General features: G+C 71.3%; 45 protein-coding genes and 3 pseudogenes (1 of these 48 running past the window's edge). 22 read left to right on the forward strand and 26 right to left on the reverse strand.

Annotated features, from left to right (window positions below):
• Window positions 1–1,295, reverse strand: partial view of an ATP-binding protein gene (locus ACIRFH_RS11960; RefSeq protein ID WP_403519416.1) — the 5' portion only. Its footprint begins 1,036 nt before the window's first position; 1,295 of the gene's 2,331 nt are visible here — the first part of the coding sequence; the start codon lies at window positions 1,293–1,295; its stop codon lies off the left edge, out of view.
• A gap of 156 nt (window positions 1,296–1,451) precedes the next feature.
• Window positions 1,452–1,877: an SsgA family sporulation/cell division regulator gene (locus ACIRFH_RS11965; protein WP_403519418.1), complete on the reverse strand. Its 426-nt coding sequence runs from the start codon at window positions 1,875–1,877 to the stop codon at window positions 1,452–1,454.
• Window positions 1,878–2,103: 226 nt separating this feature from the next.
• Here ACIRFH_RS11965 and ACIRFH_RS11970 point away from each other — a divergent pair, with 226 nt between their 5' ends.
• A complete protein-coding gene (locus ACIRFH_RS11970; protein WP_403519420.1) occupies window positions 2,104–3,846 on the forward strand; it encodes a pyruvate dehydrogenase in 1,743 nt (580 codons plus the stop codon).
• A 360-nt stretch (window positions 3,847–4,206) separates the two neighbouring features.
• Entirely contained in the window at window positions 4,207–5,205 is a 999-nt protein-coding gene (locus ACIRFH_RS11975; protein WP_403519422.1) for a helix-turn-helix domain-containing protein, read from the forward strand.
• Between the two features lie 67 nt (window positions 5,206–5,272).
• Here ACIRFH_RS11975 and ACIRFH_RS11980 read toward each other — a convergent pair whose 3' ends face one another.
• Window positions 5,273–5,398, reverse strand: coding sequence for a hypothetical protein (locus ACIRFH_RS11980; protein WP_403519424.1), 126 nt, complete (start codon window positions 5,396–5,398; stop codon window positions 5,273–5,275).
• Window positions 5,399–5,518: 120 nt separating this feature from the next.
• On the opposite strand from ACIRFH_RS11980, the gene ACIRFH_RS11985 reads away from it, so the two are divergent.
• Window positions 5,519–5,752 carry a hypothetical protein gene (locus ACIRFH_RS11985; RefSeq protein WP_403519425.1) on the forward strand — a complete coding sequence of 78 codons (234 nt, stop codon included), beginning with the start codon at window positions 5,519–5,521 and terminating at the stop codon, window positions 5,750–5,752.
• 24 nt (window positions 5,753–5,776) lie between these two features.
• Here ACIRFH_RS11985 and ACIRFH_RS11990 read toward each other — a convergent pair whose 3' ends face one another.
• Window positions 5,777–7,177, reverse strand: a complete 1,401-nt coding sequence (locus tag ACIRFH_RS11990; protein ID WP_403519427.1) for an MFS transporter — start codon at window positions 7,175–7,177, stop codon at window positions 5,777–5,779.
• Window positions 7,178–7,332: 155 nt separating this feature from the next.
• On the opposite strand from ACIRFH_RS11990, the gene ACIRFH_RS11995 reads away from it, so the two are divergent.
• Window positions 7,333–7,866, forward strand: a complete 534-nt coding sequence (locus ACIRFH_RS11995) for a winged helix-turn-helix transcriptional regulator (protein ID WP_403519429.1) — start codon at window positions 7,333–7,335, stop codon at window positions 7,864–7,866.
• Window positions 7,867–7,890: 24 nt separating this feature from the next.
• On the opposite strand, the gene ACIRFH_RS12000 is transcribed toward ACIRFH_RS11995, so the two are convergent.
• Together ACIRFH_RS12000 and ACIRFH_RS12005 are read right to left on the reverse strand one after the other, a co-directional pair.
• Complete coding sequence (locus ACIRFH_RS12000; RefSeq protein ID WP_403519431.1) at window positions 7,891–8,022, reverse strand: hypothetical protein; 132 nt, start codon at window positions 8,020–8,022, stop codon at window positions 7,891–7,893.
• A gap of 122 nt (window positions 8,023–8,144) precedes the next feature.
• On the reverse strand, window positions 8,145–8,495 hold the full coding sequence (locus tag ACIRFH_RS12005) for a UBP-type zinc finger domain-containing protein (RefSeq protein ID WP_403519433.1): 351 nt from the start codon (window positions 8,493–8,495) through the stop codon (window positions 8,145–8,147).
• Window positions 8,496–8,847: 352 nt separating this feature from the next.
• On the opposite strand from ACIRFH_RS12005, the gene ACIRFH_RS12010 reads away from it, so the two are divergent.
• From ACIRFH_RS12010 to ACIRFH_RS12020, 3 genes are all read left to right on the forward strand, one after another.
• Window positions 8,848–10,188 (forward strand): CHASE3 domain-containing protein, encoded by a 1,341-nt coding sequence (locus ACIRFH_RS12010; protein ID WP_403519435.1) that lies wholly within the window; start codon window positions 8,848–8,850, stop codon window positions 10,186–10,188.
• A gap of 892 nt (window positions 10,189–11,080) precedes the next feature.
• Window positions 11,081–13,798 carry a LuxR C-terminal-related transcriptional regulator gene (locus ACIRFH_RS12015; protein ID WP_403519437.1) on the forward strand — a complete coding sequence of 906 codons (2,718 nt, stop codon included), beginning with the start codon at window positions 11,081–11,083 and terminating at the stop codon, window positions 13,796–13,798.
• Between the two features lie 71 nt (window positions 13,799–13,869).
• The gene (locus ACIRFH_RS12020) at window positions 13,870–14,529 is read left to right on the forward strand and encodes a response regulator (RefSeq protein ID WP_403519439.1); all 660 of its coding nucleotides are present in this window, start codon (window positions 13,870–13,872) and stop codon (window positions 14,527–14,529) included.
• 22 nt (window positions 14,530–14,551) lie between these two features.
• On the opposite strand, the gene ACIRFH_RS12025 is transcribed toward ACIRFH_RS12020, so the two are convergent.
• From ACIRFH_RS12025 to ACIRFH_RS12050, 6 genes and pseudogenes are all read right to left on the reverse strand, one after another.
• Window positions 14,552–14,917, reverse strand: a complete 366-nt coding sequence (locus tag ACIRFH_RS12025; protein WP_403519441.1) for a response regulator — start codon at window positions 14,915–14,917, stop codon at window positions 14,552–14,554.
• A 344-nt stretch (window positions 14,918–15,261) separates the two neighbouring features.
• The gene (locus ACIRFH_RS12030; protein WP_403519443.1) at window positions 15,262–16,236 is read right to left on the reverse strand and encodes an alpha/beta hydrolase; all 975 of its coding nucleotides are present in this window, start codon (window positions 16,234–16,236) and stop codon (window positions 15,262–15,264) included.
• A 562-nt stretch (window positions 16,237–16,798) separates the two neighbouring features.
• A pseudogene (locus ACIRFH_RS12035) lies at window positions 16,799–17,184 on the reverse strand (isocitrate/isopropylmalate family dehydrogenase); the annotation flags it as partial.
• 408 nt (window positions 17,185–17,592) lie between these two features.
• Window positions 17,593–18,603 carry a CobW family GTP-binding protein gene (locus ACIRFH_RS12040; protein WP_403519445.1) on the reverse strand — a complete coding sequence of 337 codons (1,011 nt, stop codon included), beginning with the start codon at window positions 18,601–18,603 and terminating at the stop codon, window positions 17,593–17,595.
• Window positions 18,600–19,238 carry a UbiX family flavin prenyltransferase gene (locus tag ACIRFH_RS12045; protein ID WP_403519447.1) on the reverse strand — a complete coding sequence of 213 codons (639 nt, stop codon included), beginning with the start codon at window positions 19,236–19,238 and terminating at the stop codon, window positions 18,600–18,602. The genes ACIRFH_RS12040 and ACIRFH_RS12045 overlap by 4 nt, the downstream gene beginning before the upstream one ends.
• Complete coding sequence (locus ACIRFH_RS12050) at window positions 19,225–20,658, reverse strand: amidohydrolase family protein (protein ID WP_403519449.1); 1,434 nt, start codon at window positions 20,656–20,658, stop codon at window positions 19,225–19,227. Before ACIRFH_RS12050 ends, ACIRFH_RS12045 begins: the two co-directional genes overlap by 14 nt.
• 425 nt (window positions 20,659–21,083) lie before the next feature.
• On the opposite strand from ACIRFH_RS12050, the gene ACIRFH_RS12055 reads away from it, so the two are divergent.
• The 8 genes from ACIRFH_RS12055 to ACIRFH_RS12090 all read left to right on the forward strand — a co-directional run bounded on the left by ACIRFH_RS12055 (window position 21,084) and on the right by ACIRFH_RS12090 (window position 31,521).
• On the forward strand, window positions 21,084–22,526 hold the full coding sequence (locus ACIRFH_RS12055) for a nucleobase:cation symporter-2 family protein (RefSeq protein ID WP_403519450.1): 1,443 nt from the start codon (window positions 21,084–21,086) through the stop codon (window positions 22,524–22,526).
• Window positions 22,527–22,543: 17 nt separating this feature from the next.
• The gene (locus ACIRFH_RS12060) at window positions 22,544–23,263 is read left to right on the forward strand and encodes a GntR family transcriptional regulator (protein WP_403519452.1); all 720 of its coding nucleotides are present in this window, start codon (window positions 22,544–22,546) and stop codon (window positions 23,261–23,263) included.
• A gap of 121 nt (window positions 23,264–23,384) precedes the next feature.
• A complete protein-coding gene (locus ACIRFH_RS12065) occupies window positions 23,385–25,637 on the forward strand; it encodes a molybdopterin cofactor-binding domain-containing protein (protein ID WP_403519453.1) in 2,253 nt (750 codons plus the stop codon).
• Window positions 25,638–25,739: 102 nt separating this feature from the next.
• Window positions 25,740–26,675: an amidohydrolase family protein gene (locus ACIRFH_RS12070; RefSeq protein ID WP_403519455.1), complete on the forward strand. Its 936-nt coding sequence runs from the start codon at window positions 25,740–25,742 to the stop codon at window positions 26,673–26,675.
• A gap of 91 nt (window positions 26,676–26,766) precedes the next feature.
• The gene (locus ACIRFH_RS12075) at window positions 26,767–28,197 is read left to right on the forward strand and encodes a UbiD family decarboxylase (protein WP_403519457.1); all 1,431 of its coding nucleotides are present in this window, start codon (window positions 26,767–26,769) and stop codon (window positions 28,195–28,197) included.
• A gap of 143 nt (window positions 28,198–28,340) precedes the next feature.
• The gene (locus tag ACIRFH_RS12080; RefSeq protein ID WP_403519459.1) at window positions 28,341–29,405 is read left to right on the forward strand and encodes a biotin/lipoate A/B protein ligase family protein; all 1,065 of its coding nucleotides are present in this window, start codon (window positions 28,341–28,343) and stop codon (window positions 29,403–29,405) included.
• Window positions 29,406–29,595: 190 nt separating this feature from the next.
• Window positions 29,596–30,258 (forward strand): hypothetical protein, encoded by a 663-nt coding sequence (locus ACIRFH_RS12085; protein WP_403519460.1) that lies wholly within the window; start codon window positions 29,596–29,598, stop codon window positions 30,256–30,258.
• Window positions 30,259–30,633: 375 nt separating this feature from the next.
• Window positions 30,634–31,521, forward strand: a complete 888-nt coding sequence (locus ACIRFH_RS12090) for a CAP domain-containing protein (protein ID WP_403519462.1) — start codon at window positions 30,634–30,636, stop codon at window positions 31,519–31,521.
• Between the two features lie 22 nt (window positions 31,522–31,543).
• Here the strand turns inward: ACIRFH_RS12090 and ACIRFH_RS12095 are convergent, their stop codons facing one another.
• The 7 genes from ACIRFH_RS12095 to ACIRFH_RS12125 form a co-directional block, all read right to left on the reverse strand.
• A complete protein-coding gene (locus tag ACIRFH_RS12095) occupies window positions 31,544–33,064 on the reverse strand; it encodes an NCS1 family nucleobase:cation symporter-1 (protein WP_403519463.1) in 1,521 nt (506 codons plus the stop codon).
• 29 nt (window positions 33,065–33,093) lie between these two features.
• The gene (locus tag ACIRFH_RS12100; RefSeq protein WP_403519465.1) at window positions 33,094–34,116 is read right to left on the reverse strand and encodes a TIGR03842 family LLM class F420-dependent oxidoreductase; all 1,023 of its coding nucleotides are present in this window, start codon (window positions 34,114–34,116) and stop codon (window positions 33,094–33,096) included.
• An 11-nt stretch (window positions 34,117–34,127) separates the two neighbouring features.
• Complete coding sequence (hydA, locus tag ACIRFH_RS12105) at window positions 34,128–35,531, reverse strand: dihydropyrimidinase (RefSeq protein WP_403519467.1); 1,404 nt, start codon at window positions 35,529–35,531, stop codon at window positions 34,128–34,130.
• A gap of 45 nt (window positions 35,532–35,576) precedes the next feature.
• Window positions 35,577–35,843, reverse strand: a complete 267-nt coding sequence (locus tag ACIRFH_RS12110; RefSeq protein WP_403519469.1) for a hypothetical protein — start codon at window positions 35,841–35,843, stop codon at window positions 35,577–35,579.
• A gap of 44 nt (window positions 35,844–35,887) precedes the next feature.
• Window positions 35,888–37,171, reverse strand: coding sequence for an aspartate aminotransferase family protein (locus tag ACIRFH_RS12115; protein WP_403519471.1), 1,284 nt, complete (start codon window positions 37,169–37,171; stop codon window positions 35,888–35,890).
• Window positions 37,168–38,010, reverse strand: coding sequence for a nitrilase-related carbon-nitrogen hydrolase (locus tag ACIRFH_RS12120; RefSeq protein WP_403519473.1), 843 nt, complete (start codon window positions 38,008–38,010; stop codon window positions 37,168–37,170). Before ACIRFH_RS12120 ends, ACIRFH_RS12115 begins: the two co-directional genes overlap by 4 nt.
• A 190-nt stretch (window positions 38,011–38,200) precedes the next feature.
• Complete coding sequence (locus tag ACIRFH_RS12125) at window positions 38,201–38,452, reverse strand: helix-turn-helix domain-containing protein (protein ID WP_403519475.1); 252 nt, start codon at window positions 38,450–38,452, stop codon at window positions 38,201–38,203.
• A 63-nt stretch (window positions 38,453–38,515) separates the two neighbouring features.
• Here ACIRFH_RS12125 and map point away from each other — a divergent pair, with 63 nt between their 5' ends.
• Window positions 38,516–39,292: a type I methionyl aminopeptidase gene (gene map, locus ACIRFH_RS12130; protein WP_403519477.1), complete on the forward strand. Its 777-nt coding sequence runs from the start codon at window positions 38,516–38,518 to the stop codon at window positions 39,290–39,292.
• 213 nt (window positions 39,293–39,505) lie between these two features.
• Window positions 39,506–42,040: an ATP-dependent Clp protease ATP-binding subunit gene (locus tag ACIRFH_RS12135; protein ID WP_403519479.1), complete on the forward strand. Its 2,535-nt coding sequence runs from the start codon at window positions 39,506–39,508 to the stop codon at window positions 42,038–42,040.
• 6 nt (window positions 42,041–42,046) lie between these two features.
• On the opposite strand, the gene ggt is transcribed toward ACIRFH_RS12135, so the two are convergent.
• Window positions 42,047–43,849, reverse strand: a complete 1,803-nt coding sequence (gene ggt, locus ACIRFH_RS12140; protein ID WP_403519481.1) for a gamma-glutamyltransferase — start codon at window positions 43,847–43,849, stop codon at window positions 42,047–42,049.
• A 106-nt stretch (window positions 43,850–43,955) separates the two neighbouring features.
• Here ggt and ACIRFH_RS12145 point away from each other — a divergent pair.
• Window positions 43,956–44,299 (forward strand): annotated as a pseudogene (locus ACIRFH_RS12145) (hypothetical protein); the annotation flags it as partial.
• Between the two features lie 314 nt (window positions 44,300–44,613).
• Here ACIRFH_RS12145 and ACIRFH_RS12150 read toward each other — a convergent pair.
• A complete protein-coding gene (locus ACIRFH_RS12150) occupies window positions 44,614–45,039 on the reverse strand; it encodes a VOC family protein (RefSeq protein WP_403519483.1) in 426 nt (141 codons plus the stop codon).
• A gap of 62 nt (window positions 45,040–45,101) precedes the next feature.
• Between ACIRFH_RS12150 and ACIRFH_RS12155 the strand changes: the two genes are divergently transcribed.
• Complete coding sequence (locus tag ACIRFH_RS12155; RefSeq protein WP_403519485.1) at window positions 45,102–45,704, forward strand: TetR/AcrR family transcriptional regulator; 603 nt, start codon at window positions 45,102–45,104, stop codon at window positions 45,702–45,704.
• Window positions 45,705–46,379: 675 nt separating this feature from the next.
• Window positions 46,380–46,768, forward strand: a pseudogene (locus ACIRFH_RS12160) (hypothetical protein); the annotation flags it as partial.
• A 47-nt stretch (window positions 46,769–46,815) separates the two neighbouring features.
• On the opposite strand, the gene ACIRFH_RS12165 reads toward ACIRFH_RS12160, so the two are convergent.
• The 3 genes from ACIRFH_RS12165 to ACIRFH_RS12175 form a co-directional block, all read right to left on the reverse strand.
• Window positions 46,816–47,304: a hemerythrin domain-containing protein gene (locus ACIRFH_RS12165; RefSeq protein WP_403519487.1), complete on the reverse strand. Its 489-nt coding sequence runs from the start codon at window positions 47,302–47,304 to the stop codon at window positions 46,816–46,818.
• 106 nt (window positions 47,305–47,410) lie between these two features.
• On the reverse strand, window positions 47,411–47,707 hold the full coding sequence (locus ACIRFH_RS12170; RefSeq protein WP_403519489.1) for an STAS domain-containing protein: 297 nt from the start codon (window positions 47,705–47,707) through the stop codon (window positions 47,411–47,413).
• Entirely contained in the window at window positions 47,707–51,876 is a 4,170-nt protein-coding gene (locus ACIRFH_RS12175) for a SpoIIE family protein phosphatase (protein WP_403519490.1), read from the reverse strand. The genes ACIRFH_RS12170 and ACIRFH_RS12175 overlap by 1 nt, the downstream gene beginning before the upstream one ends.
• Window positions 51,877–52,110: 234 nt before the next feature.
• Between ACIRFH_RS12175 and ACIRFH_RS12180 the strand changes: the two genes are divergently transcribed.
• Entirely contained in the window at window positions 52,111–53,439 is a 1,329-nt protein-coding gene (locus tag ACIRFH_RS12180; RefSeq protein WP_403519492.1) for a PP2C family protein-serine/threonine phosphatase, read from the forward strand.
• Window positions 53,436–53,795 carry an STAS domain-containing protein gene (locus tag ACIRFH_RS12185; protein ID WP_403519494.1) on the forward strand — a complete coding sequence of 120 codons (360 nt, stop codon included), beginning with the start codon at window positions 53,436–53,438 and terminating at the stop codon, window positions 53,793–53,795. Before ACIRFH_RS12180 ends, ACIRFH_RS12185 begins: the two co-directional genes overlap by 4 nt.
• Window positions 53,796–54,381: 586 nt before the next feature.
• Here ACIRFH_RS12185 and ACIRFH_RS12190 read toward each other — a convergent pair.
• On the reverse strand, window positions 54,382–54,816 hold the full coding sequence (locus ACIRFH_RS12190) for an ATP-binding protein (RefSeq protein ID WP_403519496.1): 435 nt from the start codon (window positions 54,814–54,816) through the stop codon (window positions 54,382–54,384).
• Between the two features lie 230 nt (window positions 54,817–55,046).
• Window positions 55,047–55,232, reverse strand: a 186-nt coding sequence (locus ACIRFH_RS12195) for a sigma-70 family RNA polymerase sigma factor (protein WP_403519498.1), incomplete at its 5' end; no start/stop codon positions are given.

Consider the following 55,232-nt stretch of genomic DNA (forward strand, 5'->3'; position numbering starts at 1 on the left):
GCCTTGTCCTGCGCGTCCTCCTCGGCGTCCAGTCTGGCCTGCGCGTACAGCCTCAGCAGGTCATGCATCCGGTAGCGATCGCGTTCGACACCCAGCAGACCCGCCTCCACCAGCTCCTCCAGGGTGTCCTCGGCGTCGAAGAAGGTGTGGCCGCACAGCTGGGCCGCTCCGGCGGCGGAGACGTCGGTGCCGGGGACGAGGGCGAGTCGGCGGAACATGCGGGCGGCCGGTGCGCTGAGCTGGCGGTAGGACAGGTCGAAGGCCGCGGAGACCTCCAGGCCCCCGGCCGTCAGCGTCCTCAGGCGCTCCTCGTCGGGCGCCAGCCGCTCCTCGAGCCGTGCCACCGGCGCGGTCCTGTTCACAGCGAGCCAACTGCCGGCCAGGCGCAGGGCGAGTGGAAGGTGGCCGCAGTACTGGGCGATCTTGTCGAAAGCGGCGTTGTCGTCGGCCCGCTCGTCGCCCACCAGCGTCGACAGCAGCGCCGTGGCCTCGTGCCTGTCGAGTCCGTCCAGGCCGAGATGGTGCACGCCTTCCAGGCCGGTCAGCATGCGCCGGCTGGTCACCACCACGATCCCCGTACCGGAACCGGGCAGCAGGGGGCGCACCTGCGCCTCGTCCCGGGCATTGTCGAGGACGAGCACGAACCGTCGTTGTGCGAGCGTCTGCCGGTACAGGTGGACATGCCCCTCCGGGCCCGCGTTCGCCACTTTCCGGTCGGCCACCCGCAGTGCGCGCAGTACCCCCAGCATCAACGCCGCGGGCGTCGGCGGCTCGGCATCGAGCCCCCGCATGTCCACCACTACCTGGGCGTCAGGGAAGTGTTCGGTGAGCCGACGGGCCGCTTGGAGCGCCAGCGTCGTCTTGCCCATCCCCGGCGGCCCGGACACCACAACCGTCGGCGGTCCATTGGGGTCCGTCCTCCCTTCCCTGCCTCGGGCCGCCCGCCTGTCCGCGACCCGCCTCGCGATCCCGGTCAGGTAGGCGAGTTCCCGTTCCCGTCCGACGAAGTCGGTAACACCTCGGGGCACGACCTGCACACCGACCGGGGTGTACCCGTCGCTGCGCCCGGCTCGGGCCGCGCTCAACAGGCGCTGCCGCTGCGGGCCGGTCAGCCGCAGACCCTCGGCGAGCGCGTTCACCGTGCGCCGCTGCGGTGCCGCGCGCCTTCCGCGTTCGAGTTCCCCGATACCGCGCACACTGACGCCGGATGCCTCTGAAAGCCCCTCAATGGTCATCGATGCCGTCCGACGCAGCTCCCGGAGAAGTGCGCCGAAACTCGGCTCGTCCTGTGTCATCGCCTCTGAGCCCACAGCCGCCACAATTGGAGTAGGTCCCGCACCGACAGGCGGTCAGCCTACTGTCGTCGGCACGGACACCTGGGTGCAGGGTGGAGCGACATGCTATGCGGCACCTGTGCCGGAACGCCACGGCGGTGGTCCTGCCGGAAGGGATCAGTCGCTGCGACCCGTGAGCTGGGCCAGTCCACTGTCGACATCGACATACGCGCTTTCCGTGCCAGATGGCACCAGTACATCGGTGTCCGCCAGGAAGCACGAGACCTTCGACGCCGGAAGTTCTATCAGGGCGGCACCGGCGCGGGAGCGCAGGACGACACGCATGATGTCCGGCAGGCAGCGGTGCCGGGGAAAGACCAGGACGTCCCCGATTCCCGCCGGCCGGCGCAGTCCTTCGGCAAGCAGCTCACGCGCGAAAACCCAGACGACCGGCCTCGCATCCGGCGCCCCCAGAAGAAGCCGAACCGCATACGGGTCTTCTCGGCCGTAATGGAGTCGCGCGGGCAAGGGAACCCGTCGGTCTTCCGAAACACTGACGAGCGCCGGAACGTCACACACGATGGGAACAGAGGGTTGACTCATCGGTTCTCCTCGAGAAACTGCAGAGTGTCATTCGGACGCGACAGCTTAAAAAGCCGTACGTGCAATGCCTTGCCACTGAGCGCATGCGTCGTTGCCGTTCGAAGAACGAATACCGGACACAATTCCGCCGCAGTGCGCTATCGGTGTCCACGCCGTGCGCTGAAGAGCAACACGGCGGAGCGCCCCCCGCCTAACGTGGCCGCGCCCGAACAACCCGAGGAGTCCCGTGGCCAAGCAGAGCATTGCCGAGCAGTACGTCGATCTACTGGCCCGCGCGGGCGTACAGCGTGTGTACGGCGTGGTGGGCGACAGTCTGAATCCCGTGGTCGACGCCATTCGGCGGCACGACGCCCTGGACTGGATCCAGGTCCGGCACGAGGAGGTGGCCGCTTTCGCCGCCGGCGCCGAAGCACAGCTCACCGGCCGGCTGGCCGCCTGCGCGGGCTCCTGCGGTCCGGGCAACCTGCACCTCATCAACGGCCTGTTCGACGCGCACCGGTCGATGGCCCCCGTCCTCGCACTGGCCGCGCAGATACCGAGTGGTGAGATCGGCACCGGTTACTTCCAGGAGACCCACCCCGACCGTTTGTTCGAGGAGTGCAGTCACTACTCCGAACTGATCTCCTCGCCCCGTCAGATGCCCCGGGTGGTGCAGACGGCGATCCAGCACGCGGTGGGGCGGCGGGGAGTGTCGGTGGTGGCGCTCTCCGGGGACGTGGCGGACGAGGAGGCTCCGAACGAGGGGACCGAGCCGGCGATTCCGCTGGACCTGCCCGCTGTCCGCCCGGCCGATCACGAGGTGTCCCGGCTGCGGGAGATGGTGGACGCCGCCGAGAGGGTGACCCTGTTCTGCGGACGCGGGGTGGCTGGCGCCCACGCCGAGGTGATGGCCTTCGCCGAGAAGATCAAGGCTCCGGTAGGCCACGCGCTGCGCGGCAAGGAGCACATCCAGTACGACAATCCCTACGACGTCGGCATGTCCGGTCTGCTGGGCTACGGTGCCGCTTACGAGGCGATGCACGAGGCCGACCTTCTGATCCTGCTGGGTACGGACTTTCCGTACTCGAACTTCCTGCCGCGGCATGTGAAGACCGTGCAGGTCGACCTGCAGCCCGAGCGGCTGGGCCGGCGCACCTCGCTGGACCTCGCGGTGTGGGGTGATGTCCGCGAGACACTGAGGTGCTTGACTCCCGCGGTACGTGAGAAGCAGTCCCGGCGGTTTCTCGACCGCATGCTGCACCGGCACGTCCACGCGCTGGAGAAGGCGGTCGGGGCCTACACCCACAACGTCGAGAGGCTCTCCCCCATCCACCCGGAATACGTGGCTTCGGTGCTGGACGAGGAGGCGGCGGACGACGCGGTGTTCACCGTGGACACCGGGATGTGCTGTGTCTGGGCAGCCCGTTACCTCACTCCGAACGGGCGTCGCCGCATTCTCGGCTCCTTCGTGCACGGCTCCATGGCCAACGCCCTGCCGCAGGCGATCGGTGCCCAGTTCCTCGACCGCCGGCGGCAGGTGGTGTCCCTCTCCGGCGACGGCGGATTCTCCATGCTGATGGGGGACTTCCTGACCGCGGTGCAGTACGGCCTGCCGGTGAAGGTGGTCGTCTTCAACAACTCGTCCCTGGGCATGGTCGACCTGGAGATGATGGTCGACGGTCTGCCGCCGCACGGCACCGGGTACCCGCACACCGACTATGCGGCGATCGCCACCGCCACGGGCGCGCGCGGCATCCGTGTGGAGGCCGCGGCCGACGTGCGCGGCGCACTGCGTGAGGCGTTCGCACACGACGGGCCGGTGCTGGTCGACGTGGTCACCGATCCCGACGCGCTCGCCGTTCCCCCGAAGACGTCCGTCGAGCAGGTCAGTGGCTTCGCCCTGTCCGCGAGCCGCACCATCCTTGCCGGCGGTGTGGGCCGCATGATGCACCTGGCGCGCACCAACCTGCGCAACATCCCGCGGCCCTAGACGCCGACGGCCGACTCCGTCGCAAGCAGTCCCCCCTCCCCCGCTTCTCCGCCCGGACGCGGTGTCCGCCCCGCCGGTGGACGCCGCGCCGGCATCCGCGACGCCGCCTGCTCACCGTCGCTTTCTGCCTGCGATGTGCCTGGAGCCGACATCGGTGCACTGATTGGCTGGTCAGGGCGGGGAACCGGGCCGCAGAGCCGCTGTCCGGCTCCCGTCGTGACGCGTCGCGCGCGACGGGACTTCCGCACTTGCCCTGGGTGATGACCGTCGCCTCCACGAGGAGGCGGGCGTCCGCCCGGTCTGTGCGCGCTGCGACTCCAGAGTCTCCGCCCGTGGCAATGGGTTGGAGAGGAGTGCCGGATGAGTCCGGTGTTGATGACCTCGTCGGTACCCGACGAGAAAAGACTCGCTTACTGGCGCGACGCGGTGAACCGGGCGCTGGTCCCCGTGACCGTCGTGCCGCGTGACGAGAGAACCTTCACGGGGAGGATCACCACGGAGCACGTGGGGGCCCTGCGGGTCTCCGTCCTCGAAGCCGACGCGCACCGTGCCAAACGGACGCAGGCACACATCGCGCGGACGCCGGAACCGCTTGTGGTGGTCGGTGTCCAGATGACGGGCCGGACGGTACTCGTCCAGGAAGGCCGCCAGGCCACGGCGGCCCGGAACGACCTCTTCGTCTACGACACCTCCCGCCCGTACTTCCTCGACCACCCGGAGCGCTTCTCCACACGCGTGGTGCTCATCCCGCGCCGCTTGCTGGATCTGCCGGACGGGACGCTCAACAGTGTCAGCGGCGCCGTCATCGGCACGGACAGCGGATGCGCCGCGGTACTGAGACCCTTCCTCACCACCGTGACCGCCTCCGCCCACGTCTACTCGCCGTCCGCCACGGGCGGGCTGGCGAACGGGCTCATCGACCTCTTCTCCACTTTGGTGGCGGAGCAGGGCAGGGAGCTGACGACGGGCTCCGAGACCACACGGAAGCATCTCGTGCGACGCGTCCGCGAGTACATCGACCAGAACCTGGGGGATCCCGCCCTGTCACCGGATGCGGTGGCGAAGGCACAGCACATCTCGGTGCGGTATCTCCACCGTCTCTTCGAGGACGAGGGCATCACGGTCGGCCGTCTGATCCAGCGCCGCCGACTTGAGAAGTGCGCGCACGAACTGGCCCGTCACAGCCGCACGTCACCCACTGTGTCAGCCATTGCCCAACGCTGGGGCTTCGTCAATCCGACCCACTTCAGCCGGGTCTTCCGGGACGCCTACGGTCTCTCACCCCGCGCGTGGCGCACCGTGCGACTTCAGGCGCGTGACGATGCCCACCAGCAGGTCGGCGCGCGCTCTCCGTGGTGAGCGACTCCGCTCAGCCTCACCGGTGCGACGTCGAGTCGGCAGTGTCCGGTGCGTGCCCCGGGCCTGGTCACGGCAGCTGGGGAAAGGTGTGCTGCTCGGGGATTCCGTGGGTGGTATCCGCGGTGTGCCGCCCGGCAGCGTCGGTGAGAGCGGCGGGGTAGCCCGCGGAGACGACCACGGCCGGATCGGACACGTCCGCCGTGTGGTGCGGCGGGTGCTCCCGGAGAGCCCACTGCGGGAGGCACCGGTGACACCGAACAGCGGTTGCTCTCATGGGCCGTGACCGGTGCCGGGGACGCCGCGGGTGGGCCGGATGGTCAGCACGGCGGTCGGCGAGGAGTGCGGTGGGGGTGTGTCCGGCGCCCACGACCGGCAGCGCGGGGCGGCCGGCCGGAGCGATGTGGATGCCGCCGGGGTCATCGGCGGCCTCGGCACGGCTGTCGGGCGGCACTTCGGCGACCGGCACCGTGCCGACGGCGAATCGGACGCCCAGGCCGGACCCGCCGAGCGCCGTGGCGGTATGCGCCGGGAGATCGACGCGTCGTAGGGCCGTGTCCCTGGGACGAACTCCTCAACGGTCCGCCGTCACGCCGTCGTTCCGCTCCCGCAGAAGTGCCACACCGCCCGCCGCGGCCAGCGCCACGACCGCCGACACCACCATCGCCGTGTCCGCGCCCCGCGCGGTGCTTCCCGCCGACGCCGTGAGTGCGATCGTCAGAGCCACCCCGGCGCACGAGCCGATGTAACGGAAAGTCTGCTGCGCACCGGAGCCCATCGCGGCGCGGGTCGCCGGTACCGAGTCCACCGCCAGCAGCGGCAACGCGGCGTTGAGAAGACCGCTGCCGACGCCGGCCACGATCAGGCCGGGCAGCAGCCGCGGCCAGGAACCGGCGCCGATGGCACCCAGGAGCGCCAGTGTCCCGCCAGCGTGCAGGACAAAACCGAGAGCCAGTTGGTGGCGGGCCGATATGCGGCTGCCGAGGTGGCGGGCGAACAGGGCCACCAGGAACGAGAGTCCGGACCAGACGAGGAACAGCCATGCCGTACTGATCGGTGACAGCCCCAGCGCCTGTTGCAGCAGCGTCGGAAGGAAGCTGAACAGACCGATCACGGCGAGCCCGGTGAACAGCCCGCCGGCAGACGAGGCGAGGAAGAGCGGGCGCCGCAGCAGGGCCAGATCGATCATTGGAGTTGCGGCCCGTCGTTCCACCAGCACGAACAGCGCTGTGAGCAGCACTGCCACCGCCAGCAGCGCGATCACCGGCGCCCGCAGCCAGCCGTCCCGTCCCAGTGTCAGCGCTGCCACCAGGGCGACCAGGGCCGGTCCGAACGCCGCTGCCCCGGCGAGATCCGGCCGGCCCGCGCGCGAGGAGCGGGACTCCGTGAGGCCGCGGGCGCCGAGCGCGGCCACGACCAGCGCGGCGACGCCCAGCACACCGTACGCCAGGCGCCAGGAAGGCAGCGCGCCGGCGAGCAGTGGGCCCACCGCGATGCCGCCGCTGACGAACGCGCCCCATATGCCGGTCGCGTGCAACCGGCCGCGTGTGGTGGTGAAGGCGTGCACGATCAGCCCCAGGGCGCTCGCCAGAAGCGCCGCGCTCGCCGCGCCCTGGGCGATCCGGGCGAGGGTGAACAGCCAGGTCGACGGTGCGAGCGCGCCCAGGGCGGTTGTCAGCCCGAGGGCGAACGTGCCCCAGACGAAGACCCGGCGGCGGCCGTAGTCGTCGGCGAGGCTCCCCGCGACCAGGAGCAGGGCCGCGAGCCCGAGTGGGGTGCCGTTGAGCAGCCATGCCTGGGCGGACAGCGAAGTGTGCAGGTCTTCGGCGGTCTGGGGGAGCGTCACCATCGGCGCGGTGTACGTCATCAGGGCGAGCGCTGTGCCCGCGCTGGTCAAGGCGAGGGTGAGGCCTGCGCGCAGCGGTTTGGCTCTCGTCCGTGTGGCGACGCCGGGACCGCTCGTGGTGTCATTCACGACGTGTCTGTCCTTCCGGGCTCGCGCATGCACCGGTCGTGGCCGGGGCATGCGCCGGGCAGCAACAGTTCAATGAACGAACCATCAGGTGGGGAGGTTAGCACTGTAGATTCGTTCACTGAACCGATTAGGGGACGGCGATTACAGTGGGAGGCATGGCACTGGGCAAGGACTACACACAGCAGGAGTGCTCGATCGCCCGCGCGTTGGAGGTCGTCGGCGAACGGTGGACGCTGCTGGTGGTGCGTGACGCCCTGTACGGCGTCCGGCGTTACAACGACTTCCTGGTTCACCTCGGCATTCCGCGCGCTGTCCTCGCGAGCCGCCTGCAGACGCTCACCGCCGAGGGTGTCCTCGAAAAACGCCGGTACCAGGAGTCACCACCCCGGGACGAGTACGTCGTCACCGACCGCGGCATCGCCCTGTGGCCGGCCCTGCGCGCCCTGTCCACGTGGGGACGGGACAATTACGACGTCGCTCCACTGCGGATCTTCCGGCACGCCGGCTGCGGCACCGAGCTCGGACAGTACGGTGAGTGCCCCGCCTGCGGGGTTCCCGTTCCGGTGCCGGACGTCGAGATGCTGCCCGGCCCCGGGCTCGCCCCCGACCCGGCCGACCCGGTCAGCCGCGCGCTGCTGCAGCCCAAGCGGCTGCTGCAGCCCGTGGTCACCGAGCCGGCCAAGGACTGATCCGTCCATGGTCGGCCGCCCGGCTCACCGGGGAGCCGCGGTGCGGGCGTGCGCGGCGCGCGAGGAGGCCGGCAGATGGGTGCCGAGTATGACCAAGGAGAGGCCGACCACCCCGAGGACGAGGTAGGCGCTGTCCCCGGCGAAGCTGTCCCGCACGGCCCACCACAGCGCCGCCGTGCGCCGGAGACCGTGCGCCGCGCGCTGCCCTCGACGATCGCGGTCTTGCCCGTGTGAGGACATCGCGGCGGAGCGCACTTCAGCGGGACGTTGCGGAGAGATCAGCCGAGGCGGTCCGCCCAGTCGGTCGGCACCCGTCCCAGGGGGCCGGGAACGGGCTGATCGATCGGGTGGCTGCGGGGCGGGGCCAACAGCGGACCCGACTCGTACAGGGTGGAGGTGTCGTAGTCCCAGAACCAGCCCTCCCCCGGTTCGAAGCTCTGGATGATCGAGTGGCCACTCGTGCGGGCGTGCGCGGTGGCGTGCCGTGAGGGCGAGTCGTCACAGCAGCCGATGTGTCCACAGGTGGCACAGCGCCTCAGGTGGAACCACCACGCACCGGTGGCCTCGCACTCGACGCAGCCGGTGCCGCTGGGCGGAACATCGGGATCGATACCGGTCGGGGTGCTCATCGGGTCTCCCAGTGTCGTGATCGAGGGAAGGGGCCAAGACCGCGGAGCCGATGCCAACGAGGGCTCGTACCGAGAACCGGCCTCTTCCCCCTGAACCTAGATGCGATGCCGCCCCTGCGTTTTCCGGGAGCGCACCGGGCCCTGCCCGCAAGCGCACGTGATCGCAGGCTCATCCCGACAGGTCCACCTCAAAGCTCGACCTGCCCCTCAGAGCACACTTGTCCGATCACTCTTCTGTTCAGTTGTGAGCCCATTGCACACTCTTGTCTCAATCGACTTCACCGGTGGGCGGTCCATGAGAACGGCGCAGGAACACAGAAGCCAGCGATTGGGGCTGACGAGCCTCACGGTCGTGGCGAGCGGTCTGCTCGCCTTGCTGATCGGCGCAGGCTTCGCCGTCCTGCTGTGGGCGATCTCCGACGCCAACAGCTCCATCTCCGCCAGGCGCGCGTCTCGATCCGCTCTCGTCGAAGCCGGCACCATGGAGAAACTCCTCATAGACATGGAGACAGGGCAACGTGGCTACATCATCACCGAGCGTGAGGAGTTCCTCGCCCCGTGGCATGCGGCACGCGAAGCACTGCCCAAGGAGAGACAGCAGTTCACTGAGATGACGACCTCGCGGGACCAGCAGCGTGCCGCCGAGCGCATCGCGCGGGGAGTCGAGTCCTTCCTCTACGACTACTCGGTTCCTCTCGTCGACATGGCCCGTCGGGACGATCCTGCCGCTTCCGACTTCGAGCATGCCGCCAAGGGCAAGGAACTCATGGACGCCCTACGGCTGCAGTTCGACCATTACGTGGCGAACGAGCGTGTCCAACTGGACCAGCGGGAAGACGCCGCGAGAGCCAACAGCCATCAGGCAGTCGTTGCCGCCGCCATCGGGCTTGCGGCGTCGATCGGACTGGTGGCCATTTTCACTGTGCTGCAACACCGCGCCGTGGTGCGGCCTGTGCGCGGGGCAGCGGCGGCCGCGGAGAAACTGGCGGACGGTGACCTGACCGTACGGGTGCCGCCGAGCAGGGTGAAGGAAATCGGAACCTTGGGTACCTCCTTCAACAACATGGCCGCCTCGCTCCAAGGCAGCCGCCGACGCATCATGGAGAGCACCGCAGCCGTCCATCGGCGTACTGCCCGAGACCTGCATGACGGAGCGCAGCAGCGCCTGGTGAGCCTGATGATCGGGCTCCGGCTGGCACGGGAGATGCTTCCCGACACGGAGAAGGCCGTGACCGATCTACTGGACAAGTCGATCGACAACGCTCAGACGGCCGTCAACGAGCTGCGGGATCTGGCCACCGGAATATACCCGCTCGTGCTCACGGTGAAGGGCCTGGTAGCGGCAGTGAACGACCTGGCGCGCCGATGTGCGGTGCCCACGATCGTCGAGAGCAAGGACGAACGCAGGATCTCTCCGACCATCGAGTCGAACGCGTACTTCGTGGTGGCCGAGGCCGTCACCAACGCGGTCAAACACTCCCGGGCATCTCGTATCGACGTCCATGTCGAGTTCAGCGACATGCTGCGGATCAGGGTGGCCGATGACGGAATCGGCGGCGTCGGCAAGGCGACCGCCGGCAGTGGCATGACCGGACTGGCGGACCGAGTGGCGTCCTTCGATGGCGGGTTGGACATCGACTCCCCGCCCGGCGGCGGCACCGTCATCCGGATACAGATTCCGATACTCGACTGATTCCTCGCCCTCGTGAGCAATCGGCGCGAGGGTCACGAAGAGGAGCGCTGCCATCAGCAGACCAGCCGATGCCGTCATCGCGTTCACCATCTGCCGATCCACAGGCCGAACCAGGACACAGTGCTGATTCCGCCGTGCAGCAAGGCCGCACTCTGCAGGAGGGAAGCCAGGCCCCCTGCAGACAGCAGCCGGCACCGTCGTCGGCGCCCCGCACCCGCGTGCTGCGAGCAGTCACACGACTCCTTGAGCGGCCGTAGGCGCTCCAGAGAGTGCTCCGGTGGGCGCCAGGGCCGCATCCGAACGACGATCAACATGCCCCCCTGCAGTCGCGGTGAGTAGTGAGTCGGCCAGCACGGCCGCCCGCGCGAGGGTGCCACCGGGCCCGGCAACCGCCCGTATACCGGAACGCTCTCGGAAGCATCGGCGCTCGGTTTCGGAAGTACCCACCCGTGTCATGTGCGGTTCTTGTACGCGAGCCACACAGGCTCCAGTCTCCGCTCGAGCCGACGTGGGGTCTGTCGTGTCACCCCTCGCGCCACCTCGGGGCTCCCGCAACTTCCGTAGGGTTTACCCCACAGCTGTCATGTGGACTGCCTCCCTGCATCTCGCTGGCCGCCTTTACAGCCGTTGGCCACCGCCGTTACGCATCCTGTGTCTCGGGAGCGCAGGACGTCTCCGAAGGCCACGAGAGAGCCACCGAGACCGATCGCGACCGGGCCTGGCGGTTGTGATACCCGTGGCCCGGCGCGAGAGCCGTCCCTGCCGCACGAACCACGGATCACCAATGGGGGCTGTCTTGTTCCGAGCGACTGGCATACCGACGACAGGCACCGCCGGCCGAGGCTCCGGGACGATCTCGCATCCGCTTGGATCGCCTCCGCGGCAGTTCCTCATGACGGTACTGCGCCTCGTACACCGGCGCGAGGGCGGAGTGCTGTGGCTCGAGGGCGCCGCCGGCTCCGGCAAGTCCCACTTGCTGGCACTGGCTGCCGAGGAAGCGAGTGCGGCCGGGGCACTGATCCTGAACGGGCGGGGCGGTGATGGGCTGTCGCCACTGGCACCGTTGCTGGACGCCCTCTCGCCAGCGTCCGTATCCGGCATCGACGGACCCGGATTCCCACACCGGTCGATACGCTGGATCGAGGACCGGCTGCGGGAATTCGCCCGCAGCCGCCCGCTCCTCGTTGTCCTTGACGATGTACAGCACTGCGACAGTCACACCCTGCTCGCCGTCCGCACACTCACCTCGCGTCTCATCGACCTGCCGGTGTTGTGGCTGCTTGCCGCACGGTCCCATCTGGACGTACCGGCCGTCGTGACGCTGCGACGCGATCTGATCGGGGAGCGGACGGCCCGGCTTGAGCTGGGCCCTTGGGAACCTGCGGACGTACAGCTTCTCGTCCGGAACCTGCTGGGACGACGGGCCGGGGAGGCCGAACCGTATCTGCCGTTTCTCGGCGGTCTGCCCGGCGCCGTCGGGCACCTGTGCTCCCTGCTCGCCCCCGAGGACGGCTTGAGCGGTGGTCCCCGCACCGGACGGGACATGGTGACGGAAGCCGTCGTCAGCCGTCGCCTGGAGCAGTTGACACCGAGCGCGAGGGACCTCGTACTGACGGCATCGGCCTTGAGCGCCGGTGTCGGTGTCAGGCATCTGTGCCGACTCATCGGCCGTGACGAGATCTCACTCATGCGGCCGCTGCGGGAGGTAATGGCTGCTGGACTCATGCGGGCGGGACAGGAGAGCCTCGCCTTCACGCATCCTCGGGTGCGCGAAGCCGTCGCCGCCACACTGCCCTCACCCGTACGGCTGTCCTTGCGTCGCCGCTCGGTCGACCTGCGGCTTTCGGACGGCACCTCCCCGGTGTTCCTGGCGACGGAGATAGCCGAGATCGCCGAGCCCGGTGACGAGCGCGCCCTGGGCGTCCTGGAGGACGCGGCCAGGGAAGTGGCCCCCATGGCGCCGGCCACAGCCGCGTCACACGTGCGTCGCGCGATGGGCCTGAGCCGGACCATGCCGTCCCGGCGGATGCGACTGGCCGCCCGACTGGTGCCGCTGCTGCGGGAGACCGGCGAGATCGACGAGGCGCGCTCCCTTGGCCACGAGGTGCTCCAGGCACCACCGGACGCTGTCACTTACGCTCAGGTGTGCCTGGAACTGGTCCGCACAGACATCATGTTCCCGGCGTCCCGGACAGAAGCCCACCTGCGTCGGGCAATCCATCACGACGACGTGCCGCCGTCGGTGAAGGACCAACTGCTGTCGGCGATCATGTTGCGCCGCCTGCTGGCCGGTGAGGCCGAGGATACGGTTCGGGCGGCGGAAGGGTGTCTGGTACGCGCGCCTGGCACACATCCCCTCGGTGACATGACTCAGCACACCTTGCGGTCGATGCGCGCCGGCCGCCGCCAACGATGGGCGGATGCTCTCGAGTGCATCGAGGCCGTGCCGGTAAAGGCCGCCGAACTGAATCCGGCGGACGGCTCCGCCCTGCCGGAAGCGGTCCTGTCGATGGCCTGGCGTGCCGCGCTGCTGGCCTTGACGGGTGCCGGCCAGGCGGCCGCAGAGCTCGTGGAGAGTGGTTTGGCGGACGCGGAGAGGAGCGGTCGCCTGACTTACCTGCCCCTGTGGCGGACCGCGCGGGCAGGGCTGCTGCTGGACGCGGGCAGGCCGGCCGACGCGGCTCGCGAACTGGCCGCAGTGACGTCCGGTCCGCGGCCATCGGTTGTCTCCGCGGTCCATGAACCCGCCGTGGCGTACATCAGGGCCCGAACCGCCCTCCACACCGGCGACGACGCCGAACTGGAGTCGTGCGCGGCCCTGGCGGAGACCTACCTCGCACAGGACCATCCGCGGCTGCGGGGCGCTGGAGGATGGATCGCCCTGCTGACTGCGCACTGTCGCAACCAGGTGCTGGCACCGGACCGGCTCCGGGCGGCGGCCGCCCATCTGCGCCGCGGATTCCTGTACACCACCTGCTTCGACACCGGGGACGTGATGCTGCTGGTGGCGGCTGCGCTCGCCGCCGGACACCGGGAAGTCGCCGCCGAAGCGGTCGCGTTCGCCGAGGACCGGGCCCAGCGCAACCCCGGCCTGCCGCTCCTCACCGCCGCCGCCCTTCACGCGCGGGGCCTGTTCGCCAACGATCCCGGACTGCTGCTCGATGCGGCGGAACGCCACGGCGACGTCCGTCCTCTGCTACAGGCTCGTGCCCTGGAGCATGCCGGGGACAACACCGCCGCAGTCGGCGGCGCCCTTCCCCACTACGAGAAGGCTCTGTCGTTGTACGACGCCGGCGGCGCCGAGCGTGACAGCCGGCGGGTTCGCAGCAAGCTGCGCGCGCTCGGCGGGCGGGCACTGTCCGTCGCAGGCCCTGTGTGTTCCACCACCGCGGACACGGAGTGGCGCGGATTGACCAGATCGGAGCTGGGCGTCGTGCGGTTGGTCGCACACGGTGCCACCAACCGCGAGGCGGCACAGCGACTGTTCGTCTCCCCGCACACCGTGAACACTCACTTGAGGCATGCCTTCGAGAAGCTGGGCGTGCACTCCCGAGCTCAGTTGGCCCGCCTGTACGCGCGCGAGGTCGACACGGAAGCCGCCACCGCGTGACCCCGGAAGTCTCGCCGCCCGCCAGTACCTCGTCAAACAGGCGTGCGGGAGGTGGAGGCTAGGATGCGGTCATGAGCCAACCACTTCGGGCGGTGCTCGGGGAAGACCAGCCAATCGTGCGCGAGGGTATCGCGGCCATTCTGCGCACTGCGGGAGTGGACGTGGTCGAGGCCGTCGACAACGCGGTGGATCTCGTGCGCGCCGCCGACGAGCACCTGCCCGACGTGGTGATCACCGATATCCGCATGCCACCGGCGCTGGAGGCGGACGGTCTGGAGGCGGTGCGCAAGATCCGTGCCGCGCGGCCGGAGACCGCGGTCATCGTCCTTTCTCAGTTTCTCGACGCGTCCTACGCCCTAGACCTGGTCGGGGACGATCCGAGCGGTGTGGGTTACCTGCTGAAGGAGAAGGTGGCCAGCCCACAGCTTCTCATCGACGCCGTCCAACGGGTCGTGGCGCGGGACTCCGCACTCGACCCGGACGTCATCTCGGCGCTGTTGGGGCGCAAACGTCCCGAGGACCCGCTGGCCGGTCTGACCCCGAAGGAGCGTCAGGTCCTGGCGTTGATGGCCGAGGGCCACTCCAACACGGGCATCTCCGAGCAACTCTTCGTGAGCGTCGCGGCCGTGGAGCGGCACGTCACGGGCATCTTCATGAAACTCGGGCTCAGCCAAGGGGCATCCGGCCGGCACCGGCGGGTGCTGGCGGTGCTGCGCTATCTCGGACAGTAGAGGCGGCCGACGGACGACCCGGTCAGGGCGGGGTCGCGGCGAACAAGGCCCGCAGATCGGCGTCGAACAACTTGTCCTTGACCACGAAACACTCGATGCCCGCGCTCTCCAGCTCCTGCTGCGACCAGAACGACTCATCGGTGGAGGTGAGCACGATCCGTGGTGGGTCGTCCTCCTCGGCTATCTGACGGGCCACTCTCAGACCATCCAGACCGGGCAGGTGCAGGTCGAGCAGCAGCCCGTGGGGGCGGTGCGCCCGCACCGCAGCCAGGGCCTCGGCGCCGTCCCCGGACTCCGCCACCACACGCAGTCCCCGCGCCGTCAGCAACAGTGCGGCTATGCGACGGAACTCGGGGTCGTCGTCCACGACGACGATGTTGATGTACATGCTTCCAGCATGCACACCGGTTCGATGTGCGGACCATAGGGACAACCCTATGGTCCGTATTCCACTCGCCCAGGCTGGTCGTCACGAGAGTAGACGTGTTCGGACGGAACACACGGCGGTCCGGTCGGCGTCGACCGACATGCTTCAGCGACGGGACCGGACCGGGGAGAGGCACGTCGGACGCGAGGGCGCGCAGAGCTGCGGCGCCACCACGGAGATGCCAGAACTGCATCTCCGCAATGGCGCCGCACCGACTACGAGCCTTCACGGGGGAGGTAGGCGAACGGTGCGAACGGAGTGACGACCGTGCCTGTGCCACGTGTAACGAGTGACCGGAGTCGGCGTCAGCCGGTGGCGAGTGCGGTGCGCAGGACGGTGACGGCCTGGGTGATGGCGGCTTCGGCGGCATGGGTCTCACGCAGGGCGTTGAGCATCACGAAGTCGTGGATGACGCCCTGGTAGCGGACGGCGGTGACGGGCACGCCGGCCTCGCGCAGCTTGTTCGCGTAGGCCTCGCCCTCGTCGCGCAGGACGTCGGCCTCGCCGGTGATGACCAGCGCCGGGGGCAGGCCGGTGAGCTGCTCGGTGGTGGCGCGCAGCGGGGAGGCGGTGATCTCGGCGCGCTGGGCGGAGTCGGTCGTGTACTGGTCCCAGAACCACTGCATGCCGTCCCGGCGGAGGAAGTAGCCCTCGGCGAACTGGTGGTAGGACGGCGTGTCGAAGTTCGCGTCGGTCACCGGGTAGAACAGCACCTGCTGGACCAAGGGGACGTCGCCGCGCTCCTTGGCCATCAGGGTCAGGGCGGCGCTCATGTTGCCGCCGACGGAGTCGCCGACGACGGCGAGACGGGTGCCGTCCAGGTTCTTGGCCGCGCCCTCGGTGACGATCCACTGGGCCACCGCGTAGTTCTGCTCGATGGCCACCGGGTAACGGGCCTCGGGAGAGAGGTCGTACTCGGGGAAGACGACGGCCGCGCCGGTGCCGACGGCGAGTTCGCGCACCAGCCGGTCGTGGGTGTGGGCGTTGCCGAAGACCCAGCCGGCGCCGTGGATGTAGAGGATCACCGGCAGGGTGCCCTCGGCGCCGGCGGGCTTGACGATCCGGGCCCGCACGCTGCCCGTCGGGCCGCCGGTGACGGTGATCCACTCCTCGTCGATGGCCGGCTTGGCGATCTCGCCGGACTGCACCTCGTCCACCGTCTTGCGGCCCTCGACGGGGCCGAGATCGAACAGGTAGGGCGGATTGGCGGTGGCCTCGGCGAAGGCGGCCGCAGCCGGCTCCAGGACCGGCTGGACCGGCTCGAACGTGAACGACGACATGGGGACTCCTGAACCTCGTGCTGAGTGTCGTGCTTTCCAACAGGACAGCCCGTCGCGCGGATCCGGGGATTCGCCGGGCCGTCCGCGGCCACAGTAGGGCCGCGAGGACAACAGCCTTTGCGTATCTGCGCACCGACTGCGGTCTCACTGTGCACGGGGACGCGCGGGGTGCTGCCGGGCGGCAGCGCCGTCGAGAGCGGCTGCGGATCAGCCCATGCCGACGGAGAGCACGACCAGCAGCGCAGCCTGCCGGCTCGTCCCTCTCGTGGTTCTCGCCGGGCGTGTCCTCGGCAGCCACGGTGTCCGGCAGGTTCGAGTCGGCCCGAGGTGGATGACGGGCGGGTGTGCGGGCGCTGGACCATACGGACAGTGGTCCCGGCGCGGGGTTGCTCCCGACGCTCGATGCCGTGGAGCAGCCGTGCCACGATGCAGGGCCGTGCTCGGGCCGTGCCTCCGCCTCGGCACCGACACCAGCACCGGCACCGGCACCGGCACCGGCACGTTCGGACACAGCAGCTCGTAGTGCAGGTCGGTGCGGGAGAGGTAGCGGTCGAGGTAGGCAGCCGGCCTCGCTGTACTCGCCCTCGACGTTCTCGCGGACCACGACGAAGCCGACCTCACCCGCTGCCTCGCCGCGCTATCGATGCTCTCGAAGGCTCGGATGTGGCGAAGGTCGACGTACTGGCGGAAGCCGCGGCGGATCGGGATCGGAGTCCCCACCGCGACACGTGACCCGGCACCCGGGGTGTCCCACCGCGCCCAGCAGCATGGCGTCCTTGTCGCGGAGCTGGTAGATGCCGCCCTCGGGCATCATCGCGCCCTCGCACAGGTACCGCTCGCACGACCAGTCGTCGTACGAGGTGCAGCCGCGGGTGAAGTCGTGGCGGCGGTGAGGACGTCAAAAATCTGCTGGGCGGGAGGCAGGACCTCGGCGCCCTTATCGGCGATGGTCGGCCTCCGTGTGGGCCGTGGCCAGGAAGCCGAGGCGGCGGGAGACAGTGGGCCGCGTCGGCTGGCCAGGCCGACGTTCAGGGCGGTGGCGGGATCGATGTCCCAGATCTGCTCAGGTAAGCGGCCTTCCGCTGGCGCTTCCGAGCCGCTCCCCCGGGGAGCCGCTGGGGAGTTTCTCGTCGGCGGGGGAGGCTTTGGGGAGTTCCTGCGGCATAAGCCCGTACCCCGCTGAAAGACGCCGAAAGACGTGTTTCCGCAGGTCATGCACTTAACGGCTGGCAAAAGGCCAGCTCAGCGGCCCGGCCCCGGGACCTCCATGCCGAAGGTGCCCTGGAGGGTCGGTCGCGTGGTGAACTGCATTTTCCCGCCTCGGTGTTCGGGTACGTCGGACGACTCCCACCTGTACTACACATCCGCATCCTGCGGGGTCCGCGCGTCCTGCCGGCAGGCGAGGAGGCCCGCGGTGAGCGCGTCGCGGTCGAGGTCGCGTCCGATGAAGACGACCTTGCCGGTGCGCGGTTCCCTGCCCCACGACGAGGCGGGCCGCAGGTCGAACATCCGGTGCACGCCCTGCAGGACGAAGCGGCGGGGGTGGTCGTCGAGCGCCACGATGCCCTTGAGCCGGTACAGGTCGCCGCCCCGCCGCTCCACCAGTTCCCCCAGCCACTTCTCCAGCGCCGCCCGGTCGAGGGCTCCGTCGAGCTCGACGCTGACCGAGGCGACGCCGGGGTCGTGGTGGTGGTCGCGCTCGTCCAGCCAGCCGGGGTCGACGGCCATCGTGTGGGACAGGTCGAACGCGCCGATCCCGAGGACGGCCGTCAGGTCGACGTCGGCGTGACTGGAGGTGATGATCTCGGCGGTGGCGTTGATGCCCCGCAGCCTGGTCTTCAGGGCGCGGACGTGCTCCTCGTCGACGAGATCGACCTTGTTGAGGACGATCCGGTCGGCGAACGCGATCTGGTCGACGACCTGGTGGCCGACGCCGTCGGCGGTGGCCGCGTCGAGGTGGCCGGTGACGTGCTTGGCGTCGACGAGGGTGACGATGGCGTCGAGCGCGTAGTGCGCGGCGACGTCGTCGTCCACGAAGAACGTCTGGGCGACCGGGTTGGGGTCGGCCATGCCGCTGGTCTCGATGAGGACCCGGTCCACGCGGTCGCGCCTGCGGAGGCTGCCCAGGATGTCGATCAGGTCGGTGCGGGCGGTGCAGCACAGGCAGCAGCCGTTCGACATCTCGAAGATCTCCTCGTCGGAGTTGACGACGAGGTCGTTGTCGATCGGGATGTCGCCGAACTCGTTCTCGACGACCGCGATGCGCTGTCCGTGCTGCGCGGTGAGGATGTGGTTGACGAGGGTGGTCTTCCCGGCTCCGAGGAAACCGGTCAGGACGGTCACCGGGATCTTCTCGCTGTTGTTCATACGTGTCCTCCGGTAGGGGAGTCGGTGGTGTCCCGGGGGCCCTGCCAGCGGGGGAACACCTCGTGCTCGATGCCGAACTGGTCGAGGATCCTCCCGGTCACATGGGCGAGGAGGTCGTCGAGCGAGGCCGGGCGGTGGTAGTAGGCGGGCACGGGCGGCAGGACGACGGCGCCCGCCTCCGTCACCGTGACCATGTTCCGCAGGTGGATCAGGCTGAGCGGGGTCTCACGAGTGGCGAGGACGAGTCTGCGCCGCTCCTTCAGACAGACGTCGGCGGCCCTGGTCAGCAGGTCGTCGCCGTAGCCGTGGGCGACGGCCGCGAGGGTCTTCATCGAGCACGGCACGACGGCCATGCCCATGGTCGGGCAGGAGCCCGAGGCGATGTCCGCGGCGATGTCGCCGCGTGGGTGGGGCACGTCGCTCAGGGCCGCGACGTCGGCCGGGCGCAGGCCGGTCTCCAGCTCGATGGTGCGGTGTGCGGCGCGGGACATCACCAGGTGGGTCTCCACGGTGCCGAGTGCGCGCAGGGTGGTGAGCAGGTGGACGGCGAGATGCGGCGCGCTCGCGCCGGTGACGCCCACGATCAGCCGGGGCCGCCGCGCGGGAGCGGTGGCCGGCACGTCACCCCCGGGCACGGGCCGCCGCCTCGTGGGTGCCGGGACGGTGGAGGCCCGCGCGGGCGACGAGCCGTTCGGCGCGCTGTTGGGCCTCCTCCACGGCCGCCCGCTCGTCGACGCGCAGGCAGCGTCCGTGCTGGTAGACGATCTCCCCGTCGATGATCGTGACGACGACGTCGGATCCCCTGGCGGAGTAGACGAGGGTGCTCTCCAGGTCGTGGAGGGGCCGCAGGTGCGGCCGTTCCAGGTCCACGACGACGAGGTCGGCGAGGCGTCCGGCCTCCAGGACGCCCGCGTCGATCCCGGCGTAGCGGGCGCCGTCGCGGGTCGCCATCTCCAGCGCGTCGCGGGCCCGGGCCGCGGTCGGGTCGAGGGTGCGCAGCCGCTGGGCGAGGACCGCCTGTTTCATGCACTCGAACATGTCCTGCCGGTGCCCGCAGCTCGGTCCGTCGGTGCCCAGCGCCACCGTGGCTCCGCGCTCGCGCAGTTCGCGCAGGCGGAGGGTGCCGGAGGCGAGATAGGCGTTGGACGCCGGGTTGTGCGCGATGCCCGCGCCCGCCGTCGCCACCTGGGTGATCTCCTCGTCGTCGAGCCAGACGGCGTGGGCCAGGGTGGCGCGCTCGTCGAGCAGGCCCTCCGCCGCCAGCCACCGGACCGGCCGGATTCCGTAGGTCTCCAGGTAGCTGCGCGGATCGTCGCCGCCCTCGCAGCAGTGGGTGTGCCAGCGGGTGCCGAGTTCCCCGGCGAGTGCCGCGCTCGCCCTGACGAGGTCCTGGTCGACGTAGGTGAGGTTGAGCGGGGCCGGCCAGATCTCGACCTTGGTTCCCGGCGGGCGGCGCCGTACGGCGTCCCGGGTGATGTCCAGTTCCTCCTTCGCGGAGTACCGGAACAGGGCCTCGGGCTGGCCGCGCCGGGCGGCGAGCGGTGTCCGTTCGCCCACGATGCCGCGGGCCACGGCTCCGCGGAGTCCGGACTGTTCGACGGCCGCGGCGACCGCGAGGACGGTCGCCAGGTCGGTGGGCGCGTAGTGGTTGTCGACGACCGTGGTGATGCCCGCCCTGATCGCCTCCACGGCGGCGAGCCGGGCGCCGGCCACCGCGTCCTCGCCGGTGACGGCGATGGAGCAGGGCCACATGAACTCGCACAGCCACGGCACGATCGACATGCCCTCGCCGAGCCCGCGGACGAGGGCCTGGTAGAGGTGGGTGTGGCCGTCGACGAAGCCGGGCAGGACGGCCCGGCCTCGGCAGTCGAGCACCGTGGGGGCCCGCCAGTCGGCCATGTCCCGCTCGGAGCCCACCGCGACGATCCGGTTGCCGGTGACGGCCACGGTCCCGGTCCGGTGGATCGTGTGGTGTTCGTCGACGGTGACGACCGCTCCGCCGGTGAGCAGCAGGTCGCAGTGCCGGTCGCCGGCGGGGGAAGACGCGGGAGACATGCCGCTCCTTTTCCTGGGCGGCGGGGGCCGCCCCGTGCCGTGGGCGGACGGGGTGTGCTCCGGCTCCGAGGCGGGCTCACGGCCGGAGGCGCCGAACGGTTGCCCTTGACGGGAGGTCACCGGCGGGTGCGGCGGGAGGCATTGGACCACCTGCCTGCCCAAAACATGTAACGCAGCCCGGTTGATCGGTGTCAAGAGTCCCGTCGTCACCCCCGACGCGCACGGACCGTGATTTCCCGGCTTGTTGAACAGCCCGACCTGATGGCCCTGAGCAGGTAGGCAGTGCCGGTCGACCGGTCTCGGCAGCGAGAGGCCGCCGTGCGCGACGTATTGACAGCCCTCGGAGCGAGCCTAGGTTGCATGCAATATTCATCGTGCGGGCGCAGGGATTCCGTCGCGGCTGCGGCGGAGGAAGGAGAACGCACATGTTCCGTTTCCGCCCAGGAGGTCAGGACCGGCCACGGCCGGTGCCGGGAGACCCGCGGGATCCCGTGGACGAGGTGCCGCGCGTGTGGCGGCTGGCCCTCTACGGCTTCCAGCACGTCCTCGCGTTCTACGCCGGAGCCGTGGTCATGCCGCTGCTGGTGGCGGAGGGCATCGGACTGGAGGGGAAGGAGGTCGGCACGCTGATCAACGCCTCGCTGATCGCGTGCGGAATCTCCACGATCATCCAGGCGGTGGGACTGCCGGGCATCGGCATCCGGCTGCCGATCGTGCAGGGATCGTCGACCACCGCGGTGCCCTCGCTCGTGTCGGTGGGACTGGCGGCCGGCGGTGCCCAGGCCGGCCTGCCCACCGTCTTCGGGGCCGTGATCGCGGCGGGGCTCGCGCTGTTCCTGATAGCCCCTCTCTTCAGCAGACTGGTGCGGTTCTTCCCTCCCGTGGTCACCGGCACCATCCTGGCGGTGGTCGGCATCACGCTGCTGGCCGTGGCGGCCCGGCAGGTGGGCGGCGGGGACACGCGGGCCCAGGACTTCGGCAGCCCCGCGCACCTCGGTCTCGCCGCGGTGACGCTGGCCGTCATCGTGCTGCTGTACAAGCTCTCGCGCGGCTTCCTCGCGACGGTCGCGATCCTCGTGGGGCTGGGCGTGGGCACCACGGTCGCGGCCTTCGCCGGCCGGACCGACTTCTCGAAGATCTCGGACGCGGCCTGGGTGGGCATGGCCGCGCCACTGCACTACGGGGCACCCCGCTGGGACACGATGGCGGTGCTGTCCCTCATGCTCGTCATGATCATCATCACGATCGAGAGCATCGGCCAGTTCTTCGCCGTCGGGCGGATCGTCGACCGGAAGGTCGACGGCCAGGACGTCGTCCGGGCCCTGCGCGCGGACGGCCTGGCCACGGCGGTCGCGGGCGTTCTCAACTCCTTCCCCACCACCGTCTATTCGCAGAACATCGGCCTGATCCGGCTCACCCGGGTCAAGAGCCGTTGGGTGGTCGCCGCGTCCGGCGTCATCATGCTGCTCCTCGGGCTGGTGCCGAAGGTCGGGGCGGCGATCGCCGCGATGCCCGCCTCGGTGCTGGGCGGCGCGACGATCGTGCTGTTCAGCACGATCGCGGTGGTGGGCGTGCAGATCCTCCTCCAGGCGGACCTGACCGACCAGCGGAACACGATCCTGGTCGCCGCCAGCGTGGGCATCGGCTTCCTGCCGACCGCGTATCCGCAGTTCGCCGAGCAGATGCCCGGGCGGCAACTGCATGCACTGTTCGAGAGCGGCATCATCCTCGGCACCCTCTCCGCCGTACTCCTCAACCTGTTCTTCCATCATCTGCGGCTGTCCCGACGGAAAGAGAAAGCACCGCAGCCCGTTGACGGTCCCGTGGATTACATGCAACATGAAGGCCGAGTCGCAGAGACACCATGACAAAGGGGATGGCGATCATGCCGACCGAACGGGCCGTCAATCCCGTCGCAGGAGGAAGCCTGCTGGCGGACCAGGCGTACGAGGAGTTGAAGGGCGCCGTGCTGGCGAACCGCCTGCAGCCCGGGGACTCCCTGTCCGTGCCGGCCCTGGCGGCCCAGATGGGCATCAGCCGCAGCCCCGTACGAGAGGCCGTGCAGCGCCTCATCCACGACGGCCTGGCCACCCACGTACCGCACCGCGGTGCCGTGGTCGCCACGGTCGACGTGGAGGACGTCCGCCAGCTCTACGTCGTCCGCGAGGTGATGGAAGGGCTGGCGGCCCGGCTCGCGACCGAGCGGCTCGACGCCACCAAGGTCGCCGAGCTGCGGGAGCTGCTGGAGGACCACGAGCGGGTCGTGGCCTCGGGCGAGAACGAGAAGCTGCACATAGAGATGGACATGGCGTACCACCGCCTGATCCGCGAGGTCGCGGGCAACGCCCATCTCACGGCCGCTCTCGACACCATCCAGGGCAAGGCGCACCTGGCGCTGCACTCCCTGTGGCGCAGCCCGGACGCACCGCGGCTCGCGCTCGAGGAGCACCGCCGGATCTTCGAGGCGATGACCGCGGGCGACACGGACGCGGCCGAGCAGGCGGCACGCGAGCACGTACGCCGCCTGCGGATCCGTCTGTCGCAGGCCATCGCGTCGGGTCCGGAACCCGGCCGGGGCTCCACACCGGTCCGGGCCGTGCCGTAACCCGGACCGCCTCGCCCCGCCGAGGAGTTCCGGTCCCGGCCCTCCAGGGGCCGTGGCCAAAACCCCCGGCTCGCGGCACACCGTCCCGCACCACTGTCCGTGAGAAGGGAAGTGATCGTCCGTGAGCACCGCCACCGGCACCCGGCAGCGGCTCGTCGCCGGCCACGGGGTCGGCGACGACGCCCCCCGCCCGGACGGCGCGCTGAAGGTGCGGGGCGCCTTCGCCTATGCCTCCGACCTGCGTTGGGACGGCATGGTGTGGGGAGCCACGCTGCGCAGTCCCCATCCCTCGGCGCGCATCGTGCGCCTCGACACCGCCCGGGCCCTCGCGCTGCCCGGCGTGGTGGCGGTCCTCACCCACCGGGACGTGCCCGGCAGCCCCCGGTACGGCATGAAGGTCGCCGACCAGCCGGTCCTCGCGGCGGACCGGGTGCGCTACCAGGGCGAGCCGGTGGCGCTGGTGGCCGCCGACCACCCCGAGACGGCGCGCCGGGCCCTGCGCCTCATCGACGTGGAGTACGAGGAGCTGCCCGCCCTCACCGACCCGGAGGACGCCGTCCGGGGGGTGGGCCCGCTGGTCCACGAGGAGCGCGTCGACGGCGGGCGCGGCAATGTCGTACGCCATGTCCGCATCCGTCACGGCGACATGGCAAAGGCGCGGCGGCTCGCCGATGTGGTCACCCGCGGGGTCTACGAGGTCGGCATGCAGGACCAGGCCTTCCTGGGCCCCGAGGCCGGGCTGGCGATCCCCGGGGAGGACGGCGGCGTCGACGTCCTCGTCTCCACGCAGTGGCTGCACGACGACCAGCACCAGATGTGCGCGGCGCTCGGGCTGCCGCCGGAGAAAGTGCGGTTGACGCTCTCGGGCGTCGGCGGCGCGTTCGGCGGCCGGGAGGACGTGTCCGTGCAGATCCACGCGGCGATGCTCGCCCTGCACACCGGCCGGCCCGTGAAGATGAGCTACAACCGCGAGGAGTCCTTCTTCGGCCATGTCCACCGCCACCCGGCGAAGATGTGGTTCGAGCACGGCGCCACCCGTGACGGGAAGATCCTCTACGTCAAGGCGAGGCTGCTGTTCGACGGCGGCGCCTACACGTCCACGTCGCAGGTCGTCATCGCCAACGGCTCCTACTTCGCGGCCGGCGCCTACGAGGTGCCGCACGCGGAGATCGACGGGTTCTCCGTCTTCACCAACAACCCGCCGTGCGGGGCGATGCGGGGCTTCGGTGCCGTGCAGTCCTGCTACGGCGTGGAGTCCAACCTCGACCGGCTCGCCCGCGAGCTCGGCATGGACCCGCTGGAGCTGCGGCTGCGCAACGCCATGACGACGGGCACGGTGCTGCCGACCGGCCAGGTCGTCGAAGGGCCCGCCCCCGCCGCGGAGTTGCTGCGCCGGCTGCGCGACCGCCCGCTGCCGCCCGCCCCCGACCGCGCCACGTCCGCGTTCGCCCTGCCGGGCGGTCTGAACAACACCACGCACGGTGAGTCCGTCCGACGCGGCGTCGGCTACGCGATCGGGGTGAAGGCGATCGGTTTCTCCGGCGGCGTGGACGACCGCTCGGTGGCCCGGGTCCGGCTGTCCCTGGTGGGCGGCGAGCCGGTCGCCGAGATCCACACCGCGGCCGCCGAGTGCGGTCAGGGCATCGTCACCGTGCAGACGCAGATAGCCCGCACCGAACTGGGCGTGGAGCGCGTGGTGGTGCTGCCCGCGGACACCGCGGTCGGGGACGCCGGCTCGTCCTCCGCCTCCCGCATCACGTGGATGAGCGGCGGCGCGGTCCAGGGCGCCTGCAAGGCCCTGCGGGAGCGGCTGGCCGCCCTGGGCGACGGTCCGTTGTCCGAACTCCTCGCCGAACACGGTCCGTTGGAGGTGGAGTACGAGTACGCGCACCGTCGCACGTACCCCATCGACCCCGAACGCGGCCAGGGCGACGCGCACATCGCCTTCGCCTTCGCCGCCCACCGCGCGGTGGTCGAGGTCGACACCGAGCTCGGTCTGGTCAAGGTGGTCGAGCTGGCCACCGCGCAGGACGTCGGCAAGGCGATCAACCCGCTGGCGGTGGAGGGACAGATCGAGGGCGGCAGTGCCCAGGGGCTCGGGCTCGCGGTGATGGAGGAGCTGCATGTCTCCGGGGGCCGGGTGCGCAACCCCTCCTTCACCGACTACCTCATCCCGACCATCGCCGACATGCCGACGGTCCCCATCGACCTCCTCGAACTGCCGCACCCCGATTCGCCGTACGGGCTGAACGGGGTGGGCGAGCCGCCGACCCTGTCCTCCACGCCGGCCATCGCCAACGCCCTGCGCGACGCGACGGGGCTGGAGCTGGCCAGGGTGCCGGTGCGACCCGACGACATCGCCGGAAGGGGGTGAGGCGGGCCCGACGGGTTCCCTCCAGACGGTTCTGCACGGCTCGACACGGCGGGGAGGCGACTTCGCGCCGCAGCGACAGGCCAGACCCAGGAAGGACAGAACGTGATCATCGACACCCACATGCATCCGACGAACATCGTCGACCAGGCGTGGCGGCACGACGGCGAACCGTTCACCGGTGAGCGCATGCTCGAGATGATGGACCGGCCGTACATGATCAACGGCAAGCCGCGTCGCATCGACTACGGCTGCATCATGCCCCCGCCCGGCAACAGCGTCTGGCAGGAGGGGATGCGCACCGGCCGCGAGGGCATCCGCGACTACATGGCGTACATCACCCATCTGGTGACGACGTACCCCGACCGCTTCATCGGGAACTTCATGTACAACCCCCGCTTCGGGCCGGAGAACGGCGCGAAGGAGCTGGAGTTCCACGTCAAGGAGTACGGCTACAAGATGGTCAAGCTCCACGCCAACATGCACGCCTACCGCCCGGACCGGGCGCTGGACTGGCTGCGGCCGGTCCTGCGGGTCTGCGACGAGCTGGGTGTCGTGGTGCTCATCCACACCGGCGACGGCCCGTACTCCATCCCCACGCAGTTCTACCCGATCATCCGGGAGTTCCGGGACGTCAACTTCATCCTGGCGCACTTCGGCGTGCAGACGGGCGGCGTGTACTGCTTCGAGGCCCTGTACATGATCCTCGACAGCCCGAACGTCTACGGCGAGTCGGGGTGGCTGCTGCAGTCCCGCATCGTGGAGTTCGCGCAGCAGATGGAACGGCACCAGATGGTCTTCGGCACCGACTCCCCGCCCAACGAGCCCGGCATGTGGGCCCGTGAGCTGGAGGTGCTCTGCGGCCCGCCGCCCCAGGGCATGAACCTCTCGGAGGAGGACCTGGAGGGCTACCTCGGCAACAACATGGCCAAGCTGCTCGGCCTGAAGCCCACCCCGCCGCCGCGGAACGTGGAAGAGGCGCAGCTGCGGATGAAGGACACGTACGCCTCGCTCGACTCGACGGCCGCCGGCCGCTCCTGACGCGCGGGACGCCGTGTCCGGCCCGGGGCCCGCACCGGGGCCCCGGGCCCCCTTCCCCTCCCGTGGACCCGCAGAGGACTGGAGTGCCGCCATGCAGCCGACCCGCCCCGCGAGCACGCAGGACCTGCGCGTCTTCCTCGCCGACTACACCCGCCGCCACCCGCAGGACGTCCTGACGGTCGACGACAAGATCGCCGGCGAGGACGTGGCGGCGCTGGCCCTGGAGCTGGCGGCGCGCGGGCGCGAGGAGATGCTGCTGTGCCGCACCGTCGAGGGACTCGACGGCACGCCGCTGGTCACCAACGTCTTCGCCTCCCGTCGCCGCGTCGCCCGTCTGCTCGGCACCGACCCGGCCGGGCTGCACCGCGCCTACCAGGCGGCGGCCGCGCGCGCCACCGCACCGCGGGTCGTGCCGGACGGTCCCGTGCTGGAGTGCGTCACCGAGGGCGAGGCGGTGGACCTGCACGCCCTGCCGCTCATCCGGCACTTCGCGTCCGACCGCGCCCCCTACATCACCAGCGGGGTCATCGCCGCCGAGGCGCCGGCCGGCGCCGAGGGGCGGGCGGGCAACCTCAGCTACCACCGGTCCATGGTGCACGGGCGCAACCAGCTGGCGACCAGCCTGCACTCCCGCGGCCACCTGTGGCAGCTGCTGCGGCTCGCCGCCGACCGCGGGGAGAAGCTGCCCGTGGCGATGGTGATCGGCGCGCACCCCCTGTTCATGCTGGCCGCCTCCGCCCGGGTCGGGCCGGGGACCGACGAACGGGACATCGCCGGCGGCCTGCTGGGCGAGCCGCTGGAGGTCGTGCGCACCCCCCGGCACGGCATCCGGGTCCCGGCGAGCGCCGAGATCGTGCTGGAGGGCGTCATCGACCCCGGACTGCGGGCCGACGAGGGGCCGTTCGGCGAGTTCTCCGGCTACTCCTCCGACCGCTCCACCCACAACGTCCTCACCGTCGAGACGGTGCTGCGCCGCCGCGACGCCCTGCTCCTCGACGTCGTCGGCGGGAACACCGCCGAGCACCTCAACCTCGCCCGCATCCCCCGCGAGTCGGAGATGGCGCAGAAGCTGCGGGAGCGCTTCCCCGAGGTGACCGCCCTGCACTATCCCACCTCCGGCACCCACTTCCACGCCTACGTCGCCCTGCGCCCGAGCCGCCCCGGTCAGGCGCGGCAGGTCATGCTGGGCCTGCTGGGCTGGGACCCCTACCTCAAGACCGTCGTGGCCGTCGACGAGGACGTGGACGTCACCCGGGACGAGCAGGTGCTGTGGGCGCTGGCGACCCACCTGCAACCGCACCGCGACGTGTTCGTCGTGGACGGGCTGCCGGGCAGCCCTCTCGACCCGTCCTCGACGGCCGACGGCACCACCTCCCGCATGGCGCTGGACGCCACCCGGGGGCCGGGATTCGACGGCGTCCGGATCACCGTGGCCGAAGACAGCCGCCGGACCGCCCGCCGCCTGCTGGACGGGGAGGGCGGCCTCCGCCCGGGCGTGCCCTGGGACGACCGGACCGGCTGACCGCGCGAGGGCCCGGCCGCCCGCGCAGTGCCGTCCGCGCGGGGCCGTCCGCGCGGGGCCGTCCGCGCGGGGCCGTCCGGGGCCGGGGAACATCACCGGTCCTCCCGTCGTTGCCTCCCGTGTGCGGAAACGGAGGCGGAACGGTGCACGGTGAGTACAAGGTCCCCGGCGGCAAGCTGGTCGTCGTGGACGTGGAGGCCGAGGACGGGGTGCTGCGGCACGTACGCGTGGCGGGCGACTTCTTCCTGGAGCCGGACGAGGCGCTCGACGCCGTGAACCGTGCGCTGGAGGGCGCCCCGGCCGACACCGACGCCGCGGGGCTGGCCGCGCGGATCGACGCGGCGCTGCCCGAGGGCACCGTGATGTACGGGCTGACGTCGGAGGGCGTCGGCATCGCCGTGCGCCGGGCCCTCGCGCACGCCACGGACTGGACGGACTACGACTGGCAGCTGATCCACGAGGCCCCGCAGTCCCCCGCCCTGCACATGGCCCTGGACGAGGTGCTGACCGACGAGGTCGCCGCGGGCCGGCGCCCGCCGACGCTGCGGGTGTGGGAGTGGGGTTCCCCCGCGGTGATCATCGGCAGCTTCCAGTCGCTGCGCAACGAGGTCGACGCCGAGGCCGCCGAGCGCCACGGCGTCGAGGTGGTGCGCCGGATCTCCGGCGGCGGCGCCATGTTCGTGGAGCCCGGCAACACGATCACCTACTCGCTGTCCGTGCCCGGGGCGCTGGTGCAGGGCCTGTCCTTCCAGGACAGTTACGCCTACCTCGACGACTGGGTGCTCGGCGCCCTCGGCGACATGGGCGTCCGCGCCTGGTACCAGCCGCTGAACGACATCGCCACCGACCAGGGCAAGATCGCGGGCGCCGCGCAGAAGCGGATCGTGGGGCACGGCGGCGGTTCCGGCGCGGTGCTGCACCACGTGACGATGTCGTACGACATCGACGCCGGCAAGATGCTCGAGGTGCTGCGGATCGGGCGGGAGAAGCTCAGCGACAAGGGCATCGGGAGCGCCGGGAAGCGGGTGGATCCGCTGCGCCGGCAGACCGGCCTGCCGCGCGAGGCCGTCATCGAGCGGATGATCTCCTCCTTCGGCGCCCGGTACGGGCTGACCCGGGGCAAGGTGACCGACGAGGAGCTGGCGCGGGCGCGGGAGTTGGCGCGCACCAAGTTCTCCTCGCCCGAGTGGACCGCCCGGGTGCCCTGACCGCCCGCGGCGCGGACGGGCGGGCGTGTGGCCGGTGGGTGCCGTACGGCCGTGAGTCGTCGAGTGCGTCTGCGTCACCGGCCGGGCACGCAACGAGTTCGCCCTTCCGCCCCACAGGTACTCGTGTGACACTGGCGTCCCCGTCCGCAGTGCGGGCCCCTTCCGCACCGTCCCCCACGAGAAGTGCGCCGTGCGTTCTCTTCCCCTGCCGCTCGCCCTGACCGCGCGCCTGGCCCCGGTCGCCGTGCTCGCCACGGCGGGCTGGGTGATGTCGTCCGGGCCGGACACGACACGGACCGCCGAGGACAGCACGCCGCCCGACGGAGGGCGTCCGTCCGCCTCGGCCCCGGCGACGCAGGCGGCGACGAAGACGTACGCCGCCGCCCCGGCGCCCTGCGCGAGCCTGGCCGGGAAGACGGTCGCCTCGCTCGTCCCGGGGGCCGAGGCGAAGGGCAAGGAGCTCCCGTCGACGGACGCGAAGGCGCGCCGCACCTGCTCGTGGAACGCGCTCAAGGGGTACGACTACCGCTGGCTGGACGTCTCCTACGAGGTGCTGGCCTCGGACGAGGCCGCGCAGAAGTCGTACCGGGAGCGGGTCGCCGACCGCAGCGGCGGCGGTGACGTCCCGGGGCTCGGCGACACGGCGTACTCGGTCGTCAACCTCACGACCGAGGACAAGCAGCAGACCCGAGAGGGCACCGTGCTGGTCCGCGCGGCCAACGCCCTGGTGACGATCACGTACAACGGCAGTGACTTCGAGACCAGGAAGGCCCCCGGCACGGACGAGATCAACAAGGGTGCCATCAAGGCCGCCAAGGAGGCGGTGGCAGGGCTGGAGGGCGGACGGGGCTGACCCGTGACGCCCATCCGGAACCCATGGTTCCGTGACTTCCCTCACAGCACTTCCCGATCTATGCGGGCCCGTTAGTAGAACACCTCCCGGCGATATATCGGACTTTGTCCGGCTTGCCGTGGTGGGAGGTCGCGTCGGCGGGGGTGGCGGTCCGCTCCGCACCGGGCGGTCGGCGGTTCTTCGCGCACGACGGGACCCTGACGGGGCGACAGGACCGCCGGGCACCCCACCGAGGCCGGACCAGCACGCTCCGCCGTCCGCCGCAAGAGTCCCCCGCTCCTACTAGGAGCGGTAGTACGAAGGCCCTTTGCCCTGCGTGTCGGCCCGTCCCAAGAATGACCAGCCTCAGGATGTCGCAACCGAGTGAGGTCACGCATGGGAAAGCATCGCCACAAGCAGCACTACCGGCGGCCGGTCGTGGTGGCACTGACCGTGGGCGCGATAGGCATCCCCTCCGTCGCCATGGCCTGCGCCGACTGGCCCGGCAGCGAGGGAGGGGAGCACCGGAGCACCGCCACCCGGGCCGCCGCCGAGGACCGGTGGGCCGACGCCGACTGGTACCGCGAGTGGAGCGGCCGGCAGAGCGGTGAGCCCTCGGCGGTACCGTCGCGGACGCCGACCGCCACCGCGAACGCCTCGAAGTCCGGCGCGCCGGAACACCGGGACGGCCGGCCGTGGCACAAGCCGCGCACGACGGCCCCCACGACCGCCCCCGCCAAGCCCACGGCAGGCACCTCGAAGCCCGCCACCGGGTCCGCCGGGGACACGGCCGCCCCCTCCCGCCCCGCGGCGAAGCCCACGGCCGCCCCCTCCCGCCCTGCCGCGAAGCCCACCGCCTCCGCGGCCCCCGTCCCGTCGAGCACCCCGTCGGCCGCCACCACGGCCTCCGGAGACGTCGCCGAGGTCGTGGAACTCGTCAACGCCGAGCGCGGCAAGGCGGGTTGTTCCCCGGTGACGGTGAACGCCGACCTGACCGAGGCCGCCCAGGCCCACAGCGAGGACATGGCGGCCGGCCGCACCATGTCGCACACCGGCTCGGACGGCTCCTCCCCCGCCGACCGCATCACGAGCGCCGGTTACGACTGGCGGAGCTACGGCGAGAACGTCGCCTACGGCTACGAGACCCCCGAGAAGGTGATGGCGGGCTGGATGTCCAGCCCCGGCCACCGGGAGAACATCCTCAACTGCGGGTTCAAGGAGATCGGCGTCGGCCTCGCGCAGCCCGGCTCCTACTGGACCCAGGACTTCGGCACGGCCCGGTAGGCGGGCGGGGCGGCGGGCGCGCTCAGGTGCGCCTGCCGCCCGCCGACGACGCGGCGTACACGACCAGTGAGGCCCCCAGCCCCACGGCCCAGCCGTAGTCGGCGAGGGGCTTGAGGAGGGGGATCAGCCCGTCCTCGGGGAACGGTCCCTTGCCCGGGGCCGAGTGGGAGCCGCCGACCGCGAGCACCCCGCCGGCCACGAAGGCGGCGACGGCGCGCAGGTTCCAGCCGGACGTGTACCAGTAGCGTCCGCCGGGCGTGTACAGGGCGGGCAGGTCCAGGACGGTACGGCGGATCAGCCAGTAGTCGGCGATGAGGATGCCGGCGACGGTGCCGAGCAGTCCGCCGACCAGGCCGAGCCAGGTGAAGATGTACAGCTCGGGTGTCTCGGTGAGCTTCCACGGCATGATCAGCACGCCGACGACGCCCGTGATCAGGGCGCCGGTGCGGAAATCGATGACGCGCGGCGCCAGGTTCGCCAGGTCGTACGCCGGTGAGACGACGTTCGCCGCGATGTTCACCGAGATGGTGGCGACGAGCACCGTCACGAGGGCGAAGAGCAGGCCGAAGACGTTGTCGGTCTTGGCGGCGAGCGCGACCGGGTCCCACACCGCGGCCCCGTACACCGCCTGTGAGCCGGAGGTGACGAACACCGACAGCAGCGCGAACAGCGTCATGGTGGTGGGCAGTCCGAGCGTCTGGCCCCGGACCTGGGCGCGCTGGCCCGCGCCGAAGCGGGTGAAGTCGGGGATGTTCAGGCTCAGGGTCGACCAGAAGGCGATCATCCCCATGAGGGACGGGAAGAACACCGGCCAGAAGTCGGCGCCCCAGCCGAGCCTCGACGGCTGGTCGAGCAGCGGACCGAGACCGCCGGCCTTGTTCGCGATCCACACCAGCAGCACCAGCGCGCCGACGATGACGAACGGCGCGGCCCAGTTCTCGAACCGGCGCAGTGCCTCCATCCCGCGGTGGATGATGGCGAGTTCGAGGGCCCAGAAGAGGACGAAGCACACCCACAGCGTCCAGGGCCGGCCGCCGACCTCCGACGCCTGCGCCCAGCCGCCGAACACCTTGCCGAGCAGCACGAAGACGCCCTGGCCGCCGATCCAGGTCTGGATGCCGAACCAGGCGCACGCCACCCCGGCCCGGATCAGCGCCGGCAGGTTGGCGCCGCGCAGCCCGAACGAGGCGCGGGCCAGCACCGGGAACGGGATGCCGTACTTGGGGCCGGCGTGCCCGGTCAGCAGCATCGGCGCGAGCACGACGACGTTGGCGAGCGCGATGGTGAACACGGCCTGTTTCCAGTCCATGCCGAGCGCGACCAGCCCGGAGGCGAGGAGCCAGGAGGGGATGTTGTGGGCCATCCCCACCCACAGGGCCGCGAAGTTGTACGTCGTCCAGCGGCGCCGGGCCAGCGGCACGGGCAGCAGGTCGTCGTTGACGAAGCGGCTGTCGGTGAGGACGGTGCCGGGCGGGAGCTCGACGCGTCCCGCCGGGTCGGGTATGGGGCCGCGGGACGGCGTGGGCGGGGTGGTCGCGGTCATGGGCGTGACCCTTCGGCAGAGGGTTCCGGTCAGCGGTCGAGTGCCGGGATGATCTCCGCGCCGTACGCGTCGATCGTCGCTTCCTGTGCGTCGTGCATGTCGTACACGGCGAACTGGTCGACTCCCAGCTCGCGCAGCGCCCTCAGCTTCTCGATGTGCGCCTCGGCCGGGCCGAGCAGGCAGAACCGGTCGACGATGTCGTCGGGCACGAACCGGGTGTCCGGGTTGCCGCTGCGCCCGTGGTGGGAGTAGTCGTAGCCCTGTCGGGCCTTGATGTAGTCGGTGAGCTCGTCGGGGACGGCGGCGGAGTGCTCGCCGTACCTGGCGACCAGGTCGGCGACGTGGTTGCCGACCATCCCGCCGAACCAGCGGCACTGCTCGCGGGCGTGGGCGAGTGCCCCGGGCGAGTCGTCGGCGGTGACGTAGGCGGGGGCGGCGACGCAGACCGTCACCTCGGACGGGTCGCGGCCGGCCGCCGCCGCGGCGTCCTTGACGGCCCTGACCATGTACTCGGTGAGGTAGGGGTCGGCGAGCTGGAGGATGAAGCCGTCGGCCTCCTCGCCGGCCGTCTTCAGGGCCTTCGGCCCGTACGCGGCCATCCACACGGGGAGTTCGGCGCCCGGCTTGATCCAGGGGAACCGGACGACGGTCCCGCCGCCGAGATCGGCCTCCTCTCCCCTGCCCAGCGCCCGGATGACCTTCATGGCCTCGCTGATGCGGGCCAGGGTGACGGGCTTGCGGCCGGCGACGCGCATCGCGGAGTCGCCGCGGCCGATGCCGCAGACGGTGCGGTTGCCGTACATGTCGTTGAGGGTGGCGAAGGTGGACGCGGTCACCTCCCAGGTGCGGGTGCCCGGGTTGGTGACCATCGTGCCGACCTTGAGCCTCGTGGTGTGGGCCAGGATCTGGCTGTAGATCACGAAGGGTTCCTGCCACAGCACGGCGGAGTCGAAGGTCCAGCCGTGCGTGAACCCGTTGCGTTCGGCCCGTTGCATCAGGCTGACGACGCGGGAGGCCGGCGGGTCGGTCTGCAGGACGAGTCCGAAGTCCATGGGCACCGCTCCTAGTTCAGGTACTGGCAGGTGGCGCGCGGGGTGTAGACGCCGTGGCCCTTGCGCCCGGTGTACTCCCGCTCGGTGACGACCGCCTCGCCGCGCGAGAGCACGGTCTCGACGCGGCCGGTGACGCGCTTGCCCTCGTACGCCGAGTAGTCGACGTTCATGTGGTGGGTCTCGGCGGAGATGACCTGTTCGGCGTGCGGGTCGTAGACGACGATGTCGGCGTCGGAGCCGGGCGCGATGGTGCCCTTCTTCGGGTACAGGCCGAACATGCGGGCCGGGGTGGCGCAGGCGATCTCGATCCAGCGGCGCCGGCTGATGTGCCCGTCGACGACGGCCTGGTGGAGCAGGTCCATGCGGTTCTCGACGCCCGGCATGCCGTTGGGGATCCTGGAGAAGTCGCCGCGGCCCAGTTCCTTCTGGCCGGTGAAGCAGAAGGGGCAGTGGTCGGTGGAGACCACCTGGAGGTCGTTGGTCCTCAGGCCCCGCCACAGGGCCGCCTGGTGCTCCTTCGGCCGCAGCGGCGTGCTGCACACGTACTTGGCACCCTCGAAATCGGGCTCGGCGAGGTTGTCGGTGGACAGGAACAGGTACTGCGGGCAGGTCTCGCCGAAGACGTTCAGCCCCTCGTCCCGGGCCCGGGTCAGCTCGGCGACCGCCTCCCGCGCCGACACGTGGACGACGTACAGCGGCGCCCCGGCGACCTGGGCGAGCCGGATGGCGCGGTGGGTGGCCTCGGCCTCCAGCAGGGTCTTGCGGACCTCGCCGTGGTAGCGGGGGTCGGTCTCGCCGCGGGCGAGGGCCTGTTCGACCAGGACGTCGATCGCGATGCCGTTCTCGGCGTGCATCATGATCAGTCCGCCGTTGCCGGCGGCGCGCTGCATGGCCCGCAGGATCTGGCCGTCGTCGGAGTAGAAGACGCCGGGGTAGGCCATGAACTGCTTGAAGGAGGTGACGCCCTCCTCGACCAGCAGGTCCATCTCCTTGAGCGTGTTCTCGTTCACGTCGGAGACGATCATGTGGAAGCCGTAGTCGACGGCGCAGTTGCCCTCGGCCTTGGCGTGCCAGGCGTCGAGGCCCTCGCGCAGGGAGTGCCCGGTGCTCTGGATCGCGAAGTCGACGATCGTGGTCGTACCGCCCCAGGCCGCGGCCCGGGTGCCCGTCTCGAAGGTGTCCGCGGCGTAGGTGCCGCCGAAGGGCATCTCCATGTGGGTGTGGCCGTCGACGCCGCCCGGGATCACGTACTTGCCGGTGGCGTCGATCACCTTGTCGGCCGTGAAGGCCTCGGCGGCCGGGGTGCCGGACGCGGCGAGGGCGGCGACGCGTCCGTCCTCGATCAGCACGTCGGCGTGGATCTCGTCGGACGCGGTGACGACGAGGCCACCACGGACGACGGTACGACTGCTCATGCTGCTGTTCCCTCCTGTCAGAGGCCCCGGTGGATCGGGGCGCGGTCAGCGGGGAGTACGCATCCGGCACCCGGTCGCGGCGGGGCGGGTGTCCCCCGGACGGGTGGCGGGCGACGGGCGACGGGCAGCAGACGGCAGGCCGCGCACGGCCGCGGAGCCGGTGCCGGCCTCGGCGACGTGTGCCCGGCGCACCGGCCGGTCCGGCAGGCCGACGCCGGCCACCGCCTCGGGCCGTCCGGCGGAGGACCGCCCCGGGGCGAGGACCTGACGGGCCGGCCGGGCGGGTTCCCGGGACTCCCGGGTGGTGTTCATGGCAGCGGGTTCCTCCGCTCGGCGCACGGTTCAGCGCACCGCCGTCACAGGCTCCGCAGGGCGCGTTCGAGGATCGCGGCGCCCTCCTCGGCCTCCGCGACGGTGAGGGACATCGGCGGGGCGATGCGCAGGGCACTGGTGTCGTGGCCGCCGCCCTTGCCGACGAGCAGCCCGCCGGCGCGGGCCTCCTCCAGCACGGCGGAGACGGCCTGCGGGTCGGCCTCGTCGGTGCCGGGCCGGGTCAGCTCGACGCCGAGCATCAGTCCGCGTCCGCGCACCTCCCGGACGTGCGGCACCTGGGCGGCGACGGCCCGCAGCCGTTCGACGAGCAGTCCGCCGACGCGCCGGGCGTTGCCCTGGAGGTCGTGTTCCAGCAGGTAGGTGAGGTTGGCGAGGCCGGCCGCCATGGTGACCTGGGTGCCGCCGAAGGTGGAGATGCTGTTGGCGTCCAGGCAGTTCATGATCTCGGCGCGGGCGATGACGCCGCCGATCGACATGCCGTTGCCGATGCCCTTGGCGAAGGTCACGATGTCGGGCGGGCCGCTGCGTGCGTGGGCCTGCCAGCCCCAGAAGTGGTCGCCGGTGCGGCCCCAGCCGGTCTGCACCTCGTCGGCGATCCACAGGATGCCGCGTTCGTGCAGCACCTCGCGGAAGGCGGCGTACAGGCCGTCCGGCGGGGAGGTGAAGCCGCCGACGCCCTGGACGGGTTCGGCGATCAGCGCGGCGGGCGGGCGGGTGTGGCCGAGGAGGTCCTTCAGGTCGGCGACGCAGGCGTCGATGAAGCCGCGGTCGTCCAGGTGGGCGTAGGGTCCGCGGGTGCGCACGCCGCCGTGCACGTACAGCGTCTGGAGCGGGGACAGCGAGGTCGGGGACCAGCCGCGGTTGCCGGTGATGCCGACGGCGCCGAAGGAGCGGCCGTGGTAGCTGTTGCGCATCGCCAGGATCGTGTTGCTGCGCCGGTAGGCGGTGGCGAGGAGCAGGGCGGTGTCGTTGGCCTCGGTGCCGGAGGTGGTGAAGAAGACGCGCGCGTCGGGGATGCCGGACAGCTGGGCGACACGCTCGGCGAGTTCGACCATCGGCCGGTTGAGGTAGAGGGTCGAGGAGTGGATGATCCGCCCGGCCTGCTCGCTCACCGCCTTGGTCACCTCGGGCAGGGCGTGCGCGGTCATCGTGGTGAGGATGCCGCCGAAGAAGTCGAGGTACCTGTTGCCGGCCGCGTCCCAGACGTGCCGGCCCTCGCCGTGTGTGATCTCCAGCGGGTCCTCGTAGTAGAGGGCGAGCCAGTCGGGCAGCACGGCGCGGTGCCGGGCGAAGAGGTCCTTGGTCACGGCCGCACCAGCCCTTCGTAGGCGTCGGGGCGGCGGTCGCGGTAGAAGGCCCACTGCTGCCGCACCTGGTCGATGAGGTCGAAGTCCAGGTCGCGGACGACGAGTTCCTCCTTGGTGTCGCTGGCGACGTCGCCGACGAACTGGCCGCGCGGGTCGACGAAGTACGAGGTCCCGTAGAAGTCGTTGTCGCCGTACTCCTCCTGGCCGACCCGGTTGATCGCGGCGACGAAGTACTCGTTGGCGACGGCCGCCGCGGGCTGCTCCAGGCGCCACAGGTGGGCGGAGAGGCCGCGGTGGGTGGCGGAGGGGTTGTAGACGAGCTGGGCGCCGCCGAGGCCGAGCTGCCGCCAGCCCTCCGGGAAGTGCCGGTCGTAGCAGATGTAGACGCCGACCTTGCCGACGGCCGTGTCGAAGACGGGCCAGCCCAGGTTGCCGGGGCGGAAGTAGAACTTCTCCCAGAAGCCCTTGACCTGCGGGATGTGGTGCTTGCGATAGGTGCCGAGGACGGTGCCGTCGGCGTCGATCACGGCGGCGGTGTTGTAGTAGAAGCCGGACTGCTCGACCTCGAAGACGGGGACGACGATCACCATGCCGGTCTCGCGCGCGAGTGCCTGCATGCGGCGGGTGGTCGGTCCGTCGGGCACGGGTTCGGCCCAGCGGTAGTGCTCGGGGTCCTGGACCTGGCAGAAGTAGGGGGCGTTGAAGACTTCCTGGAAGCCGATGACCCGGGCGCCCTGCCGGGCCGCCTCGCGGGCGTGCTCCTCGTGTTTCGCCACCATGGACTCGGTGTCGCCGGTCCAGGTGGCCTGGACCAGAGCGGCACGTACGACGTTGGCCATGAGCTGCTCCTTCGACGCGACGTCAGAGCCTCTACGCCCGTAGAGCAGGCCGTAGAGGGACGAACGTAAGCCTCTCGGGCGAGCTTGCCAAGACCATCGTCGCTCCGGAGCGGTGTCGATCGGTATTCGCACTCCGGTGGGTGAGCGAGGCGGGTGACGGGTGTGACTCGTGGGGCGGCCGGGACGGGTTTCAGACCGGCGTCAGGGCGCACCGCCCCGCCAGCTCGTCCATGGACAGTCCCAGCGCGCCGGCCAGCGCGGCCACGGTGAAGAACGCCGGGGTGGGTGCCCGGCCGGTCTCGATCTTGCGCAGGGTCTCGGCGGAGATGCCGGCTTCGGCGGCGACCTCCGTCATGCTCCGTTCGCCGCGCGCGGCTCGGAGGAAGCGCCCGAGCTGCTCACCGCGCTCGCGCTCTTCGGGGGTCAGTGGGGTGCGCACCATGCCGTCATTCTAATACCGGCCTCCCGCATTGGACCCAATTCAAATACCGGTATAGTAATTGGCATGGTGGAACTGAAGACAGACACATCGATCGACGCCATGCACGCGGCCGGCCAGGTCGTCGCGCGCGCCCTGACCGCCGTGCGACAGGCCGCGGACGTGGGCGTGTCCCTGCTGGAACTGGACGCGGTGGCGCGCGGGGTGCTGCGGGAGGCGGGCGCCGGGTCGCCGTTCCTCGGCTACCGGCCCTCCTTCGCTCCGACCCCCTTCCCGGGCGTCATCTGCGCGTCGGTGAACGACGCGATCGTGCACGGCATCCCCGACGGCTACCGGCTGCGCGACGGCGACCTCGTCTCCATCGACTGCGGGGCGACGCTGGACGGCTGGGCCGGCGACTCGGCCGTCAGCTTCGTGGTCGGCACCCCGCGCGCGGCGGACCTCGCGCTGATCGAGACCGCCGAGCGCGCCCTCTCGGCGGGCATCGGCGCGGCCGTCGTCGGCAACCGCATCGGCGACATCGCGCACGCCATCGGCACGGTCTGCCGGGCCGGCGGCTACGGCATCATGGAGGATTTCGGCGGCCACGGCATCGGCCGGCACATGCACGAGGACCCGGGGGTGCCCAACGAGGGCCGGCCCGGACGCGGGATGCCCCTGCGGCACGGCATGGTCCTCGCCATCGAGCCCATGCTGATCGCCGGCGGCCGGGACGACTACCACCCCGCCCCGGACGGCTGGACCCTGCGCACGAACGACGGCTCGCGGGCGGCCCACGTGGAGCACACGGTGGCGATCACGGACAGCGGTCCGCGCGTCCTGACGTCGAGGGACGGCCTGTGACCCCCGCGCCCTGACTTCGCGCCCGACCTCCACGCCCCGCCCCCGCGCCTCGGCCTTCGCGCCCCGCCCCCTGGCCCGGCGTCCGGGACCCGAGGCCCGGTTCCCGGACGTGCCCGCCGGAACAGAACGTGTCATGTTGGGCATGACCGCGCCCCGGCCGGGTTACCCGGCCCCGGCACGTCGATCAGCGATCCCAGCGGAGGTCCGTACACGATGAGCAGCGGCTTCATGGGCCCGGAGGGCGACCCGTTCGCGGAATTCCTGGCGCGCTTCTTCGGCGGGCCCAGGCCGAGGCAGATCGACATCGGGCGGCTGCTCAGCCAGCCCGCCCGGGAGCTGGTGCGCGGGGCCGCCCAGTACGCCGCCGAGCACGGCAGCCGGGATCTGGACACCGAGCACCTGCTGCGGGCCGCGCTCGCCACCGAGCCGACCCGCGGTCTGCTCAGCCGAGCCGGTGCCGATCCCGACGCGCTGGCGTCGCAGATCGACGAGCGGACCGGCCCGGTGCAGCATCCGCCGGGCGAGGTCCCGCCGCCCACCTCGCTCTCCCTGACCCCGGCCGTCAAGCGCGCCCTGCTGGACGCGCACGAGCTGGCCCGGTCGACCGGCACCGGCTACATCGGCCCCGAGCACGTGCTCAGCGCCCTGGCCGCCAACCCGGACTCGGCCGCCGGGCACATCCTGAACGCGGCCCGGTTCGCCCCCTCGGGCCTGCCGACGGAGACGCCGGACGCCGCCAAGGGCCGCGCGGAGGGCCCCCGGACCACGAACACGCCGACGCTGGACAAGTACGGCCGCGACCTCACCGACCTGGCCGCCCAGGGCCGGATCGACCCGGTGATCGGACGGGACGACGAGATCGAGCAGACCGTCGAGGTGCTCTCCCGCCGCGGCAAGAACAACCCGGTGCTGATCGGTGACGCGGGCGTCGGCAAGACCGCCGTCGTGGAGGGGCTCGCCCAGCGCATCGCCGACGACGACGTGCCCGACGTGCTCACCGGGCGCCGGGTCGTCGCGCTGGACCTGACGGGCGTGGTCGCGGGCACCCGCTACCGGGGCGACTTCGAGGAGCGGATGAACAACATCGTGGGTGAGATCCGCGCCCACTCCGACCAGCTGATCGTCTTCATCGACGAACTGCACACGGTCGTCGGCGCGGGCGGCGGCGGAGACAGCGGCTCGATGGACGCCGGCAACATCCTCAAGCCGGCCCTCGCCCGCGGCGAGCTGCACATCGTCGGCGCCACCACCCTGGAGGAGTACCGCCGGATCGAGAAGGACGCGGCTCTCGCCCGCCGTTTCCAGCCGATCCTCGTGCCCGAGCCCACCACCACGGACGCCATCGAGATCCTGCGCGGCCTGCGCGACCGCTACGAGGCCCACCACCAGGTCCGCTACACCGACGAGGCCCTGGTGGCGGCCGTGGAGATGTCCGACCGCTACCTCACCGACCGGCGGCTGCCGGACAAGGCGATCGACCTGATCGACCAGGCCGGCGCCCGGGTGCGGCTGCGGGCGCGCACCAAGGGCACGGACGTACGGGCCATGGAGCGCGAGGTCGACCAGCTGGTCCGGGACAAGGACCAGGCCGTCGCGGACGAGCAGTACGAGCAGGCCATGCGGCTGCGCGACCGGATCACCGAGCTGAAGCAGCGGATCACCGAGGCGGACGGCGGCGGCGAGGCCGACGAGGGCCTGAACCTGGTGGTCGGCACCGAGTCCGTCGCCGAGGTGGTGTCCCGGCAGACCGGCATCCCGGTCAGCAGCCTCACCCAGGAGGAGAAGGACCGCCTGCTGGGCCTGGAGGCGCACCTGCACGAGCGCGTGGTCGGCCAGGACGAGGCCGTGCGGGTGGTCTCCGACGCCGTGCTGCGCTCCCGCGCCGGGCTCGCCAGCCCCGACCGGCCCATCGGCTCCTTCCTCTTCCTCGGCCCGACCGGCGTCGGCAAGACCGAGCTGGCCCGGGCCCTGGCGGAGGCCCTGTTCGGCAGCGAGGACCGCATGGTGCGCCTCGACATGAGCGAGTACCAGGAACGGCACACCGTCAGCCGCCTGGTCGGCGCCCCGCCCGGCTACGTCGGGCACGAGGAGGCCGGCCAGCTCACCGAGGTGGTGCGCCGGCACCCGTACTCGCTGCTGCTGCTGGACGAGGTGGAGAAGGCGCACCCGGACGTCTTCAACATCCTGCTCCAGGTCCTGGACGACGGCCGGCTGACCGACTCGCAGGGCCGGACCGTGGACTTCACGAACACGGTCGTCGTGATGACCAGCAACCTGGGCTCCGACGTGATCACCCGGCGCGGCGCCACGCTGGGCTTCGGCGCGGGCGGCACGGAGGCGGACGAGGAGGCCCGGCGCGAGCAGGTGCTGCGTCCGCTGCGCGAGCACTTCCGGCCGGAGTTCCTCAACCGCATCGACGAGATCGTCGTCTTCCGCCAGCTCAGCGGCGAGCAGCTGCGGCAGATCACCAGCCTGCTGCTGGACCAGACCCGGCGCATGGTGCGGGCGCAGGACATCACCGTCGACTTCACCGACGCGGCCGTGGACTGGATCGCCGAGCGCGGCTACCAGCCCGAGTACGGCGCCCGGCCGCTGCGCCGCACCATCCAGCGCGAGGTGGACAACCAGCTCTCCCGGCTGCTGCTCGACGGCCGCATCCGGGAGGGCGGCCGGGTCACGGTCGACGTCGAGGACGGGCGGCTGGCGTTCCGTACACCGGAACGGCCCGCGCCCGTCCCCGAACCGTGACGCGCGCTACCGCGCGGGCCTGACCACCATGGCCGAGCCGCCGCCGCGCCGTTCCTTCTCGGCGGCGGCCAGCCACCTGCCGTCCGGCAGCCGCTGCACACCGGTCGCCGCGCCGATCTCCGGGGTGCGCCTGAACGAGTGCCCGAGCGCTTCCAGCTCCGCCCGCAACCCGCTGTCGTACAGGCCGGGTTCGAGTTCGGTCTGCGCGGCGTTGCGCTGGCTGGCGCGCGGTGCGGCGATCGCGTCGACCAGCGGCAGACCGCGGTCGAGGAAGCCGGTCAGGGTCTGGAGCACGGTGGTGATGATGGTCGCGCCACCGGGCGAACCGACCGCCACGACGGGCTTGTGGTGCCGGTCCAGCACGATCGTCGGCGCGATCGACGAGCGCGGCCGCTTGCCGGGACCGGGCAGGTTCGGGTCGTGGACCGCCGGGTTCGCCGGGGCGAAGGAGAAGTCGGTCAGCTCGTTGTTGAGCAGGAAGCCCCGGCCGGGCACGGTGATGCCGCTGCCGCCGGTCTGCTCGATGGTGAGCGTGTAGGCGACGACGTTGCCCCACTTGTCGGCGACCGTGAGGTGGGTGGTGTTCTCGCCCTCGTACGTCGTCGGCGCCGCCGTGCCGCCGCCCGCGCAGGAGGCGGGGTGCCGCGGGTCGCCGGGGGCGAGCGGGCTGGTGAGCACCGCGTCGTCCCTGATCAGGCACTCGCGTGAGTCGGCGTACCGCTGCGACAGCAGCTCCTTCGCGGGTACGTCCTCGAAGGCGGGGTCGCCGACCCAGCGTCCGCGGTCGGCGAAGGCGATACGGCTGGCCTCGATGAAGCGGTGCAGGTAGCGCGCCTTGCCCGCCTTGGACAGGTCGGTGCGCTCCAGGATGTTGAGGGCCTCTCCGACCGTGGTGCCACCGGAGGAGGAGGGGGCGATGGAGTAGACGTCCAGGCCGCGGTACGTGGTCCTGGTGGGGGCCTGGATCTTGGCCCGGTAGGCCGCGAGGTCCTTGACGGACAGGTCGCCGGGGCGGGCGTTCCAGCCGGAGCCCGGGTCGACGGGCGGCTTGTTGACGGTGGCGACGATGTCCCGGCCCAGCTCGCCGTGGTAGATCGCGCCGACGCCCTTGCGGCCCAGCTCCTGGTAGGTGCGGGCCAGGTCGGGGTTCTTGAACGTGGAGCCCACGGCCGGGAGTTCGCCGCCCGGCAGGAACAGCTCGGCCGTGTCCGGGAAGGAGCGGAACCGCTGTTCGTTGGCGGCGGTCTGGGAGCGGAAGGTGTCGTCGACGGTGAAGCCGTCCCGGGCCAGGCGTTCGGCGGGCTTGAGCACGGAGGCGAGCCTGCGGCTGCCCCACGTGTCGAGGGCCGTCTGCCAGGTGGCGGGCGTGCCGGGGGTACCGACGGCGAGGCCGCTGGTGACGGCGTCGGCGAAGGCGAGCGGCTTGCCGTTCTCGGTGAACAGGTTCTCGTCGGCGGTCAGCGGCGCGGTCTCGCGGCCGTCGATGGTGTGCACGGTACGGGACTTGGCGTCGTAGTAGACGAAGTAGCCGCCCCCGCCGACGCCGGCGGAGTAGGGCTCGGTGACGCCGAGCGCGGCGGCGGTGGCGACGGCCGCGTCGACGGCGTTGCCACCGGCCCGCAGGACCTCGATGCCGGCGGCCGAGGCGTCCGCGTCGACGCTGGCGACCGCTCCGCCGTAGCCGACGGCGACCGGGGTCTTCGGGGTGGCGGGTCTGTGCTGCGCGGCGGGTGGCGCTGCCGCCCCCACCGACACCACGGCGGCCGAGACCGCCAGGACCGTCAGATTCCGTGCGACAGGACGACGCATCCGCACCTCCAGTTGAAAGGCCGTTCGGGCAGCTTAAATCATCGCCATGACCGCGTCAGGAACCTGTCGAACACCGGTGCGCCGACGCCCGCCGGCATGCGCGCCCATGAATGACGACGTACGCGACATCATCCTGGGTGTGGTCGCGGCGGGCATCAGCGCCGCGCTGGGCCGGCTCGCCCGTACCCACCCCTGGAAGCGGAGACTCCGCCGCAAGCAGGCGTTCTTCGGGCCGCCGGAGACGCCGAGTCGCCGCTCGTCGTCGACCGGGGCCCCGCCACCGCCGAACCGGCCGGCCACCGCTTCGACGGGTTCGCCCTGCTGGAACCCTCCGCGCTGTTCAAGGACTGCGCGGCGCACGTCCAGGTGGTCACGCAGGACACGGTCCACCAGGGCTTCGGCGGGCGGACGGAGTTCCGCGCGGGCGGCCCCGGGTCGAAGGGCCGCGTTTCTCCGCGACACCCACGTAGGAGGCAGAGCTTGCAGAGCGGCCCGCCCGAGGTGAACAACGGACGGGCCGCTCTGCGCACCGGCGCTTCGGCGACCGACGCGACGACGCCGCGCCGGAGTCGGCGGGGCGTCACCGATGGAGGATCCGCGGAAACGGCCAGGGCCGCTCTCAGCACCCCACTCGGCTGCCGTGGGCGGCCAAGACCGGAAAACAGCCCGCTCGTGGAGTGCGCGGTACGTTCCGAGCGGCCCAAAAGCGCCTTCGGCGGTGCTGTGCTCCGGGCCGCGTCCACCCTGGACGGCTCGGCCCGCCGCTATGGGGCCTGGGCGACGGTGTACTGCTCCGCGAACTCTCCGGTGGGGGGGATGGGGGTGATCACATCGATCAGGACGCCGCTCGGGTCGGCCACAATGAAGTGCCGCTGCCCGAAGTCCTCGCTGCGCAGCCCCAGTTCGGCCCGCAGGCCGCCCCGCACGACCAGCCGGTCCCACTCCGCGTCGACGTCCTCGACCTCGAAGTTGAGCAGTAACCCCCGGGCCGGGGCACGGTACGCCTCGGGCAGGGTGGGGTGAGTGTGGTCCAGCAGGGCAAGCTCGTACGCGGGGGTGCCGAGCCGCCGCAGGCTCACGTACCAGTCGGCCTCGAAGGTCGTCTCGAAGCCGAGGAACTCGGTGTAGAAGTGCATCGACTCCTGGAGCTTCGACGTGCAGATCACCGGATACAGGCTGGTGAGTTTCATGACTGAACCCCTTTTCACATACCATCAGTATGTCAAGTTCAGGCTATTCACATGCCATCGGTATGTCAAAGAAGGGGATACACGTGACCCGGGCCGAGCAGCGCGAACAGACCCGCCGGACACTGCTGCGCGAGAGCAGGCGCCTGTTCGCGACCCAGGGGTACGCCGCCGTCGGCCTCGCCGAGATCGTTCGCGCCGCCGGAGTGACCAAGGGCGCGCTCTACCACCACTTCGACGGCAAGACCGCACTCTTCCGGGCCGTCCTCGAACAGATCCAGCAAGAAGTGGGCCAGGCCGTCGCGGCCGCCGCCGACACCGAGGACGACCCCTGGGACCAGCTCCTCGCCGGCTGCCGCACCTTCCTTGCCGCCGGCGCCGACCCTGACATTCAGCGGATCATGCTCCTTGACGGCCCCGCCGTCCTCGGCTGGAACGAATGGCGGGCCCTCGACGAAGCCGCTTCCGCCCGCCATCTCGCCGACGCCCTCACCGCTCTCATCGACCGCGGCATTTTCGCACCCCAACCCGTCGAGCCCCTTACGAGACTCCTGTCGGGCGCCATGAACGAGGCCGCCCTCTGGCTCGCCTCTTCCACCGACCCAAGCGATCTCACCAACGCTCAGGACGCGTTGACCCGCATACTGGAGGGCCTGCGCACCACCTGACGCCGACTCCTCCGTCGTGAAACCCGACCACAGGCCACCCGCCCATGGGTGGGGGAATCGGGTGAGCAGGCCCGTCCCGTCCCCGGGCACAGGGTGGGGGTATTCAAAGAGCGTCATCATCGCGAGGGCGCGACCCCCGCCTCCACGTAACCCATCTGGCGTGACCCCACCGGACCCGCCCCTGTCCTCACGCGGTGTGATCAACACGCGGGTCACGAACAACGCCTACCGCGCCGCGTTTTACACATCGGCCAACCCCTCGGCCACGCCGACCGCCTCGCTCGCCCCGGACCAGGACAACTCGGCGCGTGTCCGGTACGGCCTGCCGCCCATCCGCATCCGCAAGGGCCAGGCCCGCGTCAACGGATGTGGGCGAAGGGGCCTGTGCAGGGAACCGTACAGACCCTGTCCGTCCTCTGCCGGTGCGTGCCGGCGCTTCACACGCCGCGGTCCGGGCCGTACCAAGGCTCGGGGCGTTCGCCGGCGGACTACAACCCGACGCGGCTACAAAGGTGATGGCCGCCGGAACCCGCCGGTCCCCGTACCTGCGCAGGCCTCCGCCCTGCGGCCGAATCGGAGCGGCCGGCACGGCTGCGGGTGGTTCAGACCAGCGCGACGGCGAAGCTGTTCCCCGGTGGGTACGACGGGACGTGGAACCCCGAGGGCCCGCACCGGCTGCCCGGGGTGCGGATCGGCATGGACCCGGAACCCGGGCCGGGCCGCCTTCCAGATCGGCGGCGAGCGCCACCGCATGGACCCCGGCGTCACCGAGTACGTCCTGCCGGCCCGTCCGACCGCCGGCGACCGGCGCGGCCCGCCCGGTGTTCCTGTTCTGCGGCCGGCGGTCGATCACCGACCGGGCCGCGACGCGCTACCTCGCCCGGCGCCATGAGCGGCCGGCGCGCAGACACGGCGGGGACTCCTTCGTCCTGTTGCCGAAGGCGGTCACCTCCCAGGCGTACGGCCCGGACCTGGTGGAACTCGTCGGGGACGTGACCCGGGCGGCGACGAGTCCGCCGCCGGCCCCGGCACCGGCGGCCTCACGCGACTCGCACCGGGCCTGAGCCCCACTCCCCCGAACGCCCGGAACCTGCACCGGCGGGGGCCGCTGCTAACCCGCCACCAGTCTGCGCACGTTCTCCACGCTGCCGCAGTCGGACTCCAGGTACCTCGCACGGGCTTCGTGGAACGCCTTCCCCAGCTCGGCTCGGCGATCGTCGGTCACGTTCTCGCGGGCGTCGTTGAGCAGGGTCCGCTCTTCCTCGTCGGCGTGGTGATTGACCGCCGTGACCAGCTCCTCGAGTTTGTCCTCCCACTCCTGCGAGGCGGTGTCCTCCACCTCCAGCAGCGCGAGCAGTGCCGCGTTGCCCTCCTCGTGCTCGTGGACGCTGTGGTCGACGTCGTCGCCGTCCACGTTCTTGTAGCGCCGCAGGGCCGTATAGACCTCGTCCTCCTCGGCCGAGGCGTGCGCGACGAGCAGGTTCGCGAATTCCGCGAGAGCGGCGGCACGGTCGGCTTCGACGTTGCGCATGGTGCGGAAGAGGTCTTCCATGCGGCGGTGGTCGCGAAGGACGAGCTCGACGACGTCGTGGGACGGCACAGTGACTCCTCACCTGTGGGCGTGGGCGTTCCGGTCTCGCGATTACCCCCGTTCTCGCAGGTGAGACCTGCCCGTTCCGTCCGCCGCCCGTCGCCGCGCTCGGCTCTCAGGGCGTGTCGAGGCCGTGCACGGTGGTCAGGTCGGCGAGCCCCGAGATGCTCAGGACCGGGGACAGCAGCGGCGTGGCGATGAGTTCGATGCGGTCGGTGTGGGTGAACAGCACGCTCAGACCGGCGCTGTCGAGGTACTCGACGGCCGTGAGGTCGATGACGAGAGGGCCTTCGGTCGTCTCGATGGCCGCGGCCAGGGTGTCGGTGTTGCTCATGTCGATCTCGCCGACGACCGTCAGCAGCGTCGCGCCGTCGGGACGCCGGCTGGGGGTGAGCGTGAGCGGGGTGGTCATCAGGCGATCCTCGTGTGCATGTCGACGGTGGTCCCGGCCGCGCCGGAGGTGATGGTGACTTGTTGCATCAGAGCGCGCATCAGGGCCACGCCTCGCCCACGATGGGTGTTCAGGTCGGGCCGGGGTGTCTTCCACCGGCCGGTGTCGGCGACGGTCAGGCGGAGATCGTCGACGAGGGCTTCGGCCCGTAGCCGGACCGTGTCTCCGGGGGCGTCGCGGTGTCCGTGCTCGATGGCGTTGGCACAGGCTTCTCCCGCGGCCACCAGGACGTTCTGGACGGTATGGGGTGGCAGCTCGCACTGGTCGAGCCAGCTGCGCAGGGCTTTGCGGACCGGTGCGAGCTGGGACGACTCCGCCGGGAAGGCCACGTCCAGCGGTGCCGGGTGCCGGTACAGCAGGAGGGCCACGTCGTCGTCGTAGCCGTTGGTGGGTGCGAGGCGTGTCATGACCTGGGTGGCGAGGTCGTCGACGGTGGCGTCGCGGCCGTCCTGGACGGCCTCGCCGGCCTGGTCGATGCCGACGGTCAGCGGGCGGCGCCGGCGTTCCACGAGGCCGTCGGTGTACAGCAGGAGGGTGGCGCGTGCGGGCACGGTGCAGGAGCCTTCGGGACGGTGCCTGCCGGGGCGCACGGCCAGGGGGACCGAGCGTCCCTCGTCGAGGAGCCGGGTGGTGCCGTCGGGGTGGGTGAGGATGCCGGGCGGGTGTCCGGCGCTGGAGTAGGCGAGGTGGCCGGTGTCGGGGTCGAGGACTGCGCAGAAGACGGTGGTGCACCTCGCGCCGGGGAGGCCGGCGGCGAAGCGGTCGAGAGCCATGAGGGTCCGGGCGGGGCTCGCGTCCTGGAGGAGCAGGGCGCGGCAGGCGCTGCGCAGTTGGCCCATGACGGTGGCGGCTTCGAGACCGCGTCCCACGCAGTCGCCGACGACGATGCCGATGCGTCCGTCCTGGAGCCGGACGGTGTCGTACCAGTCGCCGCCGACCTCCAGGGGCGGGGTGGCGGGCTCGTAGCGGACGGCGAAGCCGTCGGGCAGGTCGGACGGGCCGAGGATGGCGCGTTGCAGGGCGATGGCCGTCTCGCGCTGCTGGTCGATCTGGTGGGCGCGGGCCAGCCCCTGGGCCAGCTGACCGGCCAGCAGGGACAGCAGCAGCTGGTCCTCACCGGTGAAGGGACGATGGCCCCCGAGGTCGATCCACACCACCATCGTCCCCTCGGGGTGATTGACGGTGATGCCCGCGCCCGTGTCGTCGTCGACCGGGGTGAGCAGGGGCTGGTCGAGCCAGGCGGTGAGCTTGTCCCGGCGGTCGGCGGGCAGGTCCTGCCAGCGCAGACCAGGATCGGTCGCGGTCACGGACGGTTCCTGACCGGACGCGGCGACGACCGCCACCACGCACTCGGCCCGCCACAGGTGTTTCAGCTCGTCCAGGACCCCCGCCAGCGCCTCCGGCAGGCTGGTCGCCTGGGTGAGCCGCATGCTCAGGGCGGCCTGGGCGCTCTTGCGCTGGATCGCGTAGTGCTCGGCGGTGACGTCGCGGAAGGTGCCGACGGTGACCTGGCGTCCGGTGTCGGGGTCGTGGGCCTGGTTGAAGGTGGCCGTCACCCACAGCCGGCGCCCGTCGCGATGGCTGACCGGGATGGTGCAGGAGCCCCGGGGACTGCCCAGCAGTTGGGCGAAGGCGTCGTGGACCTGCCGGCGGGCTTCGGGGTCGGTGTCGGCGTCCGGCCACCAGGGGTGCACCGGCAGGTAGGGCAGGCCCTCGGGACCGTAACCGAGGATGTCGGTGAAGGCCGTGTTGATCTCGATGACGGCACCGTCCTCGTCACAGACGAAGAAGGCCTCCTGGAGGGAGTCGATCAGGGCGCTGCGCCAGCGGGCCTGGTGGTTGCGCAGCCGCGCCAGCTCGATGCCGGCCCGCACCCGGGCCAGGAGTTCGGCCGCGGCGAACGGCTTGACGAGATAGTCGTCGGCGCCCGCCCGGAGCCCCTCGATGGACGCTTCCTGCCCTGCCCTGGCGGACAGCAGCAGCACCGGCACGGAGGCGGTCCGCGGATCGGTGCGCAGCGTCGACACCAGGGCGAGGCCGTCGAGGCCGGGCATCATGACGTCGCTGATCACCAGGTCGGGAGCGTCCTCCCGGACGGCCCGCAGGGCCGCCGGTCCGTCGTCGACGGTGTCGACCCGGTACCCGACGCCGTGCAGGAGGCGGGTGAGGTACCCGCGCATGTCGGCGTTGTCGTCGGCGACCAGGATCCGCGCCGGTCCGGCCGGGCCGGCGATGTGCCCGGCCGGACCGGCGCCGGCCACCGCCGCGGCCGCCCGCTCCTCGGCGTCGGCCGCCCCGTCGGGCAGCCAGCGCAGCGCTTCCACGAGATAGGGGTCGGCGGCGGACCCCACCCGGCTGTCGTCGGCCGGCACGAGAGCGGCGGGGGGAAGGTGGGCCGAGCCGAACGGCAGGCGGACGGTGAAGCGGGTGCCCTCGCCCTCGGTGCTGTCGGCGGTGATCGTGCCACCGTGCAGGGCGACCAGTTCCTTGACCAGGGCCAGCCCGATGCCGCTGCCCTCGGTGGAGCGGGAGCGGGTGGTCTCGATCCGGTGGAACCGCTCGAACAGCCGGGGCATCTCCCGCGCGGGTACGCCGATGCCCGTGTCGGCGACCTCCACGACGGCGTGGGTGTCCTCGCCGCGGACCGTGACGCGGATCGAACCGTCGAAGGTGAACTTCAGCGCGTTGCTGAGCAGGTTGAGGATCACCTTCTCCCACATGCCGCGGTCGACGTACACCTCGTCCGTCAGCGGCGGGCACGCGATGTCGAAGTCCAGACCGGCCTTGTCGACGGCGGACCGGAACACGCTGGCCAGCTCGGCCGTGACCGCGGCCAGGTCGACCGGTTCGTAGCGCGCCTGCATCCGGCCGGCCTCGATGCGGGAGAAGTCCAGCAGCGAGTTGACGAGCTTGCCCAGCCGCAGCCCGTTGCGGTGGATCGCGTCCAGCTCCTCCCGCGCCGGCGCCTCGGCGTCCGCCAGGCGTGCGCGCAGCTCCTCCAACGGCCCCATGATCAGGGTGAGCGGGGTGCGGAACTCGTGGCTGATGTTGGAGAAGAAGGTGGTCTTGGCCCGGTCCAGCTCGGCCAGCTCCTCCGCCCGCCGCTGCTGCTCCTGATAGCTGCGGGCACTGGCGATCCCGGACGAGAGGTGGCCCGCGACCAGCTCGACGAAGCCGCGGTAGCCCTCGTCCAGCACGCGGTACCGGTTCAGTCCGGCCACCAGGAATCCGTACGGTGCGTTGCCCGACTGCGGCAACGGCACCGTCAGCGCCTGCACGGGCGGCTCCGACCAGCCCCCGGTCGGCAAGCCGGCGAACGGGGCGTCGTCGAGCGGCACCAGCACGGACTCGCCGCGGGCCGCCTCTTCCAGCGGCCAGACGCCCCCGGGGCCGGGAGCGGGCAGGGTGCCGGGGGCGGCCGGGTGCCCGGCGGGCATCCCGGTCGTGCCCGCGAGCACCGCGGAGCCGTCGGGCTGAAACAGGTACGTCAACGTGAACGGCAGATCGTGCGGGTTGCGGCCCAGTTGCTGACCCGCGAAGGCCAGCATCTCCTGTTCGGTGCGGACCACACTGAGGTCGGACCCCAGGTCGCGCAGGGTCGCCATCCGCCGCTCGCCGAGGACGCGCTCGGTCTCCTCGCTGACCACGCACAGCATGCCGACCACCGCGCCGTCGTCGTCGCGCAGCGGGCTGTACGAGAAGGTGTGGTAGCTCTCCTCCGTGTAGCCGGACCGCTCCAGGAACAGGAGCAGCCCCTGGTCCCAGGTCGCCTGACCCGTGGTCATCACGGTGTCGATCCGGGGGCCGATGTCGTCCCAGATCTCCGCCCACACCTCACTCGCCGGACGGCCCAGCGCCCAGGGGTACTTGCGGCCCAGCGTGTCCCGTCGGTAGGCGGCGTTGCAGAAGAACGTCAGTTCCGGGCCCCATGCCATCCACATGGAGAAGCGTGACGACAGCAGGATGCTGACCGCCGTCCGCAGACTCTGCGGCCACTGTTCCGGGGGGCCCAGCGGGGTCGACGCCCAGTCCACCGCGGCAAGGTCCGGGCCGACCTCCGCCTCGGCGGCGAACACGCCCGAACCGGCCGCCGTCGCCGACCCGTGCTCACCGTCCTGCGCACGCGTCACTGGACGCCTCCCACTCTTCCCCCTGCCCACCGTCTGTCGCGCCGGGTGGCGGACAGCGCTCGCGTCGTCTCGGACGCGGCACGTTCGGACCCGGTCCGACGGCCTCGTTCCACGAGGTCGTCGCGGCTGGACTTGCCCACGGACGCTGACAGCTTCGTAGGATAAGCCAGGCCCGACCGGGTACCTCATCCGCAGACTGCATCACGTACGGACGCACAGCAGGGAGCAGTGAGGATGGCGACGAGTCCGCTGCAGGTCCCCCTGCCACGGGCGTCCGACGAGAGAAAGCGCCTCGACGCGGTCCGGCGCTACCAAATCCTCGACACGCCGCCGGACGGCGCGTTCGACAGGATCGCGGGCCTGGCCGCCCGGATCTTCGACGCGCCCATGGCCACGGTGGCGATCGTGGACACCGACCGGGTGTGGCTCAAGGCCACCCACGGACTGACCGGCGTCACGGAGTTGCGCCGCGACCCCGGGCTCTGCTCCTCCGCCATCCTGCACGGCGAACCCTATGTGGTCACCGACGCCGCGACGGACGCCCGCACGTACGCCAACCCCCTGGTCCAGGGCGGCATCGGCGTCCGCTTCTACGCCGCCGCGCCGATCACCACGGCCGACGGACAGCGTCTGGGCACGGTCGACGTCTTCGACACCCGGCCGCGCACGCCGACCGAAGCCCAGCTCGACGCCCTGCAGGACCTGGCCGCGCTGGTCATGGACGAACTCGAGCTACGCCTCTCGGCCATCCGCACGGTCGCCGCCGAACGCGACCGGCGTACCGAGGCCGAACACCTCGCCCGGACTCTGCAGCGCACCCTGCTGCCCCCGGCCCTGCCGACGGTCCCCGGCCTCCAGGCGGCCGCCGCCTACCACACGGCCTCCCCGCACGAAGTCGGCGGCGACTTCTACGACTTGTTCCCGCTCGACGACGGCCGCTGGGCCTTCTTCCTCGGGGACGTGTGCGGCAAGGGCGCCGAGGCGGCCGCGCTGACCTCGCTGACCCGCTACACCCTGCGCGCCGCCGCCATCTACGACCCCGACCCGTGCGCCGCGCTGTCCAACCTCGACAGTGTCCTCAAGGGCGAGTACCAGGGCAGCGATCCCCGCTACTGCACGGCGGTCTTCGGCGTGCTGCAGCCCCTGGCCGACGGCTCCTTCGGCGTCGCTCTCGCCGGCGGCGGCCATCCCTCGGCCCTCGCGGTGCGCGTCGACGGCAGGGTGGAGCCGATCTCCACCGCCGGCGGCCAGCTCGTGGGCATGCTGCCCGCCCCCCAGTTCGTACAGACCACCACGCGGTTGGCACCGGGCGAGAGCCTCCTGCTCTACACGGACGGTCTGACGGAAGCGCGCACCCCGGACGGCACCATGCTCGACGAGGACGGGCTCACCCGGTACCTGCTCTCCACGTACGCCCACGCCGAGGACCGCTCCGCCGACGGTTTACTGGCGTCCGTCGAAGCACTCCTGCGCCGTCTGGGCGACGGCGTCAGCGACGACACCGCTCTGCTCGCCCTGTCCGTACCCGCACAGCCCGAACCCCCCACTCAGGAGAAACGGTGACCGAGCCCGAACGCCTGCTGACCGTCGTCCCGCGCCCCACCCCCGCCGGTCCCTTCGTCCTGCAGGTGACGGGTGAGCTGGACCACCACAGCTCCCCCATCCTGACGCGGGCCGTCAAGGAGGCCCCCTTCGACAGCGCTGGTGTGATCATCGACCTGTCCGGGCTGACCTACTGCGACTCCACCGGGATCACGGTGCTCATCACCGCCTATCAGCGGTCGCAGGCAGCCGGCTCACCGCTCAGCCTCGTGGGCGTCAAGCCGGATCAGATGCGTGTCTTCCAAGTGGTCGGACTCGACCAGGTCTTCACCTTCCACGCCACCACCGAGGAGGCCGTCTCCGCCCTGCAACGCTGAACCCATGGCGTCGCGTTCCCCGCCCCGGTCGTCACCGACCGGGAGTCCTCACGTGACCGGCGGCCTCACCGCACCGGCCGCGCCGAGACGGCGACCCGACCCGCCGGGGACTCGTCCGCAGCGGCTGCCAGGAGTCCTGGCCACCACGGGGCCCTTCCGCCTCAAAGGACTCGAGCAGCAGGACTGCGTGCCGGCGGTGACCACGCCCGCCGACATCGGCCTGCTGCGCCAGACACTCGGGAAGGCGTCCGGGCAGGCCGAGTCCGTCGGCACCGACGAGTGGTACCGGGCGTCCGGACGCGTCCTCGGTGCCTGCGACCGACAGTCGGCCGTCGCACCGGCGCGGGCGGACACCGGCAGGTCCGTGTCATCGGCGTGCCTGTCCGGCACGCGGGGACACGCTGAAGACGGCCGAGCGGTCCCGCCACGAAGCCGCGCTCGACGTCGCCTTCGCCCACTGCCCGGCCTGGATCGTCCGTCAGCTGTACGACCTGCTCGAGGTCCGCACCGACCAGGGCGGTACGGTGGTACGCCTCCACGGCAGCCCCGTCCGGACGGCAGGCCCCGGCGCCCCGGTCCGTAGCACCTACCGTGGCACCGGTCGCTCACCGGGCCGGTCCGTCTGACGCCCGGCGCGGAGCGACTCTTCCAGCGGGATACGCGCGGTCACACGCTTGCCGGCCGCTTCCTGCTGGACGACGACGTCCTGGCTCAACGCCGCGACGATCTCCAGCCCGTGCTGGCCGACCCGCCGGGGATCGGCGGACCGGCGCCTCGGCAGCGTCGTCTCGCCGTCCCGGACGGTGACGGACAACGTGTCCTCGGCCAGAACCAACGACAACCCTATGGGCCCGGAACCGTATTTGACCGCGTTGGTGACCAGCTCGCTCACCACCAGCTGTGCTGCCTCCACCACCTGGGCCGTCAGCGTCGGCCCCCCTCCGTTCTGCGCCTCGTCGAGGAAGCGGAGCGCGGAACTCCGCGCGTCGGCGACGCGGAAGGCGTGTCGCTCGAAGGTCACGGACAGCGTCCGCGGACCGCCACCGGCAGGTATCTGCCGGAATCGTGAACCGTTCAGCTCGAACTCACCATCCCGCACGACCGTCGCGTGACTCCCCCGTGGAGCACGGAACGCTGACACATCCCTCTCACCAGTACGCCTGACGCACCGGCGATGGTTCCCGCGCAGCTCGGCCACCGTGTGCGCGGTCGGCACGGCCGGAACCGGTCGGAGTGTCCAGCGGCCGCCGCTCACTGCGTGGTGAGCATGCCTTCCCGCAGCCGGGCCAGCAGGCGCGAGATCAGCCGGGACACGTGCATCTGGGAGACGCCGAGGCGTTCGCCGATCTCCTTCTGGGTGAGTTCCTCGACGAACCGCCAGTGGATGATCCGCCGGTCGCGTTCGTCGAGCTCCGCGATCATCGGGGCCAGGGCGTG

Origin of the sequence: Streptomyces sp. NPDC093586 (assembly GCF_044764905.1) — a bacterium.
GTDB lineage: Bacteria > Actinomycetota > Actinomycetes > Streptomycetales > Streptomycetaceae > Streptomyces.

Coding starts and splice junctions, on each gene's coding strand:
- ACIRFH_RS12090 (WP_403519462.1), top strand. CDS start 30,634: ATGGGAAAGCATCGCCACAAGCAGCACTACCGGCGGCCGGTCGTGGTG.
- ACIRFH_RS12015 (WP_403519437.1), top strand. CDS start 11,081: ATGACGGTACTGCGCCTCGTACACCGGCGCGAGGGCGGAGTGCTGTGG.
- ACIRFH_RS12025 (WP_403519441.1), bottom strand. CDS start 14,917: ATGTACATCAACATCGTCGTCGTGGACGACGACCCCGAGTTCCGTCGC.
- ACIRFH_RS12030 (WP_403519443.1), bottom strand. CDS start 16,236: ATGTCGTCGTTCACGTTCGAGCCGGTCCAGCCGGTCCTGGAGCCGGCT.
- ACIRFH_RS11985 (WP_403519425.1), top strand. CDS start 5,519: ATGGTCAGCACGGCGGTCGGCGAGGAGTGCGGTGGGGGTGTGTCCGGC.
- ACIRFH_RS12055 (WP_403519450.1), top strand. CDS start 21,084: ATGTTCCGTTTCCGCCCAGGAGGTCAGGACCGGCCACGGCCGGTGCCG.
- ACIRFH_RS12180 (WP_403519492.1), top strand. CDS start 52,111: ATGGCGACGAGTCCGCTGCAGGTCCCCCTGCCACGGGCGTCCGACGAG.
- ACIRFH_RS12050 (WP_403519449.1), bottom strand. CDS start 20,658: ATGTCTCCCGCGTCTTCCCCCGCCGGCGACCGGCACTGCGACCTGCTG.
- ACIRFH_RS11995 (WP_403519429.1), top strand. CDS start 7,333: ATGGCACTGGGCAAGGACTACACACAGCAGGAGTGCTCGATCGCCCGC.
- ACIRFH_RS11965 (WP_403519418.1), bottom strand. CDS start 1,877: ATGAGTCAACCCTCTGTTCCCATCGTGTGTGACGTTCCGGCGCTCGTC.
- ACIRFH_RS12040 (WP_403519445.1), bottom strand. CDS start 18,603: ATGAACAACAGCGAGAAGATCCCGGTGACCGTCCTGACCGGTTTCCTC.
- hydA (WP_403519467.1), bottom strand. CDS start 35,531: ATGAGCAGTCGTACCGTCGTCCGTGGTGGCCTCGTCGTCACCGCGTCC.
- ACIRFH_RS12150 (WP_403519483.1), bottom strand. CDS start 45,039: ATGAAACTCACCAGCCTGTATCCGGTGATCTGCACGTCGAAGCTCCAG.
- ACIRFH_RS12155 (WP_403519485.1), top strand. CDS start 45,102: ATGTCAAAGAAGGGGATACACGTGACCCGGGCCGAGCAGCGCGAACAG.
- ACIRFH_RS12110 (WP_403519469.1), bottom strand. CDS start 35,843: ATGAACACCACCCGGGAGTCCCGGGAACCCGCCCGGCCGGCCCGTCAG.
- ggt (WP_403519481.1), bottom strand. CDS start 43,849: ATGCGTCGTCCTGTCGCACGGAATCTGACGGTCCTGGCGGTCTCGGCC.
- map (WP_403519477.1), top strand. CDS start 38,516: ATGGTGGAACTGAAGACAGACACATCGATCGACGCCATGCACGCGGCC.
- ACIRFH_RS12060 (WP_403519452.1), top strand. CDS start 22,544: ATGCCGACCGAACGGGCCGTCAATCCCGTCGCAGGAGGAAGCCTGCTG.
- ACIRFH_RS12120 (WP_403519473.1), bottom strand. CDS start 38,010: ATGGCCAACGTCGTACGTGCCGCTCTGGTCCAGGCCACCTGGACCGGC.
- ACIRFH_RS12135 (WP_403519479.1), top strand. CDS start 39,506: ATGAGCAGCGGCTTCATGGGCCCGGAGGGCGACCCGTTCGCGGAATTC.
- ACIRFH_RS11975 (WP_403519422.1), top strand. CDS start 4,207: ATGAGTCCGGTGTTGATGACCTCGTCGGTACCCGACGAGAAAAGACTC.
- ACIRFH_RS12095 (WP_403519463.1), bottom strand. CDS start 33,064: ATGACCGCGACCACCCCGCCCACGCCGTCCCGCGGCCCCATACCCGAC.
- ACIRFH_RS12125 (WP_403519475.1), bottom strand. CDS start 38,452: ATGGTGCGCACCCCACTGACCCCCGAAGAGCGCGAGCGCGGTGAGCAG.
- ACIRFH_RS12020 (WP_403519439.1), top strand. CDS start 13,870: ATGAGCCAACCACTTCGGGCGGTGCTCGGGGAAGACCAGCCAATCGTG.
- ACIRFH_RS12170 (WP_403519489.1), bottom strand. CDS start 47,707: ATGACCACCCCGCTCACGCTCACCCCCAGCCGGCGTCCCGACGGCGCG.
- ACIRFH_RS12100 (WP_403519465.1), bottom strand. CDS start 34,116: ATGGACTTCGGACTCGTCCTGCAGACCGACCCGCCGGCCTCCCGCGTC.
- ACIRFH_RS12075 (WP_403519457.1), top strand. CDS start 26,767: ATGCAGCCGACCCGCCCCGCGAGCACGCAGGACCTGCGCGTCTTCCTC.
- ACIRFH_RS12005 (WP_403519433.1), bottom strand. CDS start 8,495: ATGAGCACCCCGACCGGTATCGATCCCGATGTTCCGCCCAGCGGCACC.